Raw genomic sequence first — 56,135 nt, forward strand, 5'->3', positions numbered from 1 at the left:
GGAATCCCAAATCGTTAAATCGTCACCGCGCCCTAAAACGTAAGCTGTACTTTACAGGCGGCCGTGCGGTCGCCCGCAAGCGTGAAGGCGGCGTTCGCCTCTTCCAGCGGCAGGCTGTGGCTGATGATCGGCCGGACGTCGATCTCGCGGCTGGAGATCAGCTCGACGGCGGCGGCGAATTCCTCGTGGAAGCGCTGCGTGCCGTGGATATGAAGCTCCTTGCCGACGATGGCGTTGAGCGGGACCGGGATCTCGCCGGTGACGCCGACCTGGACGATCGTGCCGCGCGGCCGGATGGCGGCAATGGCGCTGCGGATGGCGGGTGCGGCGGCCGAGCATTCGAAGACGAGATCGAAATAGCCTTTGCCCGCCTCGAATTGCGCAAGGGCCGCCGCATCCCTGGACACATTGATCGTGCGGCTGGCGCCCATCGCCTTTGCCCGCTCCAGCGCCGCATCGGCAAGATCGGTCACGACGATCTCGGCCGCGCCGTGATGGCGGGCAGCGGCAACCATCAGGCAGCCGATCGGGCCGGCGCCGGTGACGAGCACGCGTTTGCCCGATATCTCGCCGGCGCGCGAAGCCGCATGCAGGCAGACGGAGAGCGGCTCGCTGCAGGCCGCTTCCGCCGGTGTCGTCGCGGCACCCACTTCGAAGCACTGTTTGGCCGGCACCACCAGCCATTCCCGGAACATGCCCTGCTCATGCGGCAGGCGCATCGCGCTGCCCATGAATCGCATGTCGAGGCAATGGATTGGCAGCCCCTTCGCGCAATATTCGCATTGGCCGCAGGGCTGGCTCGGATTGACCGCGACCAGCGCGCCGGCTTTGAGATCGACCCCCTCGCCCGCCTGGCTCACCCTTCCCGAGGCCTCGTGGCCCGGTATGATCGGCTCGCGGACTCTCACCGGCCCGAAGCCGCCATCCTGGTAATAATGCAGGTCGGAGCCGCAGATGCCTGCGGCCGCCATTTTCAGAAGCACCTCGCCCGGACCGGGCGTCGGAACGCTGTCGGTTTCGAGCCTGAGATCGCCCTTCTGGTAAAGCCGTGCCAGACGCGTCTGCATCCTGCCCTCCTATCTCAGTAGCCCGAGCTGCTGCGGCAGCCAGAGCGATACGGCAGGGACGAAGGTGATCAGGATCAGCGCGATGAAGAGCGGCACCAGCCAGGGCAGGATCGCCATGGTGGTGCGTTCGACCGAGAGTTTCGCCACCCTGGACAGGACGAAGAGCACCATGCCGAGCGGCGGGTGCAGCAGGCCGATCATCAGGTTCAGCGTCATGATCAGGCCGAACTGCACCGGATCGATGCCGAACCTTGCGACGATCGGCAGAAGGATCGGCACGAGGATGGTGATTGCCGCGATCGTATCCAGGAAGCAGCCGACGAAGAGCATCAGCAGGTTCACCAGGATCAGGAACACCCACTTATTGTCGGTGATCGACAGGATCGCATCGGAGAGCAGCTGCGCGGCCTGGCTCACCGTCAGCAGCCAGGCGAAGACGGAAGCCGCCGTGACGATGAAGAGAACGGAGGCCGTCGTCTCGATCGTATCGAAGCTTGCCTTGGCAAGCGTCGAGAGCGTCATCGTGCGGTAGCGCACCAGGCCGAGGAACAGCGACCAGAGCACGGCGGCGACCGCAGCCTCGGTCGGCGTGAACCAGCCCATCGTCATGCCGCCGATCAGGATGACCGGCGTCATCAGCGCCATGACGGCGGAAAAGCCGAAATACCAATCGGCTGCCAGCAGTGCGAGAAGGGCGATGCCGGCAGCAGCGTTCATCGACAGGCCTGCCCGCATCATCAGATAGATCGCCACGGGCACCAGCAGGACCACGACGATTTCCAAGCCCGCCGACAGCAGCTGCCTGATATCGAAGGGCGCGTCGGAGCCCCAGCGCTTCTTGTAGGCGAAGGCGGCGACGGTGACCATCATCAAGAGCGTCATCACGACGCCGGGCAGGATGCCGGCCATGAAGAGCGCGCCGATCGAGACATTGGCCATCATGCCGTAGATCACGAAAGGCAGCGATGGCGGGAAGATCGGCCCGAGCGTGGCCGACGCCGCCGTGACGCCGACGGCGGCCTCGACGGGATAGCCGTGATCCTTCATCGCCTTGATCTCGATCGTGCCGATGCCGGCCGCATCGGCAAGCGCCGTGCCGGACATGCCGGAGAAGATGACCGAGCCGATGATGTTGACCTGCGCCAGCCCGCCCTTCATCCAGCCGACGAGCGCGACGGCGAAGGAATAGATGCGGCCGGTAACGCCGGCGGAGTTCATCAGGTTGCCGGCCAGGATGAAGAAGGGCACGGCGAGCAGCGGAAAGCTTTCGACGCCGGCGATCATGCGCTGGGCGACGATGATGTCGGGCGCCACGCCGTAAAGCACGATATAGAGCACGGAGGCGACGGCCATCGAAATGGCGACGGGCACGCCGACCAGCATCAGCAGCAGAAACGAACCAAGCAGCAGCAGCATCGGATCAACCCTCGACGGTCTGGAATTCTTCGGGCCGCTCCAGCACGGAGTAGCCGCGGCGCATATTGGCGATGAAGACGATGACCGCGCGGATCAGCATCAGCACGAAGGCAGCAAGGACGGAGTAGAAGACGATGTTGCGCGGCAGCTCGACGGTGACCATCTGCTCGTCGGCGACGACCTCGACGTAACGCCACATCAGATAGCAGCCATAGGCGAAGAAGCCGATGCGGACGATATCGACGAAGGTCGCGAGCACGCGCGCCAGCCCTGCCGGCATATAGTGATAGAACACGTCCACCTGAATATGCCGCGACATGCGCACGCACATGGCGGAGCCGAGAAAGACGACGCCGATCAGGCAGTTGATCGCAATCTCCTCGGTCCAGGCGTAGCTGTCGTTCAGCACATAGCGGGTGAAGAACTGCAGGAAAACGCAGCCGGTCATCAGCCAGAAGACGATCAGCGTGATCCAGTCCTCGATGCCGTAGTCTGCGACATTGGCGGTCGGCGCGTGCCCTTCGAATTCGTGGCCGATTTCCTCGGCCGTGATCGGCGTGTGAATTTCTTGCGACATGATCGGCCTTGTTCCTGTTGGGGAAGGAGGGCGCGGCGTAGCCGGCGCGACCTTTGGTCTGTTGACGAGCCTCGCTCCTTGCTGGGCGGCGCGGCCCCTCATCCGGCTGCCGCCACCTTCTCCCCGCTCGCGGGGAGAAGGGACGTGCCACACCGGCTTGCCTGAATTTCAACGCTGCGTTTGGCACGTCCCCTCTCCCCGCGAGCGGGGAGAGGGTTAGGGTGAGGGGCAGTCGCCGGTGCGAACCGAACGGACTTTACTGGATCGCCCGGATCGCTTCCCAGTCGGCCTTCTCGTAGCCGAAGTCTTCGAACTTGACCTTTTCCATCACGTTCTTTTCGAAGTCTGATTTGTCGACTTCGGTGACGTTGATGCCCTTCTCCTTAAAGGTGGCGACGAGGCTGTTTTCCTTGCCGGCGATCGTCTTGGTGGTGCGCTCGGCGGCCTGCTGCATCACTTCGCCGAAGATCTTCTTGTCCTCGTCGGAGAGCTTCGCCCACAGCTGCTTGGAGACAACCGTGTTCAGATGATCGACGATATGGCCGGTGAGAATGATGTTCTTCTGAACTTCGAAGAACTTCTTCGCCTCGATCGTCGTCAGCGGGTTTTCCTGTGCCTCGACCGTGCCGTTCTGCAAGGCGAGATAGACTTCGGCGAAGGCGATCGGCGTCGTGTTGGCGCCGCAGGCACGCGGCATGGCGAGATAGGCCGGCACATCAGGCACGCGGATCTTCAGGCCCTGCATGTCGGCGCATTTGGCGATCGGCTTGTTCGAGGTCGTGTGGCGCGTGCCGTAATAGCTGACGGCGGCGATGTGGTTGCCGGTCTTGTCCTCGTAGCCCTTGGCGAGGCGCTGGAAGACGTCGCTCTTGGTATAGGCGATCAGGTGATCCGGGCTGCGGAAGATATAGGGGAAGTAGGTAACGCCGATCGGCTTGTAGTCGCGTGCCGCAAAGCTCGATCCCGAGATGATGATGTCGACCGTGCCGAGCTTGAGGCCCTGGTTGATATCGGCTTCCTTGCCGAGCTGCGAGGCCGGATAGACCTCGATCTTGTAGCGCCCGTCGGTGCGCTTGGCGATCTCTTCGGCGGCCCAGACGGAATCCGTGTGGAAGGGCTCCGAGGTTTCGTAGACATGCGCCCATTTCAATACCGTCTGGGCGTGCGCGACCGCTGTCGTCGCCATGATCGCGGCTGCGGTGCAAAGTATCGTTGCCAGTCTCGTCTTCATTGCTTGCTCCTCCCGAGCTCGGGTTTAAGTCTTGTTGGCTCCTCTCGCGGCCGCCTTGTCGCGGCCGCGCTCCTCCTCTCCCGAAAACTCCTCCCCGAAGCTCTCGGAAAATCTCTTCTGCGATAAAGTCAGATGGGCGCGCATCGCAGCCTTCGCGCCCGCCGCATCGCCTGATGCGATCGCATCGCGGATGGCGCGGTGCTCGTCCACGGCGCTGCGCCATGTCGTCGGCCCCTCGAAATGGCTGGCGAGCTTTTCGAAATAAGGGGTCATGCGCATGTCGAACATCTCGCCGGTCACGCGGATCAGCGTCGCATTGCCGACGATGGCGGCAATGCCGGTATGAAAGGCGCGGTCGGCGGCGAGCACCGTGCCCGCATCGTTGACGCCGCCGCTCATGCGCATCAGCGCCTCGTCGAGCACGGCGATATCTTCAGGCCTGGCGCGGCCGGCCGCTTCCTCGGCGATGGCGCATTCGATGATGGCGCGCGCCTGCAGCAGTTCGAAAGGTCCCTCCACCGGCTCGCTTTCGCTCGCCGCCATGCTGACGGCGTGCCGGCGTACCACGTAGATGCCCGAGCCCATGCGAATGTTGACGAGCCCTTCGACCTCGAGAACGATCAGCGCCTCGCGCACCGTCGGGCGCGATACGGACAATTGCTCGGCGAGCTCGCGCTCGGCCGGCAGCTTCTGGCCGACGACAAGCTCGCCGACTGATATCATCGAACGGATCTGATCCGCGACCTGCCTGTAGAGGCGGCGCGATTCCACAGGCGAAAACATCCTGGCCTCCCCGACGGCTTCTCCTCAAGCACGCAGCTGGTCAATTGGCCTGACCACTTGACCCATGGATATCACCGCACGGCTTGTGCGTCAATGCGCCGCATAAAACTCAGGCAGGCGTGTTCACGCCATAGGTGGAGCCGAGCGCCCTGAAGGCGCCGACCGTCGCCGGGTCGAGTTCCACGCCGTCTCTCTCGCGCTGCGCGGCGACGGCCCATTCCCGGTCGCCGGGCGCCATCACTTTGAAGCTCTCGCGCGCCGGGGAATTGCGCAAGGTATCGAGGTAGCGCCTCATCGCCGCGTCGAAGGTGTCGATATCGACAAAGGCGCCGGGCTTCAGCGCGATGACGAAAGCGCCGAGGCCGCGCGGCGTCGAGAAATCGGGGCCCGGCATCGGCGCGATGTCGAAGCTCAGCCGCATGCCTGTCAGTACCGCGCTCAGGATTTCCGAAATGCCGGCAAGCCCCGCGCCCTTGAAGCCGAATTCGCCGCCGAGCGGCGCCAGCATGTCGGCCACATCGGGATCCCTGGTGTCGTAGCCCCGCGCGTCGGAGGCGACGCCGGCCGGCAGCTCCCGGCCGAGGCTTCGATAGAGCTGCACGCGGTTATAGGGCACCGCACTCGTCGCCATGTCGAAGAGCCACGGGTCCTGCCCCTTGACCGGCACGGCGCAGGCGATCGGATTGGTGCCGTGGAAGCGCATCGCCCCGTCATGCAGCCGTACGAAGCTGTCGGAATTGCAGAAGGCAAAGCCGATGAAGCCGCGATCCGCGGCGTCGATCGCATAGGCGCCGGCGGGCCCGAAATGCGACGAGTTTCGTACCGCGACCGCGCCGATGCCGAATTCGCCGGCAAGACGCGTCGCATGCTCCATGGCCGTGTAGGTCGCGAGCGCGCCATGGGCGTTGTCGGCGTCGAGCGAGGCGATGGCGCCGAAGGCACTGGCGAGCGTGAGCCTCGGGCGCGGATTGAGCCGGCCCTCGACCAGTCCCTTCACATAATGGGAAAGCAGCCGCACGCCATGGCTGTCGATGCCGTGGCGGGTGCCGTGCATCATCGCCCGTGTCGCGGCCTCCGCGGTCGGCCGGTCGGCGCCCGCCGCAATCAGGATCTGCCTGCAGAAATCCTCGATCGCCGCAAGCGGGATCGAGAGGCTGGAGGATGGGGTGCTGTCGGTCGCCATGTTGCCTGGTCCATTTCCGGTGACGATTTCAGAAGTAGTAGCCAAGGGCCTGCCGCGCGTAAACGCCGACGCGACGATGCGTGATGACGTGTGCCGGCACTGATCCCCTTGGCTAGCGGCACATGGCCAGAGGCCGGCGGCTGGTTTGCGGCCAGTCGCGGCCGGTTATGCCGGGAACGTTGTAGGCGTCCGCCGCGAAGGCTTCGAGCGAAGCGCGATTGCGGATGATCACCAGGCCGCGGGTGGAATAGATGAGATGCTGGCCTTCGAGCACATGCAGGGCATCGGTGACGCTGGAGCGGCGCACGCCGAGCATGGTTGCCATATATTCGTGGGTGATTTCGATCTCCTGTCCTTCCAGCCGGTCGTCACACATCAGGATCCATTTCGCCAGCCGGACGTCGATCTTGTGAACGGCGTTGGAAAGCGCGGTGTTGGCGACCTGAGTGAAGAAGATGCGCAGAAAATGCGAAAGCAGCCGGCGCACGGCGGGCCGCTCGGCCAGGAAGCCCGCCAGCGCACCGGCTTCCACACGGCGTCCGTAGCCGCCGACCTGCATCATCACGTCGAACGAAAACCGTTCCGCGCCCACCGTCAGCGCCGGCGGCGACATTCCGTCCCTGCCGAGCACGCCGACCTCGGCCTTCCTGCCCTCGGGGCTCGTCGCCACCATGGAAGCAATGCCGTTTTCCAGGAAATAATAATGGCTGACCGGCATGCCCAGATGGACGAGCTCGAAATCGCGCGGAAGAGGAAGCGGTTCCAGTATGCGTTCCAGAGCCAGAAGCTCCGGATCCGCCAGCTGCGACAGGATGAGATTTTCGCTTTCGAAAGCGCGCATCGCTCTGCTCTTTGTTTGGCAAGAGCACACCGTGTCCAGCCGCCAGCGCCATAGTCCGCTCGGCCGCAGGAAAATCATGAATTGGAGACGGCCGATTGCAAGGCGCCTAGACCTAAACTCGATGGGCCGACAAAAGGTTCCGTGACGAGTTTTGTGCGTAACCGCACATCGCAGTGCAAATGCTTTAGCAAGTGCTAATGTCATTGACGGCAGTTCGAGGGCGCACTGGCATGGATCAATATCCTCTTTCAAACGAGGAAACGGAAATCTATCGGCACATCGTCGAGAGTGCTGCGGACTATGCCATTTTTGCGATGGATCGCCATGGCACCATCCTCACCTGGAGCGCCGGCGCCGCGAAACTCTTCGGCTATCCGGCCGCCGAAATCATCGGCCAGAACGGCAGCCTCCTCTTCTCGTTCGAGGATCAGCTCGCCGGCGTCCTGCTCAAGGAAATCCGGCTGGCGCTCACCGCCGGCCGGGCCGGCGACGATCGCTGGCATCTTAGAAAGGACGGCAGTTCGTTCTGGGCTTCGGGGCTGATGATGCCGCTTCGCAACAACGCGGGCGAGACCTACGGCCTGACGAAGATCGTCCGTGACCGGACGCAAAGGCTTCATCAGGACGAGGCCTTGCGCGCCAGCGAGGAGCGGCTTCAGCTCATCCTCAAAAGCGCGATCGACTATGCGATTTTCGCTTTCGACCGGGATGGGCGGATCATCAGCTGGAACACCGGAGCCTGCCGCATCTTCGGCTATGAGGAAGCCGAGATCCTCGGCCGCGACGCACGCATTCTCTTCCTTCCCGAGGACCGTGAAGAAGGCGTGCTGGAACGCGAGATGAAGTCGGCCTTCGAGCGCGGCCGGGCGGAGAACGAAAGGCTTCACCTGCGCAAGGACGGATCGACATTCTGAGGCAGCGGCCTGACCATGCCGCTGCGCGCCCAGCGTGCCGGCTATATCAAGGTGCTGCGGGACGATACCGAGCGTCATTGCGCCGAGGAGCACCAGCAGATCATGCTGCGGGAGATGAGCCATCGCGTCAAGAACAGCCTGACGCTGGTCGCGGCCATGCTCGCCATGCAGGCCCGGTCGTCCAAACAGGAGGAGGTCGGACAGGCCCTTCGAGACGCCGAGGCGAGGGTCGGAACCATTGCCGAGGTGCATGACCAGTTGTGGCGCCAGCCGCATATCGAAACGGTGGATCTAGCCGATTTCCTGTCGAGCCTCTGCCAGCGCCTGCAGCAAACGAGCTCCCGCCACACCCTGTCGGTCGACGCCGATCCCTGCGTGGTCGATGCCGACCGTGCCATCCAGATCGCGCTTCTCGTCAACGAGCTGGTGACCAATGCCTTCAAGCACGCCTTTCCCGATGCCTGCGGCGCCGTCACCGTCCGCGCCCGCAGCATCGCCGATGCGATCCGCCTCGAGGTGGCCGACGACGGACGCGGCCTGCCCGCGGACGTGCTGACCTCCGAGAACGGCGGAAAAAGTCTCGGGATGAAAGTGGTCCGCGCGCTCGTGCAGCAGCTCAAGGCCGAGTTCCATGTCGAGGACCGGCAGCCCGGCACCGGCTTCGTGATCCGCTTGCCGAGAGAGGGATGACGGCCCTTGTCTGATCGGGGTTTGCGCGGTGCATCCATTCCAGCTTTCCTGCGCCTTCGCCGCAATGAGAGCTGCCTCTCAAACATCCGCGGCATTCGTTTTTCTCCACCCATCCACCTTTTGTCAAAACCGCACAGAGCCTTTCGCGAATATGGCCATGCCTGCCGTTTTGGCGCATAAGCTGATTACTACCGTGATCACGGGGACTGTCGGTATGAGCGCGGGCTCCCTCCCGCAGGAGACGGTCAATGGTGGCACCAGGTCAGCGCGATATCCAGAACCTGCTGTTGAAAGCTCTTCCAGCCAGGGCTTTCGATATGCTCGTCGCTGATGCCGAGCTCATCGACCTGCCTGTCAAACATGTCCTGGTCGAAGCCAATCAGTCGAACGAACATGTCTGCTTCATCGAGAACGGCCTCGCATCGATGGTGGCGTCGAACAGCGAGGACGAGGCTGTCGAGGTCGGCCATATCGGCTATGAGGGCATGTCGGGAGCGCATGTCGTCCTGAAGACGGATACGACGCCCAACCGGACCTTCATTCAGGTCGCTGGCTCCGGCCTGCAGGTTTCCGTCGGAAATTTCAAACGCATGCTGGCGGAGTTTCCGGCCGCCAACGATCTGTTCCTCAACTATGTGCATTGCTGCGACATCCAGCTTGCCCAGTCGGCGCTCGCCAACGGGCGCTACAACATGCATGAGCGCCTCGCCCGCTGGCTGCTGATGTGCCATGACCGGCTTGATGGTAACGATCTGCCGCTGACCCATGAATTCCTGGCGCTGATGCTCGGCGTGCGCCGCGCGGGCGTGACGAACGAGTTGCACGTCATCGAAGGGCTGAGAGTGATCAGATCGACCCGCGCCAATGTGCGGATTCTCGACAGGGAGCGGCTGGAGGAGATCGCAGCCGGCAGCTACGGCGTTCCGGAGCGGGAATACGAGCGCCTGATCGGCCTGCCGATCCGGCGACCCTTCACTCGGAACGCCTGATCGTCTCGGTGAAGGGAACGATCAGGATGAGGGTTCCGTCTTCGTTGCAGATGTGGATTTTTCGTGCCGAAATATCCATTCCGGCAAGGACCGCCTGGCTCATGAGGGCTCTGGCATCCTGCACGGCTTCTTGCCTGGCATCCTCGATCGTCGCCAGCTCCGAACCTTCCAGATCAGAGACCGTGCCGGCCTCTGAAACGACGTTGAAGTAAAATCGTGGCATCAGCTGCCTCATCGTTGAAGAAACAATGCCATAACGTGCGGTAAGGTTCCCCCGAAAAGCCTTCTGATCCCTCTCGTTTTCCTCAGGAATATCGACTCAATGGGGCGTTTCGCCGGCGTCGGTTCCAAGGCGCGCCATCGCCGCCCGAAGGTCAAGAAGCTCCATAAGAATATTTTCCCAGTCGTCGTCATCCGCTCTGGCGATCGGGATGATCGCAGCGCCGATCATCTGCAACAGGCGGTCCAGCGCCGGGGATCGATCGAAGGCGCCGTCCGGCGCGCCTTCGCGCAGGCTCCTGATACCGTCGACGATCTCTCGCAGGGCGATCTGCCGGTCCGCGAAACCGAGGCCGGAAGAAACCACCCTGATCGACGCGCTTTGCCGGCTTCTATCCATCGTGACAGGCCGCCTGTCCTGCATTCCCGCGCGCGGCGGCGCAGAAGGCCGCATCCGAAGCGGGCGGCGGGTTCGGCAGATCGAGATGCATGTGCCGCATCAGGCCTGCGAGCCTGTGCCTGTCCCGGATGCCGCATTCGAACCAGGAGACGAGTTCCCTGGCCACATGTTCGGCCGCCGGGCTGGCGATTGGGCATGATCTTTCCCGGCACCATCCGTGAAGGACGGCGGTCAGCATCGCCAGATCATCGGGCTGCAGCGCCGGCTTGGTGATTCCCGCATGCTGGATCATTCGGGTTCCTCCCTCCCCGTTATATGCGATGATCCTAAACTTCGGGTCCTCGATTTCAACTGCTGGTGCGGAAGCGTACGGACTGCACGGTCGGCATTCGCTCCGGCCCGCCGGGAACAAGGCCGGCCTGCCGGGGTTCGGCGGTAAGGGCACAACAACGTCGCATGACAGGCTCGAATATGGTAGGCACTGTGCAGGCGCGGACCGCCTGATGCTTCGAACCGCACTGAACAGCATGATCGCCCCAGAACGAGGATTAGGATAGGCGTCCGCATGAAGTCCCTCAGCCCGGTCGCCGGCAAGACGATTCTGATTATCGGTGAGACCGGCTTCCTTTCGGAGGATGCCAGGGCAGCGTTGCGTGCGCGTCAGGCATCGCTCGCCGGTCCCGTCGTCGTCTCCAGCGCGATGGAGTGCCTGAGCGAAGGCCTGATGTTCGACGCCGTGATCATCGACATCGCGATCTCCGACGAAGCCATGCTCTGGATGAACGAATGGCTGGAGACGCGCCGGATTCCCTTCATCTTCGCCCATGACGAAGGGTCTGCAACGCCGCCCGGCGGCTTCGTCGTCAGCGGGCGTGCTTCCGATATCGACGCGATGATCGCCGCTTTGTTCGGGCGGGACCCATCCTATTATCATTAACTGTCCGGTTCCGTACAATTGGCGGCGGGGCGTTGTCTCGGCCCCATTTGAGTCCCATTATTGAAAGGCACGACAGACAGCCTCGGGACCAGGGAAGACGTATGCTCGATTCTCAGTCCATCCATCTGAAGGCGCTCGATTCAGCGGATCTGGAGCGACTGCAGGCCGTTTTGAAGGTGATCTGCCGCGAGGCCGGCAGGCCCTTGCGCGCGCCCGACATCCAGGAAATCGCGGCGCTGCTGATCCGCCTCTATCGCCATGGCGTGACCGATGAGGACAAGCTGCTGTCGGTCGGCCGCCTGGCGTCGGCGCAGAAAGCGCCCTCCCGAGTCACGGCCGGCGCCGCCGGCCGAAGAGCGAAACGGCCGGCCCGTCAGGCCAAGCTCACGAGGGGCAGCGCATGAACGACAATGAAAAGGCGCGGGCCGATGTCGAGGGAACCGACAGGAAACGCGCCGAAACAGGAAAAAACCCGCCGGCCGGTCCTCACGCCAAGGATCATCTCATAGACCAAAGCAAAACGCCGGGGGCCGGCTCGCTGCCGGAGAAGGACGAGCAGAGCGTCAACCCCGGATCGGGCTGACCTCCGCCGCACCCGCGACCGCCTGTCAGCGTGCGAGATCCTTGCCGATCAGCCGCCGGTATTCCTCTTCGGCCGCGCCATAGGACCCATGCGCCTCTTCGATCAGTCCCCGCCGGTTGAGGATGACGATCTGCCGCCGCGTCGAGCGGATCAGCCCCTTGCCTTCGAGCAGGTGCAGAGCCACCGTAACGCCGGCGCGGCGCACGCCGAGCATCACCGCCAGAAACTCATGCGTCAGCCAGATGGTCGCGCCATCGGTGCGGTCATGGACCATCAGCAGCCAGCGCGCCAGCCGCTCCTCCAGCTTGGCATGGCCGTTGGCGAGCACCGTAGAGGTCGTCTGCGCGAGCAGCGCCTGGACATAGGCAAGAAGCAGGCTGCGTAAGGGACGGCTTTCCTCCATCGCGGCTGACAGCACCGATGCCGGCAGCTTGAAGCCATGGCCGGAGACCTGCATGAAGGTCCGGTTCGCCGATTGGTCGCCGCCGAGGATGACGGCCGCGCCGGTCATGCCCTCGCGGCCGACGATGCCCACCTCGATATCGCGTCCGCCCGGAAAGCTCGCGACGATCGAGGCAAGCCCCGATTCGAGAATATAGACGTCTTCGACCGGGCTGTTTTCCATTTCGAGGATCAACGGCACCTCGAGATCGACGGGCTCCAGATGCGGCAGTAGAAGTTCGCGCTCCCGCGGCCCCATGGCGCGCAAAAGTTCATTCCGAAAGTTCAATTCTTGATCGTCCATGTCCATCCCGCATCGGTGATGATGCTGCCCTTGCTGCGGGCGAACCTAACCATCTAGAATCATTGAGCAATACATTGTGCAATAGCGTACAGACCGGCGGCGCGGCGCAGGCTCGGCCACCGCCCGCGCCCGTGGTCCGCCCGCGCCTCCGCCGGATGTGCCGACGCCGTTTGCCGTTGCCGCCCGCTTCGCCGCGCCGGCGATCCGAAATCCGGCAAGGCCGGCAAGACGGGCGACGAGATCTTCCGCCGACAACCCCCGCCCGGAGAGGAACCAAAGAGAGTTCCGCGAGTTTCCGCTTAGCGATTGCGGCCGGCAAGCCGGCCGTCGCAATTTGACTGGCGATACTGCCTCAACGGCCCGCGACGACGGAGGGCGAACATGGCAGAAACGACGCAGCCCAAGGAGAACCGCCTGCTCGCCCTCTTGCCGGAGGAGGAGTACGCCGCCATCGTTCCCCATCTCGAACCTTGCGACACCCCGCGCGGCTTTCTCATCGTCGAGGCGGATGCGCCGATCGACTATGTCTACTTCCCGTGCACGGGGATCGGCTCCGTCATCAACGTCTCGCCCGAGGGCAATCGCGTCGAAGCGGGATTGTTCGGCCGCGACGGCTTTGCGCCGACGGCCTCGGCGATCGATGCCGGCGTCAGCGTCTCGGAAGTCACCGTCCAGGTGCCGGGCTTCGCCTACCGGATGCCGCAAGCCAGACTGCCGGATCTGATGCGGACTCAACCGGTTCTTGCCGACCTCTTGCACAAGGGCGTCCATGTCCTGGCGACCCAGGCAGGTTTTACCGCGCTTTCCAATGCCGTCCACGAGATCAACGAGCGCCTGGCGCGCTGGATATTGATGTGCCACGACAGGATCGATGGCGACAAGCTTGCCCTGACGCATGAATTCATCGCCCTGATGCTGGCGGTCCGTCGCCCGAGCGTCACCACGGCCCTGCATGTGCTCGAAGGAAACCATTTCATCCGCTCCCTCCGCGGCATGGTGATCGTCAGGGATCGCGCCGGCCTCGAAGAATTCGCCTCCGACGCCTACGGCAAGGCCGAGGAGGAGTATGAGCGGCTGATCGGGCCCCTGAGAAAATCGAAACGCCAGATCTGAAGGAGAGGAGAGATGGACCACGAAGCAGATCGTCACGCCCTGATGATTTATATCGGAGCCGTCATGCTGGTCGGGCTCGTGATCGTGTTCGGCGTCGCGATGGCGTGAAGCGCGCAAACGGCCGGCCCACGAGCCCTCGAACGGCCCGAAGATGATCCGGGCCGCCCGGATGCGGAACGGCGGCGGCCTGCTTTCAAAAGCCGGCGGATCACTCTTTTCGGTTCCATTTTTCCAGCATCTGCCTTCCCGGCAGACCAGAATTTGAGCATTTTAGAGAATCCTGCACCGGTCCGGCCGGCGATTTCCGGCATGGGGGCACGGGTGGCACGGCCTTTGCTTTTCCTGCTTGTATGCAAGATTTACATACCGAGCAGAACCGGCAGGCGAATATCGAGGAGGCGATTGTCTCCGGCGTGCTTTCCGCCCGCATCCGGCCGGGCACGAGGCTCAGCGAAAACCAGCTCGCAACGCTTTTCGGCGTCTCCCGGACCCTCGTTCGCGAAGCCATGATGCGCCTCGAAACCCGCGGGATCGTCCAGGTCAGCCCCCGGCGCGGCTGGTTCGTCGTCGAGCCCTCGGCCGAGGAGGCGATGACCGTCTATGCCGCCCGGCGTGTCATCGAGTCCGGCCTGTTGCGCGGCATGCGCGGGCTCACCGATGAAGGACGCAAGGTGCTCGCCGCGCATCTCGATGAGGAAAAGGCCGCCATGGCCGCAGGCGACCGGCGGCGCTTGACCTGCCTGATGGGCGATTTTCATATCCGCATCGCCGAGCTGCACGGCAATCCCATTCTCGTCGAGATCATGCGCGACCTGACCGCGCGGACCATTCTCATTTCGATGCTCTACCAATCGGAATTCCATGCGGCCCAGTCGCATCGCGGCCACTGCCGCATCTTCGCGGCCATGGCCAAGGGGGATTTCGTAAGGGCGGCCGAACTCTCCATCGAACATCTGGACGAGGTGGAAACCGGGCTCGACCTGACGGCGCGCGCCGATCCGCTGTCGGATCTGCGCCTCTCCCTGTCGCTGCCTGCCGATACCGCTCCCAAGACATCCCGCCGGTCCGGCGCAAGAAAAACCTGAACTTAAAGGAGAACCAGAAACATGTTTTCAAGACGCCTGTTCCTCGCATTCGCAACGCTCGCCGCCACTGTCGGCTTCGGCTCGGCCTCGCACGCCGATGCGCTCGCTGATATCACCGCGCGCGGCACCATCCGCATCGCCGTTCCGCAGGACTTCCCGCCCTTCGGCAGCGTCGGCACCGACATGGCGCCGATGGGCTATGACATCGACGTCGCCAATCTGATCGCCGAAAAGCTCGGCGTCAAAACCGAACTCGTGCCCGTCACCAGCGCCAACCGCATTCCCTACCTGCAGACCAACAAGGTCGATCTCGTCATTTCGAGCCTCGGCAAGAATGCCGAACGCGAAGCCGTCATCGATTTCTCTTCTGCCTACGCACCCTTCTACAACGGCATCTTCGCGCCGGCCGAACTCGCCGCCGCCAAGGTGGAGGATCTCTCCGGCAAGGTGGTGGGTGTCACCCGCGGCGCCGTCGAGGATCTGGAGCTGACCAAGATCGCCGCCTCCGACGTGACGATCAAGCGCTACGAGGACAACAACGCCACGATCTCGGCCTTCCTCTCCGGCCAGGTCGAAGCGATCGCCACCGGCAACGTCGTTGCGGCCGCGATCCTCGCCAAGAACCCGCCCAAGCGCCCGGAGCTGAAGTTCCTGATCAAGAATTCGCCCTGCTATATCGGCCTCAACAAGAACGAGCCGGCCCTGCTCGAAAAGGTCAATACGATCATCGCCACGGCAAAGAAGGACGGCGCGCTCAACGCCATTTCGCAGAAGTGGCTGAAGACGGACCTGCCCGTCGATCTCTAAAGCCACTCGCCTCCCGTTCGCACGGGAGAAAGTGCGTCATCCCGGTTCTGACGGGATGGCGCCAACCGTCCCTCTGCAAAAGAGAGAACGTCCTTGAGCTATCATTTCGAATTCAGCTGGCTGCTCCAATATTACCCCCAGATCGTCAAGGGCATATTGATCACCCTGCAGCTCATCGCGATCGGCGGCGTGCTCGGCATTTCGCTCGGCATCGTCTGCGCCTGGGTGCGCGCCCTCGGCCCCTTATGGCTGAAGCCTGTCGTCGCCACCTATGTCGAGCTCATCCGCAACACGCCGTTCCTGATCCAGCTCTTCTTCATCTTCTTCGGCCTGCCCTCGCTCGGGCTGCAGCTCGGCGAGCTGACCGCGGCCAATATCGCCATGGTGATCAATCTCGGCGCCTATAGCTGCGAGATCATCCGCGCCGGCATCCAGGCGACGCCGAAGGGACAGTTCGAAGCCGGCGCCAGCCTGGCGATGAGCCCGTTCGAGACCTTCCGCCATGTGGTGCTCGTGCCCTCGCTGCAGCGTATCTGGCCGGCGCTGTCCTCGCAGGTGGTCATCGTCATGCTCGGCTCCTCCGTCGTGTCGCAGATCGCCGCCGAGGACCTGACCTTCGCCGCCAATTTCATCCAGTCGCGGACCTTCCGCGCCTTCGAAGCCTATATGGTCTCGACCGTGATCTATCTGGTGCTGGCAATCCTGCTCCGGCAGGTGCTGGCGATGATCGGCGGGATCGTCTTTCCGAGAAGGCTTGCCCGATGATCGAATTTTCCACCTGGGACATCCTGCGCAATCTGCTGCTGGCGACGCGCTGGACCATTCTTCTCTCGCTCGTTTCCTTCGCCGGCGGCGGCGCGGTCGGGCTTTGCCTTCTGTTCCTGCGCATCAGCAAGCGCAAGGGGCTGCGCGTGCTGGCGAAATATTACATCGAGCTGTTTCAGGGAACGCCGCTGCTGATGCAGCTGTTCATCGCCTTCTTCGGCCTCGGCCTGTTCGGCATCGATGTGCCGGCCTGGCTTGCGGCGGGCCTGGCGCTGATCCTCTGGACCGCCGCCTTTCTCGCCGAGATCTGGCGCGGCTGCGTCGAAGCCGTCGCCAAGGGGCAGTGGGAGGCTTCCGCCAGCCTCGGCATGGGCTGGCTGCAGCAGCTGCGCTACGTCGTGCTGCCGCAGGCCATGCGGATTGCCGTTCCGCCGACGGTCGGCTTTTCCGTCCAGGTCATCAAGGGCACGGCGCTGACCTCGATCATCGGCTTCGTCGAACTTTCCAAGGCCGGAACGATCGTGACCAACGCCACCTTCCAGCCCTTCACCGTCTACGGCCTCGTCGCCCTCCTCTATTTCGCGCTCTGCTGGCCCTTGTCCAAGAGCAGCCAGATCCTCGAAAGGAAGCTCAATGTCGCTCATCGAAATCACTGAGGTCCGCAAGAGCTACGGCGACAACGAAGTGCTGAAGGGCATCAATCTCGATGTCGAGCCCGGCGAGGTGATCGCCATCATCGGCAAGAGCGGATCGGGAAAATCGACGCTGCTGCGCTGCATCAACGGGCTGGAATCGATCACTCAGGGTTCGATCTCGGTGGCCGGAGCCCAGCTCATGGATGACGAGATGCATCTGAAGGCGCTGCGGCAGAAGGTCGGCATGATCTTCCAGCAGTTCAATCTCTTTCCCCACCTCACCGTCGGCGGCAACGTCATGCTGTCGCAGACCGTGGTCAAGAAGACGCCGAAGAGCGAGGCGGAAGCCATGGCCCGGCGCATGCTCGACCGCGTCGGACTCGGCCACAAGTTCGATGCCTATCCGGACGAGCTTTCCGGCGGCCAGCAGCAGCGTGTCGCTATTGCCCGGGCGCTCGCCATGCAGCCGATCGCCCTGCTCTGCGACGAAATCACCTCCGCCCTCGACCCGGAACTGGTGTCGGAAGTGCTCGCCGTCGTGCGCGAGCTCGCCGCCGAAGGCATGACGCTCTTGATGGTGACGCATGAAATGAAATTCGCCCGCGACGTCTGCTCGCGCGTCGTCTTCATGCATATGGGCAAGGTGCACGAGATCGGCCCGCCGGAGGAGGTCTTCGCAAACCCGAAAACGGCCGAGCTGAAGCAGTTTCTCGGGCTGCATTGAAGCTCGGTCTCGGAGCTCAGAGCATGATGCCGAAAAGCGTGAGCGGTTTTCGGACGACATCATGCTCTAACTCTCTAATTTAGAACAGGATGCAGATTTTAGGCCGAACGGGCCTAAAATCATCCTGCTCTAGTCAATGAGCTGGTTTCCGAGCAGGGATTGCAGGCATTCGCGGGCGCGGCTGACGCGGCTTTTCAGCGTGCCGATCCGGCAGCCGCACATTTTGGCGGCATCCTCGTAGCTCGTTCCGGCGGCGACCAGCGTCAGCGCCCGGCGCCTGTCGTCCGACAGAAGCGTCATCGCATGCTGCAGCTCGCGCTCCCGTAGCGCCCATTCCTGTGTCGGGGCGGTGGCGATCTGTTCCATCGCTGCGTCGATGCCGGCCGGCTCGCGCTTCTGGCGGCGGTAATTGGTGCAGAAGGTGTTGCGCAGAATGGTGAAGAGCCAGGATTTGAGAGATGTGCCGGGATGATAGAGATGAAGCGAGTTCAATGCCTTCAGCAAAGTCTCCTGCACGAGATCGTCGATGTCGTCGTCATTGCGCAGGAACCGCCGGGCAAAGGCGCGGAGCGCCGGCGTCAGCTCGACGATTTCGGATTCTATCACGGAGGTTTTTTTGCTGTGTGACGCTGGGCGTACGGAAGACAAGGACATCTTTTCTCTCCTGGGATGAAGAGGAAAGTTCCGTGCATCCTAATCGTTGCGGTACGATATCGGACAAACGCCTCCTTTCGATCGACAGGCCCCCGCGGCGAGCGGGAACAACGGCTTTGCGCAGCGGTTCGGTCGTCGCCGGTCCCGGCGCTGCCGGGCCGGCCTCTACCTTGGCCGGATGCGTCACGCTTCCCTCACGGGAACATCCGGCGAAGGCGAGAGTTTTTTGTCGTCACGACACGCGCCATAGGAGGACTAAATGGCAACCGAGAAGACTTTGAACGACCTCTTTCTCGATACTCTCAAGGACATCTATTACGCCGAAAAGCAGATCCTGAAGGCCCTGCCGAAGATGGCCCGCGCCGCGCAATCGGAAGAGGGCAAGGCCGGCTTTCTGCAGCACCGCGACGAGACCCAGGCTCAGGTCGAGCGCCTCGAACAGGTTTTCGAGATGATCGGCAAGCCGGCGCGCGGCAAGACCTGTGAGGCCATCCAGGGCATCATCGCCGAAGCCGAGGAAATCATGGAGGAGTTCAAGGGCACGGTCGCCCTCGACGCCGGCCTGATTTCATCCGCGCAGGCCGTCGAGCATTACGAGATCGCCCGCTACGGCACGCTGATCGCCTGGGCCAAGCAGCTCGGCCTGAAGGACGCCGTTCCGCTGCTGCAGGCAACGCTCGCCGAAGAAGAAGCAACCGACAAGAAGCTCACGCAGATCGCCGAGTCCTCCGCCAACCTGAAGGGCAAGGGCAAGGCGGCCTGAGCCGCCCACCCCAGCATCGGCCGCCTCGTGGCGGCCGTGCTTTTTTCCTGGGTTCCCTCCAGATCAAAGACCGAGCTGCCAGATTTCGGCGGCGATAATATTTCCCTCCGGCGCAACAAGACGCGCGGCACTGACGCCCTTGAAGCCGGGCAGGCGCTTGGTTCCCGTCCACCGGCCATCGTCGGCAAAGATCTCGATCGAGCCTGCATCGAGGAAGATCCGGATGGTCGACGGGCGCGCGCCGGCGGCGATGTAGCGGGGCGATGGCTTGGTATTCGCCGCCGAGAAGGGAATGCTCAGCCCATCCTCGTTCAGCTGCACCGCGACCGTCGCGGCGCAATGTTCGAGATCGAGGCGGAAAGCGTTGCCGGGCTGGCCGAGGGTAAGCAGGATTTCGACCGAGCCGTTGGCGAGATCGACGATCCGGCCATCGAGAAGGCCTCCGGCATTCAGCCGGCGCTGCCGCAGGCTTTCGACAGCCGAGACCGGCGGCGTGATCAGCGCGCCGTCTTGCAAGGCCAGCCGGCGCGGCAGGGTCATGGCCGTCGGCATGTCGATCTCTCTCGAGATATCCGTCCAGTTCGCGAGCCAGGCAATGCCGATCGGGCCGGTCTCGTCGACGAAGGCCTGGAAGGCGTAGGCGTCGGTGCCGAAATCCAGTTCCTGTTCGAATTCCACCGAGAAGCTGCGGCCATCGAAACGGCCGACGGTCGCAAGCGTCATGTTGCGCCGGCCGGTCGCCGGATCGCGGCTGGTCAGCAGACCGAAGATCAGCGCCCAGCGCGTCGCCGGGTCGTTGGCGGGACCGTCGAGCGGCAGCATGCAGGGGCATTCCGCCGCCGTCATCCCGAAGCGGTTCTCGCGGTGCAGCGTGCCGAGGAAGGTCCATCCCGCCGCCGCGGCCGGATCGTCGGTTTCGTAGAGCAGGATGACGCCGCCCTCGCGGTCGCGCGTGCCGAGCAGCATCTTCCATTTGCCGTCGGGACCCCGGAAGACGTACGGGTCGCGGAAATCGGTCGTGAGGCCGAGACCTTCGGGACGCGCCGGCAGGATCAGATCCGCCGGCTCGACACTGACGAGATCGCGGCTGGTGGCGGTGAACTGAACCTGCTCCTCCGGCTGCCGGTCCTTCATATGCTCGGTGAAGAAAATGCGAAGCCCGGCTTCGTCGCCGGCAAGAGCGATGGCGGAGCCGGAAAATGCCCCGCCCCGCCCGTCGGCCCGGGTGGAGATCTCATCCGAAGGCGGAAGGAAGATCGGGAGATGCGTCCAGCGAAGATAATCGTCCGAGACCGCATGACCCCAATGCATGTTGTTCCACCGCAGGCTATGGGGATAGTGCTGGTAAAAGAGGTGCGGCCTGCCGCCGAACCTTCCGAACCCGTTGGGATCGTTCATCCAGCCGAAGGGCGGGCGGAAATGATAGCCGCCCGGCACTTCGGGGGCGGCATTGGCGGGGCCGACATGCAGCAGCCGGATGCCTTCTTCGAGCACGCGGGGCTCAAGGAAGGCGTAGAGGACCGAGACCTCGGTCGTCGCGGGATCGTAGGAGAAGGCGGTCTCTCCGCCGCGTTCCAGCGTCAGCGGCCGAAACGCAAATTCGTCATGATTTGAGGTTTCGACAGCGCCGGCCGGGTCCCCGTCGACATGCGCCGTCAGCCTTCCCAGTGCGTCGCCGTGCGCGGCCCTGATCCAGGCGTGGATCGTGGCGCCTGCGGGCAGGACGGCGCTGATCGTCTCCAGCCGCATTTCATCGGAGGGAGAAATCGCTTGGCTTGTCATCAATTCAACCTTTCACGGCAGAGCCGATAAAGGAACTCACGAACCAGCGCTGGAAGGCGAGGTAGAGCCCCAGGATCGGGATCATCATCAAGACGGAGGCCGCCATCGCCCGATCCCAGTAGATGCTGTCCTGTCCGAAGAAGGTGGCGATGGCCACCGCGATCGGCCGGGCATAATCGGTCTGCGTGACGAGGATCGGCCAGAGATACTGGTTCCAGGTCTCGATGCCCATGAGGATCGATACGGTGGCAAGGGCCGGCAGGCTGAGCGGCAGGAAGATGGAGCGATAGGCCCGGAAAAACGAGGCGCCGTCGATCTCGGCGGCCTCCAGCAGTTCCTTCGGCAACTGTGCGAAGAACTGGTAGAACAGGAAGATATAGAGCGGGCTCGCGACCCAGGGCACGATTTGCACCGCGAAGGTGTCGGACATGCCCGCCCTGGACACCATGATCACCAGCGGCATGATGATGCTTTCCTGCGGGATCACATAAAGCGCGATCACGATCGACAGGATGACGGCGCGGCCCTTGAGCGAGCCCCAGGCCAGAACGAAGCCGGCCATCGAATTGACGATCAGGCCGGAGCAGACCGTGGCTATCAGGATGATCAGCGAGTTGATGAGGTAGCGCCCGAAGGCGAGCTCGCCGGAGAGATGGCCGACCTCGGCATAGTTGGACAGCGTCGGGTTCGACACCCAGAAGGCCCGGAAGCTGCCCATGTCGGCCAGGATCTGGAACCGGTCGTCCTTGAGGCTGGCGACGACGAGCAGCAGCAACGGAGAGACGATCACCAATGCGATGATGAAGATGCAGACGGTCTGGACGGTGCGCAGAACCCTGGTGGCGGAACGCGGCCGCGCGGCGCGGGCCTGCGGGATCGAGAGAGCGATATCAGACATCGAAGCGCCTCAGGAGCTGGCGCTGGATCAGCGCGATGACGAGAACGATCACGAACAGGATGACCGAGACGGCGGAGGCATAGCCCATCTTCTGCTCTTCGAAGCCGGCGCGGACCATGTAATGCACGACGGTTTCGGTGCTGCTCTTCGGCCCGCCCTGCGTGAGAATGGCGACCTGGGTATAGAGCTTGAAGGCCTGGATGGTGGTGATGACGAGCACGAAGACATGGGTCGGCCTGAGGCCGGGCATGGTCACGTGCCAGAAGCGGCGGAAGGCATTGGCGCCGTCGATCTTGGCGGCATCGTAGAGCTCGTCGGGAATGCCCTGAAGGCCGGCGAGATAGACGATCATCTGGAAACCGTAGGCCTGCCAGGCCGAGAGCAGCACGAGCGAGAACATCGCCCATTGCGGATCGCCGAGCCAATCGATCGGCTGGATCGCCCCGCCGGAGAGGAAGCCGAGGATCTGGTTGAACGGCCCGGTGGGATACTGGAACAGCGTGCCCCAGATGACGCAGACCACGACCATGGAGGTGATCGCCGGCAGGAAGAACATGCCGCGCAGCAGATTGCGCAACGGCAGCTTCTGATGAAGCAGCAGAGCCGTCGCGAAAGCGAGGCCGCACTGCGCCGGTATGATCCAGAAGGTGAAGCGCGAGACGTTCCAAAGGGCGGTCCAGAACAGATCGTCCTGGAAGATGCGGATGAAATTGTTGAACCAGACGAAGCGGACGGGCGTCGGCCGCGGCACCAGGGGCTGGTTGGTCATCGCCGTCCAGAAGGACAGGAGGAACGGCAGGATCAGGAAGAGGGTCAGCAGGATGACGGCGGGTGCCAGCATGGCCGCTTCCTGCATCAGCCGTCCCTTGTCATGTCGGCGTGCCGGAGCCTTTCGGACGAGTGGTGACGATGTCGCTTGTTGCATGGCCATGTGGTTCCTCCTCTCCAGCCGGGACGCCGGTCTCGCCCTGCAGTGCCCGGCGGGGACATTGCAGGGCGATCACGCCTATTGCTCTTCGCCGAACGGCGGGTAGCCGTCATTGTCCTCGATATCCTGGTCGATCTTCTCGGCGGCCGATGTCAGCGCCTCCTTCGGATCGCCGCCATTGAACACTTCGTCGACGGCCTGCATGAAGGCGGCGGTGATGGTGGGATAGGCCGGGTGCGGCGGGCGGGCGACGGCCGTCTTCGACGCCTGTTCGAAGGCGATCGCCATCGGGCCGCCGGGAGCATAGAGCGGAGATTCGGCGGCGAAGCTCTTCAGGCCGGGATAGCCGGACTGGCTTGCTACGAAGGCCCTGTATTCCTTGTCCTTCAGCAGGAAGCTGATGAACTTGCCAGCGATATCGGGATGGGCCGACGTCTTGGTGACCGCCCAGATCCAGGTGCCGTCAGGGCTCGCGCCCTTGGCGCCGAACTTCGGCAGCGGCAGCACGACGATATTGTCTTTCATGGTCGCGGCGGCCTCGGCATAGACCCAGTGTCCGCCGAGTGCGAGGGCCGCCGGATTGCCTTCGGCGAAGAACTGATTGGTTCCGGCCGACTGCGGCACGACCCAGCCGTTCTTGACCCATTTCTGCATCATGGCAAGCGCATCGACGCAGGCGTCGCTGTCCAGCGTGCCCTCGGATTTCCAGGCCTTGCGGTCGATGAGATCACAGCCGGCCGATTGCAGGATCGGGCCATAGGCATAGGTGATCCATTCGGTCTTGATGCCGTAGCCGCGGAAGGTGTCGATCGGCCATTTCACGCCGTCGAGCTTGGAAAGCTTCTCCAGATAGGTTTCGAATTCCTCCCGCGTCCAGGCGTCGTCGACGGATTTCGGGATGCGGGCGCCGATCGCTTCGAGATATTTCTTGTTGCCGTAGAGCACGACCGAGGAGTCGGTGAGGCCGATCGCATAGAGGTCCTTGTCGATCGGGTATGTGCCCTGGGCGATGTTGGACTCCGTCATGTCTTCGACGACATCCTTGTCGATCAGCGGCTTGATCGGCTGAAGATAGCCCGACCAGACGTAATTGGCGAGGAACGGCGCATCGAGCTCCATGACGTCGGGCAGCTGCTTGGCCATGACGGCGGCGCTGAACTTCTCGTTATAGGCATCGTGCGGCGCATAGATGAACTGCACGTCGACATCGGGATTGGCGGCCTCGAAGCGTTCGGCGACCTTGCCATAGGCGGCGACGAAACCCGGGTCGCCCTGATGCATGACCTGGATGACGGTTTTCTCGGCTGCCTGCGCCCATGGCGCAAGGAGCGCTGAGGACAGGGCCAGAGTCCAAAGTAAACGTTTACCCATTAGAATTCCTCCTCCATTGAATGGGCCTGTTTCAATTTATACGGATGCCCGCTCCACCAGCTGGAACGGCAGTTTCTGCACCCCGACCGGGACCCGGTCTTCGGCAAGCAGGATTTGCGCGGCCTGACGGCCCATGGCGCGATGAGGAAGCGCCATGGTGGTCAGCGGCGGGTCGAGGCGCGAGGCGATCTCGACCTGGTTGTCGAAGCTCGCGACGGCGACGTCATCGGGAATGGCGGCACCCGCCCGGCGCAGCGCGGCATAGACTTCCATGGCCACGCGGTCATTGCCGCACAGGATGGCATCGGGGCGCTGGGGCCCGTTCATCAGTTCATGGACATGCTCGGCGACGAGGCTGTGCGCCCGGTCGCTGTAGATCGCCTTGCTGACGGCGGGCAGCACGATAGCGCCGGCTCCATCGATGCCGGCATGATCGAGCGCCTGGCGGAAACCGAGTTCACGCAGTTCGCCGGCGAGCAGCCCGGGCAGGTTGATGAAGGCGATGTTGCGCCGGCCGGCATCGATCAGATAGTTGGTGATCTCGAGTGCCGCCCCGGTTTCATCGGGCACCAGCGAGGTCACGCGGTCGTTGGCATCCCGGCAGTTGATCATGACGCCGACCGCATCGGCAAATTCGGGCGGCAGGTCGACGCTCTTGTGATACATGGCGGCATAGGCGATCGCCCGCGGGCGAAAGCGCCGCATCTCGTCGAGGATCGAGGCTATGCTGCGGTGGCCGCCGAGCGTCATGGCGAAGACGGCCATATCGGCGGCGCGCACGGCGCCGTCGAGCCCCCGGATAATCTCGGTGGCGAAAGGCGAGGTGATCAGATCGTCGGCGACGAGGCCGACGAGCGGCATCCAGCCCTGTCGCATGCTGCGCGCGGCGAAGTTGGTGACATAGCCGAGCTCCTCGGCGATCTCCTTGATCCGCTGCCGGGTTTCCTCCGACATGCGCGCCGAGCCGCCATGCAAGGCGCCCGAGACGGTCTTGACGGAAACGCCGGCGCGTGCGGCTATATCGTTGAGCGAGGCGGTCACTGGGTTCGCTTTGGGTTATCGATTACCCATATCGGTACCAATCCCTTTCCGATGAGTCAAGCGGGTGAAAATCCCCTGCCCTGTTTAATCGATTTCCTCGGGAATGAAGCCGCCGGTCTGGCGTTTCCACAGTCGGGCAAACAGTCCGTCCTGCTCGACCAGTTCTTCCGGCCTACCCTCTTCGACGATGCGGCCGTGATCGAGCACGACGATGCGGTCCATCCTGGCGATCGTGGAAAGGCGGTGGGCGATGGCGATCACCGTCTTTCCCTCCATCACGAGGTTCAGCCGGTCCTGAATGGCTGCCTCGGATTCGCTGTCCAAGGCCGAAGTCGCCTCGTCGAGCACCAGGATCGGCGCGTCCTTCAGGAGCACGCGGGCAATCGCGACGCGCTGGCGCTGGCCACCCGAAAGCTTGATGCCGCGATCGCCGACGAAGGCGTCGTAGCCCTTGCGGCCCTCGCTGTCGGCAAGATCGGCGATGAAGGCATCGGCGCTCGCCATCTTCGTCACCCTCTCGATCTCCTCCTGCGTCGCCTCCGGCCGGCCATAGCGGATATTGTCGCCGACCGAACGGTGCAGCAGCGCGACATCCTGGGCGATGACGCCGATCGCGCGGCGCAGGCTTGCCTGGGTGACGGCGCGGATATCCTGCCCGTCGATTACGATCGCGCCGTCCCTGATGTCGTAGAAGCGCAGGAGCAGGTTTGCGAGAGTGGTCTTGCCGGCCCCGGAAAGGCCGACGAGGCCGACCTTCTCGCCGGGCCGCACCGTCAGCGACAGGGCGTCGATCACCGGCTTGCCCGACTTGTAGGCGAAGCGGACATTGTCGAACCGGATCTCGCCCCGCGGCACGGCAAGCTCGGCCGCATCCGGCCGGTCGGTGATCGTCGGCGGCGTCGTCATGACCGGCATGGCGTCCTTGATCGTGCCGATCGCCTGGAAGATCTGCTGGCCCATCTGCAGGAAGACGTAGATCTGCGACGACAGCCGGTGGAGGATGTAGACTGCGCCGACGAATTCGCCGACCGTGAGGAAGCCTTTGACGAGGCCGGAAAAGCCGATCGTCAGCATCGTCAGCCACAGCAGCGTGTTGAAGATGACGACAGTCACTTCCGACGAGCGGTAGATGCGCTGCTCGCTGTGCTGCGTCTGCACGGCCTTGCCGATGATGCGGCGGATGGCGCCCGCTTCGCTGTCTTCGGCGGCAAACTGCTTGATCATCTGCATGTTGGCGTAGAGATCGGTGATCGCGCCGGCGACCAGGCTGCGCTGCTTGGCGGTGCGGCGCGAGCGCTCGATGAAAACAGGCACGATCCTCGCGGTGAATGCGACGTTGAGCGCGATCCAGACGACGACGGGCACGGCAAGCTGCCAGGCGAGCGCGCTGAGCAGGATGACGGAGCCGACCAGCTGCATCAGGAAGCGCGGGATGGACTGGAAGCCGGCGAGGATCTGCTGCTGGACGGCGGAGGAGACCTGCTGCAGCCGCGAGGACACTTGGCCGGCATAGAGATCGTGGAAGAAGGCGAGGTCCTGCCGCTCCACCGCCTTGTGGCCCTGCCACTGGATGGCGGCCGGCATGGCGATGCCAAGCGTATGCGAGTTCAGCGTGTTGAGCGTGAACGAAACGATCGGCATCACCGGAAAGATCAGGAAGCCGAGGACGGCAAGCAGCCGCCATTCCTTCTCCAGGAAGACGGCCGCACCCTGCTGCGTCACGCCGTCGACGATGACCGACAGCCCCCAGACGATCGTCAGGTTGATCACCTCGAACAGCATGGAGCAAAGCGCAAGCGCGATCAGCACGCCGCGGAACATCGAGATGAAATGCAGCAACACCGTCACCGGCCCCTTCGACGGCAGCGGCCGATAGGGAATGTCGAGCGGCCGGATCAGCGTTTCGAAGGGACGATAGATCGCATCTGAGATCGACATGGGCCGCTCGGGGTTCGAATATCGGTGGGAGGGCGAGACGCTTTGAGTCTACGCTGACAGAGATGGGACCATCTTCCGGCTGCAATCTCAACTAGAATTTTTGTGAATGTTTGGAAGCGGGAATATGGAAAAGGGGAAGCGTAACGGGGGATGGCGACGTTGCGGCATATCCCCTTCTACCCATCGGGGAGAAGGTGCCGGCAGGCGGATGAGGGGGCCAGCGGCGATGGGCGCGAGTGCGCTGAGCGCAAATCAAATGCCATGAATGACGTGCCGTGTGGCCCCCTCATCCGACCCTTCGGGCCACCTTCTCCTCGCCGGAGAGAAGAGTGATCAAGACGCACCATCGTGTTCAAAAAGACGCCTGCATGAACGGCGAGACTGCTCGGTAAATATCTTCGACGGGAGGCAGCGGCCGAACAGCAGGCCGAACCCCGCCGAAGCGGGGTTCTTGGGTTGGGGGAAGCCGATCAGTTGTTATGCGCTGCGCAGGCCTCGTCCATCGGCGTGGCGTTGCTCGTGCCGCCCTGGGTCTGGAGGTTGTCGGAATTGTTGACCGGGTTCGGGCACTTGGTCTTATCCATCTTCATCGTGCCGCTGGTGGTGGAATTCGTCATCGTGGAATCCGTTTCCATCGGCTTCTTGGTCTTGGTGTCGGTGGTGGCGCCGCCGCCCTGATCGGCCTGGGTCTTGTCGATCGTGGAGCCGGCCGGCGCCGGATTGGACTGGGCGAAGGCCGATGTGGCCATGCCGAGGGCGAAAAGCGAAGCTGCTACGAGTTTCATACGCATCCTGATGTCCTCCTTGGGGATCGCTGCGTGGTTGACCCTTTCACAACCTCGACGGCAGGCCATTGTTCCGGCGCCGGCGCGAAATGCGTCCGCGTACCGGGAAGCCCGCGTCGTGGCGTTGCGCAGGAGGATGAGCGGGCGCCGCTCTCGGTAAAGCTGGAGGTTACTTCGCGTAAAGCGCGCGGGAGCGTTCGAGATGCTTGAGGAGCGCCGTTTCCGAGCCGTCGACGTCGTTGGCTTCGAGGCGGTCGACGATTTCGTCATGTTCGGCCAGCGTGAACTTTTCCTTGCCGGTCCAGATCAGCATTTCGGTATGATATTCCTTCAGCCAGGCGAGCATCGCCTCGCTGACGGCGACGTAGATCGGGTTGCCGGAGATCTGGGCGATGCGGGTGTGGAATTCCATATCGGCGTTGATGAATTCTTCGGCCCGCCCGAGCGAGGCGCGCTGGCGCTCGATGATATCCCTGAGATCGCCGATATCAGTGGCCGAGGCGCGCTGAGCAGCCTCGCGGGCCATGCCGCGCTCGAAGAAGATGCGGGCGCTCTTCAGATGTTCGAGCGAATCGGCCGATTGCGACAGCATGATCTTGGCGGTGAGATCGACCTGGCGGAAGATCGATTTTGCCGTCAGCCGCAGCACTTTCGCCCGCTCGCCGTGCGAAATGCTGACGAGACCCTTGTTGGCGAGCGATTGCATGGCTTCGCGGATCGCCGGCCGGCCGACGCCGAAGCGCTCCATCAGCACCCGCTCGGACGGCATTTCATCGCCGGGCTGAAGCTCGCCTGAGGTGATCATCCGCTCGAGTCGATCAAACACTTCGTCGGAGAGTTTCCGGCGGACGATTTGTTCGATGGGCTGGGTCATGAGATCTCGCTGGCTCAAAATGCTTCCTCCTAACAGTTTTCCGCGCCGAGAACAAAGCTCGCGGCCGAAAATTTGCGCCGCCGAAGATTCCGCTTTTCATTAGTTGGAATACTCATTATACCAGATCACGAGTTGACGCCATGACAATCTCCATGGCGAGAGGAGCAACCGTCCGTTTCATGATGATAACCCTGACCTACCGCATCGAAACGCCCGGCAGCGTCGAGGCGATGGCGGAGAAGATCGCCAGCGACCAGTCGACCGGAACCTTCGTGCCGGTTCCCGGCGAGACGGAAGAGCTGAAATCGCGCGTCGCCGCGCGGGTGCTGGCGATCCGCCCGCTCGAGGATGCGCGCCATCCGACCTGGCCCGAGGCCGCGCCCGGCACGCTGCTCCATCGCGCCGATGTCGACATCGCCTTCCCGCTGGAGGCGATCGGCACCGATCTTTCGGCGCTGATGACCATCGCGATCGGCGGCGTCTATTCGATCAAGGGCATGACCGGCATCCGCATCGTCGACATGAAGCTGCCCGAAGCTTTCCGGAGCGCCCATCCCGGGCCGCAGTTCGGCATACCGGGCAGCCGCCGCCTCACCGGCGTCGAGGGCCGCCCGATCATCGGCACGATCGTCAAGCCGGCGCTGGGGCTGAGGCCGCACGAGACGGCGGAACTCGTCGGCGAATTGATTGAGTCAGGCGTCGACTTCATCAAGGACGACGAGAAGCTGATGAGCCCGGCCTATTCGCCGCTCAAGGAGCGCGTCGCCGCGATCATGCCGCGCATTCTCGATCACGAGCAGAAGACCGGCAAGAAGGTCATGTATGCCTTCGGCATCTCGCATGCCGATCCCGACGAGATGATGCGCAACCACGATATCGTCGCTGCGGCCGGCGGCAATTGCGCCGTCGTCAATATCAATTCGATCGGCTTCGGCGGCATGAGTTTCCTGCGCAAGCGCTCCAGCCTGGTGCTGCATGCGCATCGCAACGGCTGGGACGTGCTGACCCGCGATCCGGGCGCCGGCATGGACTTCAAGGTCTATCAGCAGTTCTGGCGGCTGCTCGGCGTCGACCAGTTCCAGATCAACGGCATCCGGGTCAAATATTGGGAGCCGGACGAGAGCTTCGTCTCCTCGTTCGAGGCCGTCAGCACGCCGCTCTTCGATGCCGCCGATTGCCCGCTTCCGGTGGCGGGCTCCGGCCAGTGGGGCGGGCAGGCGCCGGAGACCTATCAGCGCACCGGCCGCACCGTCGATCTTCTCTATCTCTGCGGCGGCGGCATCGTCAGCCATCCCGGCGGACCGGCAGCCGGTGTGCGCGCCGTGCAGCAGGCCTGGCAGGCGGCGGTCGCCGGCATACCGCTGGAGGTCTATGCCAAGGATCATCCGGAGCTTGCCGCCTCGATTGCCAAATTCAGCGACGGCAAGGGCGCGTGACGGCGATGGATGGACGTCTCGTCAGCTATTACGGGGATGATTTCACCGGCTCCACCGACGTCATGGAGGCGCTCGCCTCGAACGGCGTCGAGACCGTGCTCTTCCTCGACATCCCCAAGCCGGAGCTGCTTGCCCGCTTCGGCCATTGCCGCGCGATCGGCATTGCCGGAACGAGCCGCAGCGAGACGCCGGCATGGATGGACGAGCATCTTGCGCCGGCCTTCCAATGGCTGAACTCGCTCGACGCCGCCATCTGCCATTACAAGGTCTGCTCGACCTTCGATTCCAGCCCCGGCATCGGCAATATCGGCAAGGCAATCGAAATCGGCCGCAAGGGTTTCGGGCAATCCATCGTGCCTGTCATCGTCGGCGCGCCGCAATTGAAGCGCTATACCGCTTTCGGCAATCTTTTCGCCGCCTATCAGGGCCGCGTCTTCCGCATCGACCGCCATCCGGTGATGAGCCGCCATCCCGTCACGCCGATGGATGAGGCGGATCTTGCGCTGCATCTGTCGAAGCAGACCTCGCTTCCCGTGCTGCTTGCCGATCTCGTCGTAATCACCGCGGCCGATGCCGACCGGCGGATCGACGAGCTGGCGTCCCATCCGGACGGCATTCTGTTGCTCGATGTCGATTCCGAGGCGACGCAGGCGGCAGCCGGCCGGCAGATGCTGCGTGTCGCTGCCCGTTCGGGAGGCTTCGTCGCCGGCTCCTCGGGGGTCGAATACGCCCTGCTCAGCGCCTGGCGGCAGGCCGGCGCGATCGGCGGAGGCAGCGCCGAATTTCCCGATATCGGCCCGGTCGAGCGGCTTGCCGTCGTCTCCGGCAGCGTCTCGCCGACGACCGAGCGCCAGATCCGCACGGCCGTCGAAAACGGTTTCGAAAGCATCGCACTCGATCCGCTTGCGCTGGTCTCGAATGGCGAGGCTGCGGTGGATGCGGCGGTGCAGGCCGGTATCGGCAAGCTGAAGGAAGGCCGGAGCGTCATCCTCTACACGGCGCTCGGCCCATCCGCCGACCTCGGCGCCGATATCGACCGGCTTCCGGGCGCTCGCCACCGGCTGGGCGGCGCCCTCGGCACGATCCTGCGCAGGCTGATCGAGCAGGAAGCACTGCCGCGCGCGGTCGTCGCCGGCGGCGACACGTCGAGCCACGCGCTGCGGCAATTGAAGATCGACGCGCTGACGACGCTGCTGCCGCTGCCCCAGACGCCGGGCTCGCCGCTCTGCCTGGCGCATGGCGACTATGCGCCGACCAACGGCCTGCAGATCGCGCTGAAGGGCGGCCAGGTCGGCACGGACGGCTATTTCGCGCAGATCCGCGACGGGAGGAAAAACTGAGATGGTCGTCTGGGTCGGCACCAGCTTCAAGATGAACAAGACGCTTGAGGAAGCGCTCGCCTTCGCGCGCCGCCTCGCCGATGCGGATCTTGAACGCGATCCCCGCGTGCAGCGCTTCGTCATCCCCTCCTTCACAGCGGTGCGCGAGGTCAAGCGCGTGCTCTCCGAGACCTCGGTGAAGGTCGGCGCCCAGAACATGCATTGGGAGGATGCCGGCGCCTGGACCGGCGAGATTTCGCCGCTGATGCTGAAGGACTGCCGGCTCGATCTCGTCGAGCTCGGCCATTCCGAGCGGCGCGAGCATTTCGGCGAGACCGACGAGACCGTCGGCCTCAAGGTTGCCGCCGCGATCCGCCACGGCCTGACGCCGCTGATCTGCATCGGTGAGACCCTGCAGGAGCGCAACGAGGGCCGGGCCGACGCCGTGCTGCGGCGGCAGGTCGAGGCCGCCCTGCGGGGTGTCGACACCGAGGCCGGCGAGGCTCCGATCCTGCTAGCCTACGAGCCGGTCTGGGCGATCGGCGTCAACGGCATTCCGGCGACGGCCGACTACGCCTCCGAGCGGCACAGAGGGATCGCCGAGGTGGCGAAATCCATTCTCGCCCGCCCGGTGCCTGTTCTCTACGGCGGCAGCGTCAATCCCGGCAATTGCGAGGAACTGATCGGCCAGCCTGATATCGACGGCCTGTTCATCGGCCGCTCCGCCTGGTCCGTCGAAGGCTATCTCGACATTCTCGCCCGCGTCAGCGCGGCGATCGACCGCTCATCTCCACGCCAGACGGCGAGTGAAAGGAAACTGCCATGAAGATCGCAATTGGCGCCGACAGCGCCGGCAAACCGCTCCTGGATGTCATTGCCGCCCATCTCGCCGGCAAGGCGGACGTCGAAGTGCACGATCTCAGCCAGTCCGGCTTTTATGCCGATCTCTCCCAGCGCCTGGCGCAGACGATCGTCGATGGCGAGCATGAGCGCGGCATCCTGTTCTGCGGCACCGGCATCGGCGTGTGCATCTCCGCCAACAAGGTGCCGGGCATTCGCGCCGCGCTCACCCACGACACCTATTCGGCCGAACGCGCGGCGAAATCGAACAACGCCCAGATCATCACCATGGGCGCGCGCGTCATCGGGCCGGAACTGGCGAAATCGATCGTCGACGTCTGGCTTGCCTCCGAATTCGACCCCGATGGCCCGTCGGCCGGCAACGTGCAGGCGATCGACCGGCTCGATGCGGAAAAACATGGGGCCTAAGCGCCTAACTAATGATATGGTGATTGACTCATCATACCAGTATATGATCCTATCCAGAACTGAAAAGGTGAGGAAAACATGACCAAGATTGCTCTCTTCGGCGCCGGCGGCAAAATGGGATACCGGCTTGCCAAAAATCTCAAGGGCTCGCGCTTCGAAGTGCGCCATGTCGAGGTGAGCGATGCCGGCAAGGCCCGCCTGAAGAACGATCTCGGCCTCGATTGCGTGCCTGTCGACGCCGCGCTCGACGGCGCCGACGTCGTCATCCTCGCCGTGCCGGATACGGCGATCGGCAAGGTCGCGGCCGGTATCGTCGACAAGCTCGCGCCCGGCACCATGGTGGTGGCGCTCGATGCCGCCGCGCCCTTCGCCGGCCATCTGCCGAAGCGCGACGACCTCACCTATTTCGTCACCCATCCCTGCCATCCGCCGATCTTCAACGACGAAACGGATATGCAGGCCAAGAAGGATCATTTCGGCGGCCTCTTCGCCAAGCAGCACATCGTCTCGGCGCTGATGCAGGGTCCCGAAAGCGCTTATGCGCTCGGCGAGGAAATCGCCAAGGTCATCTGGGCGCCGGTCATGCGTTCGCACCGGGTGACGGTCGATCAGCTCGCCATGCTCGAACCCGGCCTTTCCGAAACCGTCTGCGCCTCGCTGCTCGTCATCATGCGCCAGGCCATGGACGAATGCGTGGCCCGCGGCGTGCCAGCCGAAGCCGCGCGCGATTTCCTGCTCGGCCACATGAACGTGCTCGGCGCGGTCATCTTCAAGGAGGTCGACGGCGTCTTCTCGGATGCCTGCAACAAGGCGATCGAGTTCGGCATCCCGGCGCTGATGCGCGACGACTGGAAGAAAGTTTTCGAACCGCAGGAGATCGCCGAAAGCATCCGGCGCATCACCTGAACCGGCCCGGGGGAGGCAAGCCCTCCCCCCGCTACCGCTCCGGGGAGACGGAGCAGCGCTCCGGGAGAACGGGGCGTCATTCACAACAGGGAGGAAAGAATGAAACTGACACGCAGACTGACACTTGCAGCCTTCGCCAGCGCGCTGGCGCTCGGCACGGCCATGCCGGCCTTCGCGGCCGATCTCATCGCCATCATCACGCCGGCGCACGACAACCCGTTCTTCAAGGCCGAAGCCGTCGGCGCCGAGGCCAAGGCGAAGGAGCTCGGCTACGAGACGCTCGTCATGACCCATGACGACGACGCCAACAAGCAGTCGGAAATGATCGATACGGCGATCGGGCGCGGCGCCAAGGCGATCATCCTCGACAATGCGGGCGCGGACGCTTCCGTCGCCGCCGTCAAGAAGGCCAAGGATGCCGGCATCCCGTCCTTCCTGATCGACCGCGAAATCAATGCGACCGGCGTCGCCGTCGCCCAGATCGTCTCGAACAACTATCAGGGCGCGCAGCTCGGGGCGCAGGAATTCGTCAAGCTGATGGGCGAGAAGGGCAATTATGTCGAGCTGGTCGGCAAGGAGTCCGATACCAATGCCGGCATCCGCTCGCAGGGTTATCACGACGTCATCGATGATTATCCGGAGCTGAAGTCGGTCGCCAAGCAGTCGGCCAACTGGAGCCAGACGGAAGCCTATTCGAAGATGGAAACCATCCTTCAGGCCAATCCCGATATCAAGGGCGTGATCTCTGGTAACGACACCATGGCCATGGGCGCGATCGCCGCCCTTCAGGCCGCCGGCCGCAAGGACGTGATCGTCGTCGGCTTCGACGGGTCCAACGATGTGCGCGACTCCATCAAGTCGGGCGGCATCAAGGCGACCGTGCTGCAGCCCGCCTATGCGCAGGCGCAGCTCGCGGTGGAGCAGGCCGACGCCTACATCAAGAACAAGACGACGCCGAAGGAAGAGAAGCAGCTGATGGACTGCGTTCTCATCAATGCCGACAATGCCGGCAAGCTCGAAACCTTCGCCCTGACGAACTGATCAGCCCAATTGCGGAGGGTGCAATGTTGCGCCCTCCGCAATGCATTTTGCGAGACGCCGAGGTTCACCCGCATGTTGAGAATGAAGGGCGCATTGCTGGCTGCCGTCGTGGCGGCGGCCCTGCCCGGTTGCAAGATCATCAAGACGCCGACCGCGGAGGAGAAGGCGGCGGCAGCGGCCAAGACCGCTTTCGATCCGAATGCCAAGGTCGAGGCGATCTGGCAGCCTCAGGTCGTGCCCTATTTCGAAAAGCGCGCCGGCGAGCTGAAGGACGTCATGCAGCTCGTTGCGACGAGCCCGGATGCTGCGGGCGAAAAATACGGCAATCCGCGCAAGCAGAGCAGCTCGCCCTGGACCTATGCGGTGAAGATCACCGGCACGGTCGTCGCGGCCGACACCGCCTCGCGCGCGGCGACACTTGATGTCGATGCCGATGGCGACGGAAAGGCCGATGCGAAGGTGCAGATCGGCCCGGCGCTGCGCGGCACAGCACTGCGCGATACGCTCGATTTCGTCAATTTCAACGAGTTCAAGAACCAGATCGAATGGGCGCAGTTCGGCAAGGCGTTCAACGAGAAGGCCAATACCGCCTTCCTCTCCGCCGTCCCGCGCGAGGATCTCACCGGCAAGACGGTGACGGTGATCGGTGCCTTCCCGCTGCCGAGAAGCGGCGAGCTGCCACTCGTCACACCTTCGGAACTGAAGGTGGGATCATGACGGCGACAGACGCACATCAGGACGATATCATCCTCCGTCTCGACGACGTGTCGAAGGTCTATTCCGGCATCGTCGCCGTCAAGCGCGCCAATCTGGAGCTGCGCCGCGGCGCGGTGAATGTTCTGGTCGGCGAAAACGGCGCCGGCAAATCGACGCTGATGAAGATCATCGCCGGCGTCGAGCGCCCGACGCTCGGCCGCATCATCCTGGACGGGAAGCCCGTCTCCTTCGACAGCCCGGCCGACGCGCAGGCGAACGGCATCGGCATGATCTTCCAGGAGCTCAATCTCTTCGCCAACATGTCGGTCGCCGAGAACATCTTCACCCGGCGCGAGATCACCCGCGGCCTGCTCGGCATCGACCACAAGGCGCAAGTCGAAAAGGCCAACGAATTCTTGCGGCGCCTCGATGCCGGCATCGAGGCCGATACGATGGTCGAGGACCTGCCGATCGGCCAGCAGCAACTGGTCGAGATCGCCAAGGCGATGTCGCTTGATGCCCGCATCCTGATCATGGACGAGCCGACCTCGGCGCTGTCGGCGGCCGAGGTCGAGATCCTGTTCAAGGTGATCGCCGAGCTGAAGGCGCAAGGCGTGGCGATCGTCTATATCTCGCACCGGCTGGAGGAGCTGATGCGGATCGGCGATTACATCACCGTGCTGCGCGACGGCCAGATCACCGGCCATGCCATGGTGCGCGACATCGACACGCGCTGGATCGTCCGCTCGATGATCGGCTCGGACGCCAAGGATTTCGCGAAATCCGTCACCCATTCCGTCGGCGAGGAAGTCTTCCGCGCCGAAAACATCAGCCTTCCCCGGCCGACCGGCGGGCTTGCGGTCAACGACGTTTCCCTGTCGGTCAAGGCAGGCGAGATCCTCGGCATCTACGGCCTGATGGGCGCCGGGCGCAGCGAATTCTTCGAATGCGTGATCGGACGCCATACCCATTCGACCGGCAAGATCTTCATCGACGGCAGGCAAGTGCGCGCCCGCGACACCACGCGGCGCATCCGCCGCGGCCTTGCGCTGATCCCGGAGGACCGGCAGCGCGAGGGGCTGGTGCAAGTGCTCTCCATCGCCTCCAACCTGACGCTCGCAAGCCTGTCGCGCTTCACCCGGCTGTTCCATATCGACAGCGGCGCGGAAAAGAATGCCATTCAGGAGGCGATCCGCGATCTCTCCATCAAGGCGCCGAACCCGGATTTCGAGGTCACCTCCATGTCCGGCGGCAACCAGCAGAAGGTCGTCATCGGTAAGGCGCTGATGACCAATCCGAAGGTGCTGCTGATGGACGAGCCGAGCCGCGGCATCGATGTCGGCGCCAAGGCCGACGTCTTCCGCACCATGCGGCGGCTGGCGGCAAACGGGCTCGCCATCCTTTTTTCGACCTCCGACCTCGAAGAGGTCATGGCGTTATCCGACCGCATCGCGGTCTTGAGCAATGGCCAGCTCGTCGCCGTCTTCGATCGGGACGAGGCGACGGAAGACGCCATTATCGCGGCTTCGGCCAAGGGACACGGACATCAAGGGAAACTCGCGTCATGATGGCGGCTACCTCAACCACTCTTGCGCCGAAGGGCGCCAACGGCTCGGCGCTTCTGACGCTGATGAAGCTCAGGACTTTCATCGCGCTTTTCGCCGTCATCATCTTCTTCGCGATCTTCGCGCCGAACTTCACCTCGACGGCGAACATGATCCTGATGTCGAAGCATGTGGCGCTGAACGCCTTCCTCGCCATGGGCATGACCTTCGTCATCATCACCGGCGGCATTGACCTTTCGGTCGGCTCGATCGTCGGGCTCTGCGGCATGGTCGCCGGCGGGCTGATCCTCTACGGCATCGAGCTGCCGATCGGCTACACCATCTATTTCAACCTTTTCGAGATCGTGCTGATCACGCTGTCGATCGGCCTTGCCATCGGCCTGATCAACGGTCTCCTGATCACCAAGCTCAACGTCGCGCCCTTCATCGCCACGCTCGGCACGCTCTATATCGCCCGCGGCCTGGCGCTGCTGTCGTCTGATGGACAGACCTTTCCGAACCTCGTCGGCCGGCCGGAATATGCCACGACCGGCTTCGACTTCTTCGGCGCCGGCCGCATTCTCGGCCTGCCGGTGTCGATCTGGATCCTGATCGTGCTGGCGCTCGCGGCCGCCTATGTCGCGCGTTCGACGCCGATCGGCCGCCACATCTTCGCCGTCGGCGGCAATGAGCGGGCGGCGCGCATGTCCGGCATCCGCGTCGATCTCGTGAAAATCTTCGTCTATATGTTCTCCGGCCTTTGCGCAGCGATCGTCGGCGTCGTCATCTCCTCGGAGCTGATGGCCGCCCATCCGGCGACCGGCGAAAGCTTCGAGCTCAACGCGATCGCCGCAGCGGTGCTCGGCGGCACCTCGATGTCGGGCGGGCGCGGCACGATCGGCGGCACGATCATCGGCGCCTTCGTCATCGGCATCCTTTCCGACGGGCTTGTCATGATGGGCGTTTCCTCCTTCTGGCAGATGGTCATCAAGGGCCTCGTCATCATCATCGCCGTGGTCGTCGACCAGGCGCAGCGCCGCCTGCAGCAGCGCGTCACCCTCATGCAGATGGCAAAGGCAGGTTGACATGACCGGATTGAAAGGCGCGTTGATCGGCTGCGGCTTCTTCGCGATCAACCAGATGCATGGCTGGAACGATGTCGACGGTGCCGAGATCGTCGCGATCTGCGACCGCGATCCCGAGCGGCTGAGGCTCGTCGGCGACCAGTTCGGAATCGAGCGGCGCTATAGGGATGCCGAGGCGATGTTTGCCGATGGCGGCTTCGATTTCGTCGATATCGCCACGACAGTCCAGAGCCACCGCGCCCTGGTGGAAATGGCCGCGAGGAATAAGGTGCCGGCCATCTGCCAGAAGCCTTTCGCCAGGACGCTGGCGGATGCCAAGGCGATGGTCGCGGCCTGCCGGGCCGCCGGCGTGGCGCTGATGGTGCATGAGAATTTTCGCTGGCAGACGCCGATCCAGGCGGTGCGCAAGGCGCTCGATGCCGGCGCCATCGGCGCGCCCTTCTGGGGCCGCTTCTCCTTCCGCTCGGGCTACGACGTCTTTTCCGGCCAGCCCTATCTCGCCGAAGGCGAGCGCTTCATCATCGAAGATCTCGGCATCCATACGCTCGATATCGCCCGCTATATCCTCGGCGACGTCAGCGCGCTGACCGCCCGCACCAAGCGGGTCAACCCCAGGATCAAGGGCGAGGATGTCGCGACCATCCTGCTCGATCATGAGAACGGCGCCACCTCCGTCGTCGACGTCAGCTACGCCACCAGGCTGTCGAAGGAGCCCTTCCCCGAAACCTTGATCGAACTCGACGGCTCCGAAGGCACGATCCGGCTCAGCCAGGGCTACGGCCTGGAGATCACCAACGGCAAGGGCACGACCGTCATGGATGTCTCGCCGAAGCTGCTGTCCTGGGCCTCGCGGCCCTGGCACAACATCCAGGAAAGCGTCTATGCGATCGAGCAGCATTGGGTCGATCAGCTCAGGCGCGGCGCGGAGCATTCGACCTCGGGCGCCGACAATCTGAAGACCTTCGCCCTCGTCGAGGCCGCCTATGACAGTGCCGCCCGCGGCCAGACGATCGATATCCGGGCTCTGCTGCGATGACCGCCGATGCGTTCCAGCTCTACGGCACCCGCGCTGCGGAAAGGCCGCCGGTCCGCCTGACGGCGGGAAAGCTGACGGCCGATCTCGCCGACGGCAACCTTCGTACGATCCGCTACGACGGGACCGAGGTGCTGCGGGCGATTTCCTATCTCGTCCGCGACCGGGACTGGGGCACCTACAGCCCTGAGATCACAGACCTCAGGATCGAGCAAGGCGAGGATCGTTTCGAGGTCGCCTATCTCGCCCGCTGCGAGGGACCGGATGCGACGAAGCTCGTGATCGATGTGCGCATCACCGGATATCGCGACCGGCTCGATTTCGAGGCCGAAGCCGTCTCAGAGACCGGCTTCGAAACCAATCGCTGCGGCTTCTGCATCCTGCATCCGATCGTCGGCGTCGCCGGTTCGCCGGCGGCGGTCGAACATGTCGACGGCCAGATCGCGGCGACGCGTTTTCCCAATGTCATCGAGCCGTGGCAGCCCTTCAAGGATATGCGCGCCATCACCCATCAGGTCATGTCTGATGTGAGTGCGGAATGCCGGATGGAGGGCGACACCTTCGAAATGGAGGACCAGCGCAACTGGTCCGATGCCTCCTACAAGACCTATGTCAGGCCGCTTTCTTTGCCCTGGCCTTACCGGATCCCGGCCAACCAGCCCGTCCGGCAGAAGACGTCGCTCATCATCACGGATATCAGCCGTTCCGTCGCGCCGTCAGTCGCGACGCAGAGCGGAGTCATAAGGCTCGAACTTGGCATGGGGACCGGCACCATGCCGGATATCGGCGTGATCGTGACGCCCGAGGGGGCCGAGGCGACGCGCGCGGCCGCGTCCCTCCTCTCGGAGATCGCGCCCCGGGACCTGCTCTTCCATTTCGATCCCGATGCCGGGCACGGCCTCGACGCGCTAGAGAACTTCGCCGCGCTCGCCGCTCTCCATCGCGGCCGCTCGACGCTGGAGATCGCGCTTCCCTGCAAATCGTCGCCGGCGGGCGAGGCGGCCGGGATCGCCCGGCAGATGCAGCAGGCGGGCTTCAAGCCCGACGCGATCCTGATCTCGCCTTCCGTCGACCGGCAATCGACGCCGCCCGGCAGCAAATGGCCGGACTGCCCTCCCCTCGAGGAGGTCTATGCCGCGGCCCGCGCCGCCTTTCCCGGTATTCGCATCGGCGGCGGCATGCTCAGCTATTTCACCGAGCTCAACCGCAAGCGCGTGCCGGCGGGCGAGATCGATTTCGTCAGCCATTGCACCAACCCGATCGTGCATGCGGCCGACGATCTCAGCGTCATGCAGACCCTGGAAGCGCTGCCCTTCATCACCCGCTCCGTCCGCGCGATCTACGGCGACAAGCCCTATCGCATCGGCCCCTCGACGATCCCGATGCGGCAGAACCCATATGGCAGCCGCACGATGGCCAATCCGTCCGGCGGGCGCATTCCGATGGCCAACCGCGATCCGCGCCACAACGGCCGTTTCGCCGAGGCCTTCGCGCTCGGCTATGCGATCCGGGTGCTGGAGGCCGGTCTCGAATGCCTGACGCTTTCGGCGCTGACCGGTCCTTTCGGCCTGATCGCCGGTCCCGATGAACCGGTCGAGCAAGGCGGGTGGCGGCCGCTCTTCAACACGGTGCGGACCTTGTCGGCCTTGGCGGGTGCGTCCTGGCAGGAATGCCTCTCGTCTTCGCCCTCCGAAGTTCTGTCATTCGTGGCGCGGGACGCCGCTGGCGCCAGGCTCTACGTGGTCAATCTCACGGGCGAAGAACGAAGGGTCGGCGGCAGCGCATTGGCCGAAGAGCTGCGGCTCGCGCCGTTTGCGACGGCCGTCTTGCCGCTAGAACAGGATGATTTTAGGCCCGGTTGGCCTAAAATCTGAATCCTGTTCTAAATTAAAGAGTTAGAGCATGATGTCGTCCGAAAACCGCTCACACTTTTCGGCATCATGCTCTAGCGGATTGACCTCCGGCCCGCCCGCCGCATCTATGCAGTGGGAGTTCGTTCTGGGAGGATCGGCGTGAAGACGAAGAAGCTTATCAATGCAGGCGCGGATGCCGTCGATGAGATGCTGCAGGGCGTTCTCGCGGCGCATCCCGAGCACCTCTATGCCGTGGATGGCGTGCCGCGCGCCATCATTGCCAGGAACGGCCCGCGCAAGGGCAAGGTCGGGCTGGTGATCGGCGGCGGCTCCGGGCACGAACCGACATTCCTCGGCTATGTCGGCAAGGGGCTTGCCGATGCCGCCGCGATCGGCAATGTCTTCGCCTCGCCGCCGCCCGATCCGATCATGGCCTGCGCCAAAGCCGTCGATGGCGGCGTCGGCGTGCTCTTCATGTACGGCAATTATGCCGGCGACGTGATGAATTTCGACATGGCCGCGGAAATGCTGGCGCTCGACGACATCGCGGTGCGCACCGTGCTCACCACCGACGATGTTGCGTCCGCGCCAGCCGATCAGAAGGACAGGCGGCGCGGCGTCGCCGGCAATGTCTTCATCTTCAAGGCCGCCGGTGCTGCCTGCGATCTTCTCTATTCCTTCGACGAGGTCGAGCGCGCCGCCCGCCATGCCAATGCGCGCACCTATACGATGGGTGTGGCGCTCTCGCCCTGCTCGCTGCCCCAGACCTTGAAACCGAACTTCCAGATCGGCGAGGAGGAGATGGAGATCGGCATGGGCATCCATGGCGAGCCCGGCGTAGCGCGCGGGCCGCTGAAGACGGCCGATGCGGTGACCGACGAACTGATGGGCAATATTCTGCGCGAGATGAAGGCGGAGCGCGGCGATCGTGTCGCCGTGCTCGTCAATTCGCTGGGCTCGACGCCGATGATGGAGCTCTACATCATGATGCGGCGCGTCAAGGCGCGGCTCGACGAGGCCGGGCTCGTCCTCCATACCTCGCTCGTCGGCAATTACTGCACCTCGCTCGAAATGGCCGGAGCATCCGTCTCCATCATGCATCTCGACGACGAGCTTCAGCGGCTGATCGACCATCCCTGCGACTGCGCCATGTTCAGGAGGTGATCGATGGTGATCACGACCAAGGACCTGCAGCATCTCTTTGCCCTGATCGCCGCCGATATCGCGGCGCAGCGCGACCATCTCTGCGAGCTGGACGGCGCGATCGGCGACGGCGATCACGGCCTTGCCATGGATGCCGGCTGTGAGGCCGCGGCCAAGGCGGTCGCAGCACTCGACCCCGCGCAGGCTGCGCCGACAGCCGTCTTCAACGCGGCTGCAAAGGCATTCCTGAATGCGGTCGGCGCATCCTCCGGCCCGCTCTATGCAACCGCTTTCATGCGCGCCGGCGCCGCCGTCAAGGGCAGGCCGGCACTCGCGGACGAGGAGTTTGTGCGCGCTTTCGCGGCGATGGCTGAGGGCATTCGGGAGCGCGGCAAGGCCGAGCCCGGCGAAAAGACCATGGTCGATGCCTGGAAGCCCGCGGCCGATGCGGCGCTTGAGGCCTGGGCATCGGGAGCCTCCCTCCTCGAATGTCTCGATCTGGCCGAGCAGGCGGCGCGCCAGGGCTGCGAAGCGACGAGGGATATGACGGCCGCCAAGGGACGGGCGTCGCGTCTGGGAGAACGGGTGATCGGCCATATCGACCCCGGCGCGGCATCGGCCGCGATCGTCATCGCCTCCCTCGCGAAATTCGCACAGCATCGTGATGGTTAGCTCATCATACCAGTTGACATGTAAATGATCATCTGCGACAAGGGGCCGGCTTATCAAGAGGAGGACGGTAATGCTGACCCTATCCGCGAAATTGAAGACGGCGAGCATCGTCGCGATCGCCATGGCGTCTTTCGCCGCGACGCCGGTTCTTGCCGAAGACATCACGCTCTGGACCCTCAACTTCGACAACAATGCCGCCAATACGGCCTTGAAAAAGGTGGCATCCGATTTCGAAGCGGCGAACCCGGGCACGCATGTCGAGATCGTTCAGCGCGCCGTCGACGAGCACAAGACGGCGCTGCGCGTCGCGGCCGGCTCCGACAAGGGTCCCGACATCTATTTCAGCTGGGCGGGCCTCGGCCTTGGCGGCGAATATGTGAAGGCCGGTCTCTCCCTGCCCCTCGACAAGTATTACACCGAATATAAGTGGACCGACGAACTGCTGCCGTCCGCAGCCGCCTTCGCCGACCTCTATCCCGGCGGCAAGCACGGCGTTCCCTTCACCTTCAAGGGCGAAGCCGTCTATTACAACAAGAAGCTTTTCGAGCAGGCCGGCATCACCGAAGAGCCGAAAACCTATGACGAGCTTCTCGCCGCCGCCGAGAAGCTGAAGGCCGCGGGCATCCCCGCCTTCACCTTCGGCGGCACGGTCAACTGGCACGTCATGCGCCTGATGGACGTGATCCTCGAAACCAAGTGCGGCGCCGAAAAGCACGATGCGCTGAAGGCGATGACGCTGGACTGGACCAAGGAGGCCTGCGCGACGGACGCCTTCGCCGAATTCGCCAAGTGGACGAAGGACTACACGCTGCAGCCCTTCATGGGCATCGACAACAAGCAGTCCTACAGCCTCTTCACGGCAGGCCGGGCGGCGATGATGCTCGAAGGCGACTGGCTGGTCAGCCAGCTCAACGGCTCGGGTGCAAATCTCGACGATTACGGCATCTTCCCCTTCCCGACCAATACCGAGCGTCTCTATGGCTTCGCCGAGTACAATTACATCAGCACCAAGAGCAAGAATCCGGATATCGCCGCCAAGTTCCTCGACTATTTCCTGTCGACCAAGGTGCAGCAGGATCTGCTCGGCCAGCTGAGCTCGACCTCCGTCAACAAGAACGTCCAGTATGCCAACCAGAAGCCGCTCGAGGCCGAATGGCTCGGCATCTTCCAGAAATACGGCAAGGTCTACATGAACGGCGACCAGGCCTTCCCGCTCGATGTCACGACGGAATATTTCCGCGTCATCAACGACGTCGCCTCCGGCAACACCGAGCCGGCCGAGGCGGCCAAGCAGATGCAGAGCTTCATCGCCAGCAGAACCTGATTCCTCCCAAGCGCCGGCCGATCGACCACATTGATCGGCTGGCACCTTCTTTCGCGAGCCGGCTGCAAAGGCCCTGCCAGCGCATCGGCGCGAAAATCGGAATCGATTTTCGGAAAGCCCGATGCGCAGATTCAAAGCGCTACAGCGTCCTTCGCGCGTCTGAAGGACGCGCGGCGCTGTAGGAGGAAAGCATGTCACTTCGACAATCGACACATGATCCGCGCATGCAGGCGGCCATCCTGCTGGTGCCGGCGCTGGCGATCTACGCGGTCTTCGCGCTCTACCCGATGCTCAACGTCGTCATATTGAGCTTCCAGAAGTGGAACGGGCTCGATGCCAACCGGCAGTTCGTGGGCATGGCCAATTATTCGGCGATCTTCACCCGCGACCCTGTCTTCTGGGTCGCCTTCCGCAACACGGTGATCTGGACGCTGATGAGCCTGATCTTCCCGCCGCTGGTCGGCCTGTTGCTGGCGCTCAGCCTCAACCAGAAGATCTTCGGCCGCAACGGCCTGCGCGCCATCTTCTACCTGCCCGTCATCATCGCACCGATCGCCGTCGCCACCATGTGGAAGTGGATGTACGATCCCTTCTTCGGCCTGTTCGCCCAGCTGCTGACCTCCTGGGGCATGCAGGGCTGGATCAAGGACTGGCTGGGGAACAAGGATATCGCGCTCTACTCCGTCTTCGTCGCTTATCTCTGGCAGACGGTCGGCTTCTCCATGGTGCTGTTCCTCGCCGGATTGCAGAACGTCTCGCAGACGCTGGTCGAGGCCGCGCGCATCGACGGCGCCGGCCGTTGGGCCGTGTTCAAGCATGTGACGCTGCCGGCGCTGCGTCCGACGATCACCATCGTTCTCGTTCTTTCCGTCATCTCGTCGCTGAAGGCCTTCGACATCGTCTATGGCCTCACCGGCGGCGGGCCGGCCCAATCCACCCAGATGCTGGCGCTCTGGGCCTTCACGCAGGCCATGCAGATCTTCGATTTCGGCCGGGGCGCGGCCATCTCCGTCGTCCTGCTGCTGATCACCATGGCCGTCGTCATCCCCTATCTGAGATGGACCCAGAGGCATGAGGAGGTCGAATCGTGACAGCAGTGCCGAGCGATACCGCCGCCGTGGATCTCGACGTCCAGCCGTCGTCGATGAAGCGCGATCCCGTCCTGATCGGTCTCTGGATCGCGCTCGTTCTCGTGGCGCTCGTCTGGGTCGCGCCCTTCATCTTCATCGTCTTCACCTCGCTGAAGACGCCGGCGGCGGTGACGAGCACGGGCGCCTTCATGCCGCCGACCGAGCTTGCCTATGACAATTACAGCGCTGCCTGGAGCCGCGGCAATTTTGCCAACTCCTTCCTCAACAGCGTCATCATCACCGTCATCAAGGTGCCGCTCGGCCTGTTCCTCTCGGCCATGGCCGCCTATGCGCTGGCCAAGATCAGGCTGAGGATCTCGAAGGCGCTGCTGCTTCTCGTCGTCTTCGGCACGATGATCCCCTTCCAGGTGATGCTGGCGCCGCTCTTCACGCTCGTCAATTCCTTCGGGTTGATCGACACCTATCCCGGCGTCATCCTGCCCTATATCGCCTTCGGCGTGCCCTATCAGGTCTTCATCCTGCACGGCTTCTTCAAGAGCATTCCGAAGGAGCTTTCGGAAGCGGCGCTCATCGACGGCGCAAGCCATTTCACCATCTTCCGCAGGATCTTCCTGCCGGTCTGCCTGCCGGTGCTCGCCGCGCTGCTTATCCTCGATTTCGTCTCCACCTGGAACGAATTCGCCATGGCGCTGGTGCTGCTGCAGGACCAGCACATGTGGACCCTGCCGCTCGGCCTGATGTCGTTCCAGGGGCAGTTCTCCAGCAATTACGGCCAGCTCAACGCCGCGATCGTCATGACCGTGCTTCCGGCGACGATCGTCTATCTCATGTTCCAGCGCTACTTCGTCTCCGGCCTCACCTCCGGCGCCGTCAAGGGCTGATCGCGAAATCATTTTACGAGGAGAGACAGAATGTCCGATGCAGCAGTCGAAAAATGGGGCGTGTTCGAGGCCGCCTTCGAAGGGCCCGCCGGCGGCAATCCCTATCTCGACGTGGCATTCGATGCCGTCTTCACCCATAAGAGCCGCGAAGTGCGGGTGCCGGGATTCTATGACGGCAACGGCACCTACCGCATCCGCTTCATGCCAGACAGCGAGGGCGAGTGGTCGTTCAGGACGCGGTCGAAGACCGCGGCACTCGACGGCAGGACCGGCACTTTAGCCGCGACCGCCCCTTCATCAGGCAATCACGGCCCGGTGCGGGTGCGCAACAAATTCCACTTCGCCTATGCCGACGGCACGCCCTTCCTCTCCTTCGGAACGACCTGCTACGCCTGGACGCACCAGCCGCTCGACATGCAGAGGCAGACGCTGGAGACGCTGAAGAAGGCCCGCTTCAACAAGATGCGCATGGGCGTTTTTCCGAAGGATTATCCCTATAACGTCAACGAACCGCTGCATGCCTGCTTCGAGCGCGGCGCGGACGGCAAGGAAGATTTCAACCGCCCGAACCCTGCCGCCTTCCGGCATTTCGAACAGCAGGTCGCGGCTCTCTGCGGCCTCGGCATCGAAGCCGATATCATCATCTTCCATCCCTATGACCGCTGGGGCTATGCCGACATGTCGGCCGAGCAGGATTTCCGCTATGTCGAATATCTCGCCGCGCGTCTTGCCGCCTACCGGAACGTCTGGTGGTCGCTCGCCAACGAATATGACTTCCTGATCGACACCAAGCCGATGGCGCAGTGGGACCGTTACTTCCACATCCTGGAGGAAAACGATCCCTACCAGCACCTCCGCTCCATCCATAATGGCGACGTGACGGCGAATTTCGATCACCGCAAGCCGTGGGTCACCCACACCTGCATTCAGAACCCCGACGTCAAGCGCACCCAGGAATGGCGCAATGCCTATGGCAAGCCGGTCGTCAACGACGAGCCCGAATATGAGGGCGACATCCTGCAGTCCTGGGGCAATCTCCATGCCGGGGAACTGGTGCACCGCTTCTGGATCACCATGGCGCGCGGCGGCTATGCCGGCCATGGCGAGACCTATTCCCATCCGGAGGATCTGATCTGGTGGGCCAAGGGCGGGGAACTGCGCGGCGAAGCCTGGAAGCGGATCGGCTTCCTGCGCGATCTGCTGGAGGCCGACGTCAAGCACGGCCTCGAGCCGCTCGGCGTCATCGGCGAATGGCCCTGGTCGCGCGTGTCGGGCGCGCGTGACGGCGACGGCGATTTCCGCCTGATCTATTTCGGCGAGCATCAGCCGGTCGTCTGGTCCACCGGCCTGCCGGTCGATGGCGACGATTACGATGTCGATATCATCGACACCTGGGAGATGACGATCACCCCGGCCGAGAAGGTGGCCGCACCCGTTCCGCATCCGACGCGCCACGGCTCGGTCGTGCGCGGCGGCAAGCCGGACGCCGCCTTCGGCGTGAAAATCCCGCGCAAGCCGTTCCAGGCGCTGCGCGTGCGCAGGAAACGTTGAGAGGTAAGTCCATGTCTGGCTTGAGCATCAGAAACGTCAAGAAATCCTTCGGCGCGGTCGATATCATCCACGGCGTCGACGTGGAGATCGCCGATGGCGAATTCACCATTCTCGTCGGCCCCTCCGGCTGCGGCAAGTCGACCTTGCTGCGCATGATCGCCGGTCTTGAAGACATCACCGGCGGCGAGATCAGCATCGACGGGCGGGTGGTGAACGATCTGCAGCCGAAGGATCGCGACATCGCGATGGTCTTCCAGAACTATGCGCTCTATCCGCAGATGACGGTCTCCCAGAACATGGGCTTTGCGCTGGAACTTGCCGGCGCGAAGCGGCCCGAGATCGAGAAGAAGGTCGGCGAAGCGGCCGCGATCCTCGGCCTGCAGCCGCTGCTCGACCGCAAGCCGGCGCAGCTTTCCGGCGGCCAGCGCCAGCGCGTCGCCATGGGCCGCGCGATCGTCCGCGATCCGAAGGTCTTCCTGTTCGACGAGCCGCTCTCCAATCTCGATGCGAAGCTGCGGGTGAAGATGCGCGCCGAGATCAAGGCGCTGCACCAGCGGCTGAAGACCACGATCGTCTACGTCACCCATGACCAGATCGAGGCCATGACCATGGCCGACAAGATCGTCGTGCTGCATGGCGGCCGCGTCGAGCAGATCGGCAGCCCGCTGGAGCTCTACGACAAGCCGCGCAACATCTTCGTCGCCGGCTTCCTCGGCTCCCCCGCCATGAATTTCCTCGAAGGCACCATCGCCGATGCCGGCAGCCCGGCGCTGGCATTGAACGGCGGCTCGCGCGTGAAGCTTTCGCGCGCTCCGGCCCATTCCGCCAACCGGCCGCTGACGCTCGGCATCCGTCCCGAAGACATCGCCTTCGGCGGCGAGACCGGCGTCGATGCCGTGGTCAAGGTGGTCGAACCGACAGGATCGGAAACCCATGTCGCCGTCGACGTCGACGGCAGGGAACTGACCTGGGTGGTGCGCGAGCGTGTCGATCTCGCCCCGGAACAGCCGGTGAAGCTCTCCTTCGAAACGTCGAAGGTGCATTTCTTCGACCAGCAGACGCAGCAGCGTCTCAGCGCCTGATCCCGCGGAAGGGCTCTAAAGCACGTCGCGATCTTTCAGATTCGCTCCCCGTGCTTTAGGTCTTTATTTTCCCGCGTGTCGTTATCGCAAAACCGCGCACACTTTTGCGCGACACGCTCTAAATCCTTCGGTCGAAGAGCGCCAGTGACTGGGCGTCCTTCAGGCGAAACATCTGGGCGGGCCGATTGCTCGCCCGGCGCATTTCGCCCTCGACCGGCTCCAGGAAATCGGCCTCGGCCATGCGCTTTCGAAAGGCCGATTTGTCGAGCTTGCGGCCGAGCAGGGTCTCATAGACCGATTGCAGCTCGCTCAAGGTGAAATGCACCGGCAGCAGATGGCCGGGCAGGCTCGAATATTCGACCTTGCTCCTGATGCGGCCGATCGCCTCCTTCAGCAGGGATGCATGGTCGAAGGCAAGGGACAAGCCGACGCCCTCGCCCTCGATCGGCCGCCATTCGGCCTCCCCGGCAAGCGCATCCTGCCGTTCGGCGACATCATCGGCTGATAGCAGCGCGATATAGACGATGCTGATGCTCCAGCCCCGCGGGTCGCGGTTGCGGCTGCCCGTGCTTTGCAGCTGTTCGAGATAGGGCGTTTCGACCCCGGTCTTTTCCTTCAGCACGCGACGCGCCGCAGCCTCCAGATCCGCATCCTCGTCGATATGGATCCAGCCGCCGGGCAAGGCCCAGCCGCCGGAGAAGGGCGCGTTCGCCCGCCGCACGAGAAGCACGGAGAGACCCGCCGGCGACAGCGAGAAGATCGCGAGATCGACGGTCGCGATCGGTTTGAAGGCGTCATTGTCATGCGATGTCATGATGCGAACATAGCATGTGATAGTCTTAGTGTAAATCTTCAACTAAGTTAGTTGACATTTATCACTAAGTCATGTTTTCTCCATTCCGACACGAGCAGGGGCTCGCGCCAGGAATAAGGAAACGGTCATGTTCGGACTGCGCTTCATCAAGACGGAACCCACGCAATACGTCATCCAATATCAGAACGGCACCGCCATCCGCGAAGGCGCGGGCCTCGCCTTCTGGCATTTCGCGCCGTCGAGTTCGCTCGTGCTGGTGCCGACGGCGAGCGTCAACGACCCCTTCATCTTTCCGCTGGTGACGTCGGACTTCCAGGAAGTGACCGTGCAGGGGCAGATCACCTACCGTATCGCCGAGCCGCGCCGCACGGCGGCACTGCTGAATTTCACGCTCGACCGCAAGGGCCGCTATGTCTCGGAGGATCCGCAGAAGCTTTCGACCCGGGTGATCGACCGCGTGCAGGTGGCGATGCGCGCCGAGGTGCAGATGCTGTCGCTGAAGGAGGTTCTTGCCTCGGGCGAGGCGCTCGTCGCCGGCGTGGCGGAAGCGCTCAGGGTACACCCGACGATCGAAGCGCTCGGCCTCGAAATCCTCGGCCTGTCGCTGCTCGCCGTCATGCCGAAGGCCGAGACGGCGAAGGCGCTGGAAGCGCAGGCCCGCGAGGCCCTGCTCCGCCAGGCCGACGAGGCCATCTACAGCAGGCGCAATGCCGCCATCGAACAGGAGCGGACGATCAAGGAAAACGAGATCGCCACCGAGATCACACTGGAGAACAAGAGGCGGCAGGTGCGCGAGGCGCAGATGGAAGCCGAACGCGCCGTGCAGGAACGGCAGCTGCAGATCCGGCGGGAGGAGATGGCCGGCAAGATCGCGCTGGAAGAGCAGAACCGCGATCTGGTGACGCTTGCCGCGACCAACGCCAAGGCCGAGGCAGATGCCCAGGCCTATGCCCTGACGGCGATGATGAAATCCTTCGAGCAGGCCGATCCGAAAGTGCTGCAGGCGCTCGCCTCGGTCGGCATGAAGCCCGGCCAGCTGATGGCGCTCGCCTTCCGCGACCTTGCCGACAATGCGACGAAGATCGGCCAGCTCAACGTTTCGCCCGATCTTCTGCGCGAGATATTGCAGCCGCAGGAGGGCAAGGATCGTGCCGGCCTCTGACGAACGCAAGATCATCCTGGTCGTCCGCCCGACCCGCCTCGACGAACTCATCGCCCGGTTCAACACGGTGCAGCAGGCGCAGTTCTATGTCGAACATCTCGGCGCCGATTTCAGCGATTACCTCGCCGAGAAGAAGCGCTACGAAACGGCGATCGCCGAGGTGGAGGCGAGCCTGCGCGCGGTCGCCCGCGTCCAGCGCCTCGACCGCCGCTACCTCCCGAACTTCGTCTTCGGCCCCGACGATGTCGTCGTCGTGCTCGGCCAGGACGGGCTGGTCGCCAATACGCTGAAATATCTCGACGGCCAGCCGGTGCTCGGCGTCAACCCCGACCCGATGCGCTGGGACGGCCTGCTGCTTCCCTTCAACCCGAAGAGCCTTCCGAGGGTGATCGGCGAGGCGCTGAGGAATAAGCGGCCGATCAAGCGCGTCAGCATGGCCAAGGCGACGCTGAACACCGGCGCCGTCATCCACGCGGTCAACGACCTCTTCATCGGCCCGCAAAGCCATGTCTCGGCCCGTTACCTCCTGCAGGCCGAGGAGCGCGAGGAACGCCAGTCCTCCAGCGGCATCATCGTTTCGACAGGCATGGGCTCGACCGGCTGGCTGAAGAGCCTCTATTCCGGCTGGCTCGGAGCCGCGAGCGCCCTCGGCCTCGAACCCACCGAGCGAACGATCGACATGTCGTTTGCCTGGGACGCCGACTACCTGCGCTATTTCGTTCGCGAACCCTTCCCCAGCCGCACCACCGGCACCACCATCGTCGCCGGCCTCGTATCCCAGGACCAACCCCTGACCATCGTCTCCGAAATGCCCGAACACGGCGTCATCTTCAGCGACGGCATCGAGGCGGATTTTCTGGAATTCAATGCCGGGACGCGGGCGGTGGTGACGCTGGCGGAGAGGCAGGGGTTGCTGGTGGTGTGAGGGGGTGGGATAACGAATTGATTTTGTTTTCGTTGGTTGCGTTGCAGAAGTGATATAAGGGTTTGTTTCCGTCGCTGCCGTTTGTCATATTTTTGCTTGGTCGCGTTTCTGCGACCGCCGCACGACTCGTATCAGTTGATGAACCCACCCCGCGAGAGCATCAGTAGCGAAGGAGGCGATACGCGTGCTTAAGAGAGCCTCGTCCCGAGGTGCGGAAGCCGAAGGCTGGAACCTCGAAGGATGAGGCGGGTGCGCCGGTGTTCATTCATGCAAGGAGCAGCGTTGCGGCATGTCCTCAGAGGCTCCGCCCTATGGGCTGCGCGCCTCAGAATGAGGAAGGTTGGAGGATGCCGCGCCGATGCTCTTGAGACTTCAGCTGCGGGGCGGCCGGTCATCGATAGCAACGGCCGGCGAAACCAGTCCGCGCTGTGCATGCTTCATACCGTCGGGAAGCTGGAACCAGTCATGCCTGGATTGTTCGTAGACGGAAACCAGGGGTGCAGGAAATGTCGGGTCCGCGAAAGCGCCGACGGCGACGACGCAAAGATCCGGGTTGAAATCGCCCTCCCAATATAATGAGGTTCCGCAGTTCGGGCAGAAGTGGAAACGGACCTTGCGCCCTTCCGCGCCGTCGCGTTCGAAGAGCTTGCGCTCTCCCTCGATCGTCACCTCGGCCTTCTCGAAGATCGCACCGCTTCCCGCCGCAGCGCCCGTTCTGCGCTGGCAGTCGCGGCAGTGGCATAGGCTGACCATGAGCGGGTCACTTGCCGTCTTCGCGCGGAGGGATCCGCAGTGGCATTGCGCAAGTCTTTCCATGTTCTCGCTCGCTTGCTCGCTGTTGGTTCTGTTCGATGTCCGCTGGGCATCCGATCAGAGATGTCGGAGGGTATAGCGCCTGGCGCTCAGGAGAGCCCGACCTGAGGTGCTCGAAGGGAGGGCGGAAGCGCTGGTGTTTTTCGGAGGGGCAGAAGCCTGGCGCGGGAGACGGCGCCGGGCTTCAATAGTGACCGACAGCATGGGAGGAGGAGTGCTGTCCATCGGACCGACGCAGCCTGGGAGAGGTACGGCGCGTCGGCTCGCTACGAGGTAGGGAGGCAAGGCGGCGAATTCAAGCCGCGGTGTCGATATCGTACAGATGTTGCTGCGGGCGCGGCGCCGTGTCGGGATTGGGCGCGGCGTTGTCCGCGGACAACGTGCCAGATGCGCTTGCCGATCGATCCGTGGATGTGCCTCAATTCAATAGCACTGCGTGAAGGAGGCTCGTCGTGCGGCCTTGGATCATCAGCCGATTAAACGAGCCTATCCGCCTCGGATCGCGAGCCGCTGATCTCAATTCCCGTCACTCCTGCCGCTTCAGTCCGGCGTTGGGAGGAGCGTGTCGAAGTCGATACTGATGCAGCCTCGATTGCGGCACTCTTTGACGAATTGCCGCTAGGAAGGGCAACATAGACCCTTTTTTATCTTGTCATCAACATCCGTTCCCCGAGCCTCCATAACGAAATTTCGCCAGGGGCATCTGTTCGATTTTAGTGCCCTCGAGGACGGGCCAATGGCTCGATGTGATGAGTGTCCCTTTCCGCTCGGCCGAAACTCATAGTCACATAGCCAGGGAAGAGCAGTGTCGACTCGTCCGTCGGTCATTGGCTCTGACGTCACCGACAAGGTAATGGAATTCAATGAAACTCCAGGTCCAAAGAATTCTTCCAGCTCGGATGGCTTCACATCTCGGACCGTGGTCGGATCATTGATGTCGGTAAATGTGATCAGGCGAGGATATTGTTTTGGTGTCAGCCTTTTTGTCTCTGCGATGAGTTGAATTCGATTAAGGGAACGTGCGTACTCGTCTCGATCAGCTAATCGAGGTGGCGGGCTGGCGAAGAGCGTGACCGCCAGTTCTGTCGCGGCATCGTCAACCAGCGCAAACAGATACTTATTCGGCGCCACCTCCAATGTAACAGCTTCCCCGGTGAGTTTGTGCGGGCCACCGTGCCCGCCTCCCGAATCGCCGATTCTGAACCATTCAGGTGGCATATCCCAACTTGCGGCGGTCACCGAACTGCCGGTTACTGTCCCATCAGGAGTCTCAACCGACAGCGTAAGCTTCTGCCGCCAACTCCAGTAGCGGAAGCCAAATAGGTTTCCCTCCCAATAATAACTGGCCATCGCGCCGAGGATGAGCACTCCAATGATGCTGAATAGCATAAACACCCTCACTGTGTGCTCCTCTGCAATCAAATTAAAGTGGCCCCAATCTACGATCGAAATCTGAATGGAACCGAAATGTAATAGAGGGATGGTCTCTGTGGTGAAGCGCGCCATGAGTCCGTGAATCTCGATTTTCTCCTCTCCAATCTGCTGCAGCCTCTCGCGTAACCCAGCGAGCTTCTATGAGTCGGCACGATCCAGCTGATCTCGAAAACGATCGCTCCGTTGTCCGCGGACAACCGGCTGAATCGACCCTTCTCACATCCGTGTCATGCAGCCGCTGTTGCCGATCAACGTCTCGGTTCGCTGCGCCGTCGCAGGTCGGCGCGGCGATGAGCTTGATGGGGAGATCTATAGGTCGCCACCCGCTTGTGTGTTAACGTTCGGCGCGGCGTCTTGTGAGGGGGCCATGGAGAGGAAGCTTGCGGCCATCCTTGCGGCTGACGTCGTTGGATATTCGGCGTTGATGGAGCGTGACGAGACCGGGACGTTCGAGCGTCTCGTCGGGCTTCGAAAAGAACTGATCGAGCCGGAAATCGCGAAGCGGCGCGGCCGTATCTTCAAGCTCATGGGCGATGGGTTGCTCGCCGAGTTCGGCAGCGTTGTCGATGCCGTCGAATGCGCGGTATCTCTGCAGGGCGCGCTCAAGGAGCGCAACGCGGAGGTGAAGGAGAATGAGCGCCTCGAATTGAGAATAGGGCTCAATCTCGGCGAAGTCATCGTCGATGGCGACGACTGTTATGGCGATGGCGTCAACGTGTCGGCGCGTTTGCAGCAGCTCGCCGATCCCGGCGGTGTCTGCATCTCCGGCAAAGTCGCGCGTGAGGTCGAAAAGACGCTCGCCTTCGGGTTTGAGGCGATGGGTGAGCAGCAGGTCAAAAACATTGCCGAGCCGATCACGGTTCACCGTCTCGTGCAGGAAGGGACCTCCCCGCAGGAACGGCTCTCCAGGCCGCCCGCCCTGCCGAATAAGCCGTCGATAGCCGTGCTGGCCTTTGCGAATATGAGCGGTGATCCTGAGCAGGAGTATTTTGCCGATGGGTTGGTCGAGGATGTGATCACCAATCTCTCCAAGATTCCGAGCCTGTTCGTCATCGCGCGAAATTCCACCTTCGCCTACAAATATAGGGCGACCGATGTCAGGCAGATCGCCAGGGAGCTTGGCGTCCGCTATGTGCTGGAAGGCAGCATCCGGCGCGTGGCAAGCCGGGTGCGCATCAGCGCGCAATTGATCGAAGGGAAGGATGCCACCCATATCTGGGCCGACAAGTTCGAGGGTGCGGCCGAAGACATTTTCGATTTGCAGGATCAGTTGACCGAGCGCATCGTCGGGACGCTCGAGCCGACGATCAGGCGTGCGGAGATAGAGCGGGCGCGCCGCAAGCGGCCTGATAGCCTGGACGCCTATGATCTATTCCTTCGCGCATTGCCGCACAGCTATGCCAACACCCCCGCGGAAACCAACGAAGCATTGCGGCTGCTGGCCGAAGCTTTGCGTCTTGATCCCAACTATGCCGCCGCGCACGGTTATGCCGCCTGGGGCTACGAGCAGCGCTTCCTGCGCGGCGGCTTCGATCCCATGGATAGGGCCGCGGCGCTCAGCCACGCCGATGCGGCGCTCGCCACCGGCTCGGACGATCCGCAGGCTCTGTGCCTCGGAGCCTTCGTCCTCGCCACGATCACCCATGACTACGAGCGTTCGATCAATGCGCTCGACAGGGCTTTGATGCTGGACGGCAATTCGTCGCTCGCCTACGGGCTGAGCGCGATGGTGCATATGTTCAACGAGACCTATGACCGGTCCCGAGATCACGCATTCAAGGCCCTTCGGCTCAGTCCGCTCGATCCGATGAACTATCATTCCTATCTCGCATTGGCCTGGGTCAGCCTGTTTACCGGCCGCTTCGAGGATGCCGTGAAATACTCGGCCCTTGGAATTCAGGTAAATCCGGGTTTCAGCATTCTTCACGCCAGCCTGGTGGCAAGCTACGCCAATCTCGATCGTCTGGAGGCTGCGCGCGCGGCCGCCGCGCGATTGCTGAAGATTGCGCCGGACTGGACGATAGGCGGTTTCGTGCGAATGGATGTCGTGCGGCCGCAGCTCATGAAGGGGCTGGCGTCGGCGCTGCGCAAGGCCGGACTTCCGGAATAAGGATTCCCGGCCTGACCCTCATCATGCATCGGTCGGATCCAGCCGCTCGGGCGCCAGGGATAGTAGGGGCGGCCGTCCTGCCGGGGCCATGTTTGTCGTGGATAACGCTATTGCTGACGGACCTCGCCGGCAGCGATATTGATGTGTGCAGGCACTTTTTCGCTTGCCGGAATTCAGGCCGGATCGCGGTTTTTCGGCAGAATTCCGCCTCCA

55 protein-coding genes and 1 pseudogene are annotated in these 56,135 nt (G+C 63.3%); 33 read left to right on the top strand and 23 right to left on the bottom strand.

Annotation, left to right across the window (positions count from 1 at the left end):
- Positions 1-32: 32 nt before the first annotated feature.
- From CO670_RS24175 to CO670_RS24205, 7 genes are all read right to left on the bottom strand, one after another.
- Positions 33-1,067, bottom strand: coding sequence for an L-idonate 5-dehydrogenase (locus CO670_RS24175; protein ID WP_097592549.1), 1,035 nt, complete (start codon positions 1,065-1,067; stop codon positions 33-35).
- 9 nt (positions 1,068-1,076) lie between these two features.
- A complete protein-coding gene (locus CO670_RS24180) occupies positions 1,077-2,483 on the bottom strand; it encodes a TRAP transporter large permease (RefSeq protein WP_097592550.1) in 1,407 nt (468 codons plus the stop codon).
- 4 nt (positions 2,484-2,487) lie between these two features.
- Positions 2,488-3,060, bottom strand: a complete 573-nt coding sequence (locus CO670_RS24185) for a TRAP transporter small permease (protein WP_097592551.1) — start codon at positions 3,058-3,060, stop codon at positions 2,488-2,490.
- A gap of 256 nt (positions 3,061-3,316) precedes the next feature.
- Complete coding sequence (locus tag CO670_RS24190) at positions 3,317-4,291, bottom strand: sialic acid TRAP transporter substrate-binding protein SiaP (RefSeq protein WP_097592552.1); 975 nt, start codon at positions 4,289-4,291, stop codon at positions 3,317-3,319.
- Between the two features lie 24 nt (positions 4,292-4,315).
- A complete protein-coding gene (locus CO670_RS24195; protein ID WP_097592553.1) occupies positions 4,316-5,074 on the bottom strand; it encodes a FadR/GntR family transcriptional regulator in 759 nt (252 codons plus the stop codon).
- A 109-nt stretch (positions 5,075-5,183) separates the two neighbouring features.
- Positions 5,184-6,257, bottom strand: coding sequence for an Ldh family oxidoreductase (locus CO670_RS24200; RefSeq protein ID WP_097592554.1), 1,074 nt, complete (start codon positions 6,255-6,257; stop codon positions 5,184-5,186).
- 112 nt (positions 6,258-6,369) lie between these two features.
- Positions 6,370-7,098: a Crp/Fnr family transcriptional regulator gene (locus CO670_RS24205; RefSeq protein ID WP_097592555.1), complete on the bottom strand. Its 729-nt coding sequence runs from the start codon at positions 7,096-7,098 to the stop codon at positions 6,370-6,372.
- A gap of 230 nt (positions 7,099-7,328) precedes the next feature.
- On the opposite strand from CO670_RS24205, the pseudogene CO670_RS24210 reads away from it, so the two are divergent.
- Together CO670_RS24210 and CO670_RS24215 are read left to right on the top strand one after the other, a co-directional pair.
- Positions 7,329-8,702 (top strand): annotated as a pseudogene (locus CO670_RS24210) (PAS domain S-box protein).
- A gap of 248 nt (positions 8,703-8,950) precedes the next feature.
- Entirely contained in the window at positions 8,951-9,691 is a 741-nt protein-coding gene (locus tag CO670_RS24215) for a Crp/Fnr family transcriptional regulator (RefSeq protein ID WP_097592556.1), read from the top strand.
- On the opposite strand, the gene CO670_RS24220 is transcribed toward CO670_RS24215, so the two are convergent.
- The 3 genes from CO670_RS24220 to CO670_RS24230 all read right to left on the bottom strand — a co-directional run bounded on the left by CO670_RS24220 (position 9,675) and on the right by CO670_RS24230 (position 10,602).
- Positions 9,675-9,914, bottom strand: a complete 240-nt coding sequence (locus CO670_RS24220; protein WP_097592624.1) for a hypothetical protein — start codon at positions 9,912-9,914, stop codon at positions 9,675-9,677. The genes CO670_RS24215 and CO670_RS24220 overlap by 17 nt on opposite strands.
- A gap of 96 nt (positions 9,915-10,010) precedes the next feature.
- Positions 10,011-10,310, bottom strand: a complete 300-nt coding sequence (locus CO670_RS24225; protein ID WP_097592557.1) for a hypothetical protein — start codon at positions 10,308-10,310, stop codon at positions 10,011-10,013.
- Positions 10,303-10,602, bottom strand: a complete 300-nt coding sequence (locus tag CO670_RS24230) for a hypothetical protein (RefSeq protein ID WP_097592558.1) — start codon at positions 10,600-10,602, stop codon at positions 10,303-10,305. Before CO670_RS24230 ends, CO670_RS24225 begins: the two co-directional genes overlap by 8 nt.
- Before the next feature lie 273 nt (positions 10,603-10,875).
- Between CO670_RS24230 and CO670_RS24235 the strand changes: the two genes are divergently transcribed.
- The 3 genes from CO670_RS24235 to CO670_RS24245 all read left to right on the top strand — a co-directional run bounded on the left by CO670_RS24235 (position 10,876) and on the right by CO670_RS24245 (position 11,830).
- Positions 10,876-11,247, top strand: coding sequence for a hypothetical protein (locus CO670_RS24235; protein WP_097592559.1), 372 nt, complete (start codon positions 10,876-10,878; stop codon positions 11,245-11,247).
- A 101-nt stretch (positions 11,248-11,348) separates the two neighbouring features.
- Positions 11,349-11,651, top strand: coding sequence for a hypothetical protein (locus tag CO670_RS24240; protein WP_097592562.1), 303 nt, complete (start codon positions 11,349-11,351; stop codon positions 11,649-11,651).
- A complete protein-coding gene (locus CO670_RS24245) occupies positions 11,648-11,830 on the top strand; it encodes a hypothetical protein (protein WP_097592564.1) in 183 nt (60 codons plus the stop codon). The genes CO670_RS24240 and CO670_RS24245 overlap by 4 nt, the downstream gene beginning before the upstream one ends.
- A gap of 25 nt (positions 11,831-11,855) precedes the next feature.
- Here the strand turns inward: CO670_RS24245 and CO670_RS24250 are convergent, their stop codons facing one another.
- The gene (locus CO670_RS24250; RefSeq protein ID WP_097592625.1) at positions 11,856-12,575 is read right to left on the bottom strand and encodes a Crp/Fnr family transcriptional regulator; all 720 of its coding nucleotides are present in this window, start codon (positions 12,573-12,575) and stop codon (positions 11,856-11,858) included.
- 381 nt (positions 12,576-12,956) lie between these two features.
- Here CO670_RS24250 and CO670_RS24255 point away from each other — a divergent pair, with 381 nt between their 5' ends.
- From CO670_RS24255 to CO670_RS24280, 6 genes are all read left to right on the top strand, one after another.
- Positions 12,957-13,688, top strand: coding sequence for a Crp/Fnr family transcriptional regulator (locus tag CO670_RS24255; protein ID WP_097592565.1), 732 nt, complete (start codon positions 12,957-12,959; stop codon positions 13,686-13,688).
- A gap of 350 nt (positions 13,689-14,038) precedes the next feature.
- Positions 14,039-14,773 carry a GntR family transcriptional regulator gene (locus CO670_RS24260; protein WP_097592566.1) on the top strand — a complete coding sequence of 245 codons (735 nt, stop codon included), beginning with the start codon at positions 14,039-14,041 and terminating at the stop codon, positions 14,771-14,773.
- A gap of 21 nt (positions 14,774-14,794) precedes the next feature.
- On the top strand, positions 14,795-15,580 hold the full coding sequence (locus CO670_RS24265) for a transporter substrate-binding domain-containing protein (protein ID WP_097592567.1): 786 nt from the start codon (positions 14,795-14,797) through the stop codon (positions 15,578-15,580).
- A 93-nt stretch (positions 15,581-15,673) separates the two neighbouring features.
- The gene (locus CO670_RS24270; RefSeq protein WP_097592568.1) at positions 15,674-16,345 is read left to right on the top strand and encodes an amino acid ABC transporter permease; all 672 of its coding nucleotides are present in this window, start codon (positions 15,674-15,676) and stop codon (positions 16,343-16,345) included.
- Positions 16,342-17,001 (top strand): amino acid ABC transporter permease, encoded by a 660-nt coding sequence (locus CO670_RS24275; protein WP_097592570.1) that lies wholly within the window; start codon positions 16,342-16,344, stop codon positions 16,999-17,001. The genes CO670_RS24270 and CO670_RS24275 overlap by 4 nt, the downstream gene beginning before the upstream one ends.
- Positions 16,979-17,704: an amino acid ABC transporter ATP-binding protein gene (locus tag CO670_RS24280; protein ID WP_097592571.1), complete on the top strand. Its 726-nt coding sequence runs from the start codon at positions 16,979-16,981 to the stop codon at positions 17,702-17,704. The genes CO670_RS24275 and CO670_RS24280 overlap by 23 nt, the downstream gene beginning before the upstream one ends.
- 129 nt (positions 17,705-17,833) lie before the next feature.
- On the opposite strand, the gene CO670_RS24285 is transcribed toward CO670_RS24280, so the two are convergent.
- Positions 17,834-18,358: a sigma-70 family RNA polymerase sigma factor gene (locus CO670_RS24285; protein WP_097592573.1), complete on the bottom strand. Its 525-nt coding sequence runs from the start codon at positions 18,356-18,358 to the stop codon at positions 17,834-17,836.
- 259 nt (positions 18,359-18,617) lie between these two features.
- On the opposite strand from CO670_RS24285, the gene CO670_RS24290 reads away from it, so the two are divergent.
- The gene (locus tag CO670_RS24290) at positions 18,618-19,121 is read left to right on the top strand and encodes a ferritin-like domain-containing protein (protein ID WP_097592574.1); all 504 of its coding nucleotides are present in this window, start codon (positions 18,618-18,620) and stop codon (positions 19,119-19,121) included.
- A gap of 63 nt (positions 19,122-19,184) precedes the next feature.
- Here the strand turns inward: CO670_RS24290 and CO670_RS24295 are convergent, their stop codons facing one another.
- From CO670_RS24295 to CO670_RS24330, 8 genes are all read right to left on the bottom strand, one after another.
- The gene (locus tag CO670_RS24295) at positions 19,185-20,903 is read right to left on the bottom strand and encodes a glycoside hydrolase family 32 protein (RefSeq protein WP_097592626.1); all 1,719 of its coding nucleotides are present in this window, start codon (positions 20,901-20,903) and stop codon (positions 19,185-19,187) included.
- A gap of 4 nt (positions 20,904-20,907) precedes the next feature.
- Positions 20,908-21,801 carry a carbohydrate ABC transporter permease gene (locus tag CO670_RS24300; protein ID WP_097592575.1) on the bottom strand — a complete coding sequence of 298 codons (894 nt, stop codon included), beginning with the start codon at positions 21,799-21,801 and terminating at the stop codon, positions 20,908-20,910.
- Positions 21,794-22,732 (bottom strand): sugar ABC transporter permease, encoded by a 939-nt coding sequence (locus tag CO670_RS24305; protein ID WP_097592576.1) that lies wholly within the window; start codon positions 22,730-22,732, stop codon positions 21,794-21,796. Before CO670_RS24305 ends, CO670_RS24300 begins: the two co-directional genes overlap by 8 nt.
- A gap of 75 nt (positions 22,733-22,807) precedes the next feature.
- Entirely contained in the window at positions 22,808-24,100 is a 1,293-nt protein-coding gene (locus CO670_RS24310) for a sugar ABC transporter substrate-binding protein (RefSeq protein ID WP_097592578.1), read from the bottom strand.
- A 36-nt stretch (positions 24,101-24,136) separates the two neighbouring features.
- The gene (locus CO670_RS24315) at positions 24,137-25,141 is read right to left on the bottom strand and encodes a LacI family DNA-binding transcriptional regulator (RefSeq protein ID WP_097592579.1); all 1,005 of its coding nucleotides are present in this window, start codon (positions 25,139-25,141) and stop codon (positions 24,137-24,139) included.
- 84 nt (positions 25,142-25,225) lie between these two features.
- Entirely contained in the window at positions 25,226-27,079 is a 1,854-nt protein-coding gene (locus CO670_RS24320; protein WP_097592581.1) for an ABC transporter ATP-binding protein, read from the bottom strand.
- A 470-nt stretch (positions 27,080-27,549) separates the two neighbouring features.
- Entirely contained in the window at positions 27,550-27,870 is a 321-nt protein-coding gene (locus tag CO670_RS24325; protein ID WP_097592583.1) for a hypothetical protein, read from the bottom strand.
- Between the two features lie 163 nt (positions 27,871-28,033).
- Complete coding sequence (locus CO670_RS24330) at positions 28,034-28,738, bottom strand: transcriptional regulator NanR (protein ID WP_097592584.1); 705 nt, start codon at positions 28,736-28,738, stop codon at positions 28,034-28,036.
- A gap of 179 nt (positions 28,739-28,917) precedes the next feature.
- On the opposite strand from CO670_RS24330, the gene oiaX reads away from it, so the two are divergent.
- From oiaX to ugpC, 18 genes are all read left to right on the top strand, one after another.
- Complete coding sequence (gene oiaX / locus CO670_RS24335; RefSeq protein WP_097592586.1) at positions 28,918-30,174, top strand: 3-oxo-isoapionate-4-phosphate decarboxylase OiaX; 1,257 nt, start codon at positions 28,918-28,920, stop codon at positions 30,172-30,174.
- 5 nt (positions 30,175-30,179) lie between these two features.
- A complete protein-coding gene (locus tag CO670_RS24340; protein WP_097592627.1) occupies positions 30,180-31,514 on the top strand; it encodes a four-carbon acid sugar kinase family protein in 1,335 nt (444 codons plus the stop codon).
- A gap of 1 nt (position 31,515) precedes the next feature.
- A complete protein-coding gene (locus CO670_RS24345; protein WP_097592587.1) occupies positions 31,516-32,319 on the top strand; it encodes a triose-phosphate isomerase in 804 nt (267 codons plus the stop codon).
- Positions 32,316-32,762: an RpiB/LacA/LacB family sugar-phosphate isomerase gene (locus CO670_RS24350; RefSeq protein ID WP_097592589.1), complete on the top strand. Its 447-nt coding sequence runs from the start codon at positions 32,316-32,318 to the stop codon at positions 32,760-32,762. Before CO670_RS24345 ends, CO670_RS24350 begins: the two co-directional genes overlap by 4 nt.
- A 78-nt stretch (positions 32,763-32,840) precedes the next feature.
- Entirely contained in the window at positions 32,841-33,668 is an 828-nt protein-coding gene (locus tag CO670_RS24355; RefSeq protein ID WP_088686082.1) for a phosphogluconate dehydrogenase C-terminal domain-containing protein, read from the top strand.
- Positions 33,669-33,767: 99 nt separating this feature from the next.
- Complete coding sequence (locus tag CO670_RS24360; protein WP_004678737.1) at positions 33,768-34,709, top strand: D-ribose ABC transporter substrate-binding protein; 942 nt, start codon at positions 33,768-33,770, stop codon at positions 34,707-34,709.
- A gap of 72 nt (positions 34,710-34,781) precedes the next feature.
- Positions 34,782-35,426, top strand: coding sequence for a DUF2291 domain-containing protein (locus CO670_RS24365; RefSeq protein WP_097592590.1), 645 nt, complete (start codon positions 34,782-34,784; stop codon positions 35,424-35,426).
- Positions 35,423-36,973, top strand: a complete 1,551-nt coding sequence (locus tag CO670_RS24370; protein ID WP_097592591.1) for a sugar ABC transporter ATP-binding protein — start codon at positions 35,423-35,425, stop codon at positions 36,971-36,973. Before CO670_RS24365 ends, CO670_RS24370 begins: the two co-directional genes overlap by 4 nt.
- A complete protein-coding gene (locus tag CO670_RS24375; RefSeq protein WP_097592593.1) occupies positions 36,970-38,034 on the top strand; it encodes an ABC transporter permease in 1,065 nt (354 codons plus the stop codon). Before CO670_RS24370 ends, CO670_RS24375 begins: the two co-directional genes overlap by 4 nt.
- 1 nt (position 38,035) lies before the next feature.
- On the top strand, positions 38,036-39,070 hold the full coding sequence (locus CO670_RS24380) for a Gfo/Idh/MocA family oxidoreductase (RefSeq protein ID WP_097592594.1): 1,035 nt from the start codon (positions 38,036-38,038) through the stop codon (positions 39,068-39,070).
- Positions 39,067-40,941, top strand: coding sequence for a hypothetical protein (locus CO670_RS24385; RefSeq protein WP_097592596.1), 1,875 nt, complete (start codon positions 39,067-39,069; stop codon positions 40,939-40,941). The genes CO670_RS24380 and CO670_RS24385 overlap by 4 nt, the downstream gene beginning before the upstream one ends.
- A gap of 138 nt (positions 40,942-41,079) precedes the next feature.
- Entirely contained in the window at positions 41,080-42,084 is a 1,005-nt protein-coding gene (locus tag CO670_RS24395; RefSeq protein WP_097592597.1) for a dihydroxyacetone kinase subunit DhaK, read from the top strand.
- 3 nt (positions 42,085-42,087) lie between these two features.
- A complete protein-coding gene (gene dhaL, locus CO670_RS24400; protein WP_097592598.1) occupies positions 42,088-42,735 on the top strand; it encodes a dihydroxyacetone kinase subunit DhaL in 648 nt (215 codons plus the stop codon).
- Positions 42,736-42,805: 70 nt separating this feature from the next.
- Positions 42,806-44,059 carry an extracellular solute-binding protein gene (locus tag CO670_RS24405; protein WP_097592599.1) on the top strand — a complete coding sequence of 418 codons (1,254 nt, stop codon included), beginning with the start codon at positions 42,806-42,808 and terminating at the stop codon, positions 44,057-44,059.
- Positions 44,060-44,250: 191 nt separating this feature from the next.
- Positions 44,251-45,150, top strand: coding sequence for a sugar ABC transporter permease (locus tag CO670_RS24410; protein WP_037147108.1), 900 nt, complete (start codon positions 44,251-44,253; stop codon positions 45,148-45,150).
- On the top strand, positions 45,147-46,031 hold the full coding sequence (locus tag CO670_RS24415; RefSeq protein WP_097592601.1) for a carbohydrate ABC transporter permease: 885 nt from the start codon (positions 45,147-45,149) through the stop codon (positions 46,029-46,031). The genes CO670_RS24410 and CO670_RS24415 overlap by 4 nt, the downstream gene beginning before the upstream one ends.
- Positions 46,032-46,061: 30 nt before the next feature.
- Positions 46,062-47,582, top strand: coding sequence for a DUF5060 domain-containing protein (locus CO670_RS24420; protein ID WP_097592602.1), 1,521 nt, complete (start codon positions 46,062-46,064; stop codon positions 47,580-47,582).
- A gap of 11 nt (positions 47,583-47,593) precedes the next feature.
- Complete coding sequence (gene ugpC, locus CO670_RS24425) at positions 47,594-48,664, top strand: sn-glycerol-3-phosphate ABC transporter ATP-binding protein UgpC (protein WP_097592603.1); 1,071 nt, start codon at positions 47,594-47,596, stop codon at positions 48,662-48,664.
- Between the two features lie 118 nt (positions 48,665-48,782).
- On the opposite strand, the gene CO670_RS24430 is transcribed toward ugpC, so the two are convergent.
- Positions 48,783-49,478 (bottom strand): NUDIX domain-containing protein, encoded by a 696-nt coding sequence (locus tag CO670_RS24430; protein WP_097592604.1) that lies wholly within the window; start codon positions 49,476-49,478, stop codon positions 48,783-48,785.
- 127 nt (positions 49,479-49,605) lie between these two features.
- Between CO670_RS24430 and CO670_RS24435 the strand changes: the two genes are divergently transcribed.
- A complete protein-coding gene (locus tag CO670_RS24435) occupies positions 49,606-50,640 on the top strand; it encodes an SPFH domain-containing protein (protein ID WP_097592606.1) in 1,035 nt (344 codons plus the stop codon).
- Positions 50,627-51,565: a sugar kinase gene (locus CO670_RS24440; protein ID WP_097592608.1), complete on the top strand. Its 939-nt coding sequence runs from the start codon at positions 50,627-50,629 to the stop codon at positions 51,563-51,565. Before CO670_RS24435 ends, CO670_RS24440 begins: the two co-directional genes overlap by 14 nt.
- 372 nt (positions 51,566-51,937) lie before the next feature.
- Here CO670_RS24440 and CO670_RS24445 read toward each other — a convergent pair whose 3' ends face one another.
- The gene (locus CO670_RS24445; RefSeq protein WP_245425979.1) at positions 51,938-52,318 is read right to left on the bottom strand and encodes a GFA family protein; all 381 of its coding nucleotides are present in this window, start codon (positions 52,316-52,318) and stop codon (positions 51,938-51,940) included.
- 678 nt (positions 52,319-52,996) lie between these two features.
- Entirely contained in the window at positions 52,997-53,884 is an 888-nt protein-coding gene (locus CO670_RS24450) for a hypothetical protein (RefSeq protein WP_097592612.1), read from the bottom strand.
- Between the two features lie 295 nt (positions 53,885-54,179).
- Between CO670_RS24450 and CO670_RS24455 the strand changes: the two genes are divergently transcribed.
- The gene (locus tag CO670_RS24455; RefSeq protein ID WP_176539013.1) at positions 54,180-55,922 is read left to right on the top strand and encodes an adenylate/guanylate cyclase domain-containing protein; all 1,743 of its coding nucleotides are present in this window, start codon (positions 54,180-54,182) and stop codon (positions 55,920-55,922) included.
- Positions 55,923-56,135 lie beyond the last annotated feature (213 nt).

It is taken from the genome of Rhizobium sp. J15 (assembly GCF_002531825.1).
Classification (GTDB): domain Bacteria; phylum Pseudomonadota; class Alphaproteobacteria; order Rhizobiales; family Rhizobiaceae; genus Rhizobium.

What these genes read in the sequence shown, in the direction of transcription:
- CO670_RS24175 (WP_097592549.1), bottom strand. Translation starts at nt 1,067, where the DNA reads ATGCAGACGCGTCTGGCACGGCTTTACCAGAAGGGCGATCTCAGGCTC.
- CO670_RS24180 (WP_097592550.1), bottom strand. Translation starts at nt 2,483, where the DNA reads ATGCTGCTGCTGCTTGGTTCGTTTCTGCTGCTGATGCTGGTCGGCGTG.
- CO670_RS24185 (WP_097592551.1), bottom strand. Translation starts at nt 3,060, where the DNA reads ATGTCGCAAGAAATTCACACGCCGATCACGGCCGAGGAAATCGGCCAC.
- CO670_RS24190 (WP_097592552.1), bottom strand. Translation starts at nt 4,291, where the DNA reads ATGAAGACGAGACTGGCAACGATACTTTGCACCGCAGCCGCGATCATG.
- CO670_RS24195 (WP_097592553.1), bottom strand. Translation starts at nt 5,074, where the DNA reads ATGTTTTCGCCTGTGGAATCGCGCCGCCTCTACAGGCAGGTCGCGGAT.
- CO670_RS24200 (WP_097592554.1), bottom strand. Translation starts at nt 6,257, where the DNA reads ATGGCGACCGACAGCACCCCATCCTCCAGCCTCTCGATCCCGCTTGCG.
- CO670_RS24205 (WP_097592555.1), bottom strand. Translation starts at nt 7,098, where the DNA reads ATGCGCGCTTTCGAAAGCGAAAATCTCATCCTGTCGCAGCTGGCGGAT.
- CO670_RS24215 (WP_097592556.1), top strand. Translation starts at nt 8,951, where the DNA reads ATGGTGGCACCAGGTCAGCGCGATATCCAGAACCTGCTGTTGAAAGCT.
- CO670_RS24220 (WP_097592624.1), bottom strand. Translation starts at nt 9,914, where the DNA reads ATGCCACGATTTTACTTCAACGTCGTTTCAGAGGCCGGCACGGTCTCT.
- CO670_RS24225 (WP_097592557.1), bottom strand. Translation starts at nt 10,310, where the DNA reads ATGGATAGAAGCCGGCAAAGCGCGTCGATCAGGGTGGTTTCTTCCGGC.
- CO670_RS24230 (WP_097592558.1), bottom strand. Translation starts at nt 10,602, where the DNA reads ATGATCCAGCATGCGGGAATCACCAAGCCGGCGCTGCAGCCCGATGAT.
- CO670_RS24235 (WP_097592559.1), top strand. Translation starts at nt 10,876, where the DNA reads ATGAAGTCCCTCAGCCCGGTCGCCGGCAAGACGATTCTGATTATCGGT.
- CO670_RS24240 (WP_097592562.1), top strand. Translation starts at nt 11,349, where the DNA reads ATGCTCGATTCTCAGTCCATCCATCTGAAGGCGCTCGATTCAGCGGAT.
- CO670_RS24245 (WP_097592564.1), top strand. Translation starts at nt 11,648, where the DNA reads ATGAACGACAATGAAAAGGCGCGGGCCGATGTCGAGGGAACCGACAGG.
- CO670_RS24250 (WP_097592625.1), bottom strand. Translation starts at nt 12,575, where the DNA reads ATGGACGATCAAGAATTGAACTTTCGGAATGAACTTTTGCGCGCCATG.
- CO670_RS24255 (WP_097592565.1), top strand. Translation starts at nt 12,957, where the DNA reads ATGGCAGAAACGACGCAGCCCAAGGAGAACCGCCTGCTCGCCCTCTTG.
- CO670_RS24260 (WP_097592566.1), top strand. Translation starts at nt 14,039, where the DNA reads ATGCAAGATTTACATACCGAGCAGAACCGGCAGGCGAATATCGAGGAG.
- CO670_RS24265 (WP_097592567.1), top strand. Translation starts at nt 14,795, where the DNA reads ATGTTTTCAAGACGCCTGTTCCTCGCATTCGCAACGCTCGCCGCCACT.
- CO670_RS24275 (WP_097592570.1), top strand. Translation starts at nt 16,342, where the DNA reads ATGATCGAATTTTCCACCTGGGACATCCTGCGCAATCTGCTGCTGGCG.
- CO670_RS24280 (WP_097592571.1), top strand. Translation starts at nt 16,979, where the DNA reads ATGTCGCTCATCGAAATCACTGAGGTCCGCAAGAGCTACGGCGACAAC.
- CO670_RS24285 (WP_097592573.1), bottom strand. Translation starts at nt 18,358, where the DNA reads ATGTCCTTGTCTTCCGTACGCCCAGCGTCACACAGCAAAAAAACCTCC.
- CO670_RS24290 (WP_097592574.1), top strand. Translation starts at nt 18,618, where the DNA reads ATGGCAACCGAGAAGACTTTGAACGACCTCTTTCTCGATACTCTCAAG.
- CO670_RS24295 (WP_097592626.1), bottom strand. Translation starts at nt 20,903, where the DNA reads ATGACAAGCCAAGCGATTTCTCCCTCCGATGAAATGCGGCTGGAGACG.
- CO670_RS24300 (WP_097592575.1), bottom strand. Translation starts at nt 21,801, where the DNA reads ATGTCTGATATCGCTCTCTCGATCCCGCAGGCCCGCGCCGCGCGGCCG.
- CO670_RS24305 (WP_097592576.1), bottom strand. Translation starts at nt 22,732, where the DNA reads ATGGCCATGCAACAAGCGACATCGTCACCACTCGTCCGAAAGGCTCCG.
- CO670_RS24310 (WP_097592578.1), bottom strand. Translation starts at nt 24,100, where the DNA reads ATGGGTAAACGTTTACTTTGGACTCTGGCCCTGTCCTCAGCGCTCCTT.
- CO670_RS24320 (WP_097592581.1), bottom strand. Translation starts at nt 27,079, where the DNA reads ATGTCGATCTCAGATGCGATCTATCGTCCCTTCGAAACGCTGATCCGG.
- CO670_RS24325 (WP_097592583.1), bottom strand. Translation starts at nt 27,870, where the DNA reads ATGCGTATGAAACTCGTAGCAGCTTCGCTTTTCGCCCTCGGCATGGCC.
- CO670_RS24330 (WP_097592584.1), bottom strand. Translation starts at nt 28,738, where the DNA reads ATGACCCAGCCCATCGAACAAATCGTCCGCCGGAAACTCTCCGACGAA.
- oiaX (WP_097592586.1), top strand. Translation starts at nt 28,918, where the DNA reads ATGATGATAACCCTGACCTACCGCATCGAAACGCCCGGCAGCGTCGAG.
- CO670_RS24340 (WP_097592627.1), top strand. Translation starts at nt 30,180, where the DNA reads ATGGATGGACGTCTCGTCAGCTATTACGGGGATGATTTCACCGGCTCC.
- CO670_RS24345 (WP_097592587.1), top strand. Translation starts at nt 31,516, where the DNA reads ATGGTCGTCTGGGTCGGCACCAGCTTCAAGATGAACAAGACGCTTGAG.
- CO670_RS24350 (WP_097592589.1), top strand. Translation starts at nt 32,316, where the DNA reads ATGAAGATCGCAATTGGCGCCGACAGCGCCGGCAAACCGCTCCTGGAT.
- CO670_RS24355 (WP_088686082.1), top strand. Translation starts at nt 32,841, where the DNA reads ATGACCAAGATTGCTCTCTTCGGCGCCGGCGGCAAAATGGGATACCGG.
- CO670_RS24360 (WP_004678737.1), top strand. Translation starts at nt 33,768, where the DNA reads ATGAAACTGACACGCAGACTGACACTTGCAGCCTTCGCCAGCGCGCTG.
- CO670_RS24365 (WP_097592590.1), top strand. Translation starts at nt 34,782, where the DNA reads ATGTTGAGAATGAAGGGCGCATTGCTGGCTGCCGTCGTGGCGGCGGCC.
- CO670_RS24370 (WP_097592591.1), top strand. Translation starts at nt 35,423, where the DNA reads ATGACGGCGACAGACGCACATCAGGACGATATCATCCTCCGTCTCGAC.
- CO670_RS24375 (WP_097592593.1), top strand. Translation starts at nt 36,970, where the DNA reads ATGATGGCGGCTACCTCAACCACTCTTGCGCCGAAGGGCGCCAACGGC.
- CO670_RS24380 (WP_097592594.1), top strand. Translation starts at nt 38,036, where the DNA reads ATGACCGGATTGAAAGGCGCGTTGATCGGCTGCGGCTTCTTCGCGATC.
- CO670_RS24385 (WP_097592596.1), top strand. Translation starts at nt 39,067, where the DNA reads ATGACCGCCGATGCGTTCCAGCTCTACGGCACCCGCGCTGCGGAAAGG.
- dhaL (WP_097592598.1), top strand. Translation starts at nt 42,088, where the DNA reads ATGGTGATCACGACCAAGGACCTGCAGCATCTCTTTGCCCTGATCGCC.
- CO670_RS24405 (WP_097592599.1), top strand. Translation starts at nt 42,806, where the DNA reads ATGCTGACCCTATCCGCGAAATTGAAGACGGCGAGCATCGTCGCGATC.
- CO670_RS24410 (WP_037147108.1), top strand. Translation starts at nt 44,251, where the DNA reads ATGTCACTTCGACAATCGACACATGATCCGCGCATGCAGGCGGCCATC.
- CO670_RS24420 (WP_097592602.1), top strand. Translation starts at nt 46,062, where the DNA reads ATGTCCGATGCAGCAGTCGAAAAATGGGGCGTGTTCGAGGCCGCCTTC.
- ugpC (WP_097592603.1), top strand. Translation starts at nt 47,594, where the DNA reads ATGTCTGGCTTGAGCATCAGAAACGTCAAGAAATCCTTCGGCGCGGTC.
- CO670_RS24430 (WP_097592604.1), bottom strand. Translation starts at nt 49,478, where the DNA reads ATGACATCGCATGACAATGACGCCTTCAAACCGATCGCGACCGTCGAT.
- CO670_RS24435 (WP_097592606.1), top strand. Translation starts at nt 49,606, where the DNA reads ATGTTCGGACTGCGCTTCATCAAGACGGAACCCACGCAATACGTCATC.
- CO670_RS24445 (WP_245425979.1), bottom strand. Translation starts at nt 52,318, where the DNA reads ATGGTCAGCCTATGCCACTGCCGCGACTGCCAGCGCAGAACGGGCGCT.
- CO670_RS24450 (WP_097592612.1), bottom strand. Translation starts at nt 53,884, where the DNA reads ATGGCGCGCTTCACCACAGAGACCATCCCTCTATTACATTTCGGTTCC.
- CO670_RS24455 (WP_176539013.1), top strand. Translation starts at nt 54,180, where the DNA reads ATGGAGAGGAAGCTTGCGGCCATCCTTGCGGCTGACGTCGTTGGATAT.